Source organism: Aeromonas sp. ASNIH4 (assembly GCF_002934425.1).
Lineage (GTDB): Bacteria > Pseudomonadota > Gammaproteobacteria > Enterobacterales > Aeromonadaceae > Aeromonas > Aeromonas hydrophila.
Map to the genome: position 1 here is coordinate 4,671,590 of NZ_CP026217.1, position 50,911 is coordinate 4,722,500.

General features: G+C 61.8%; 42 protein-coding genes, 1 tRNA gene and 2 rRNA genes (2 of these 45 cut by a window edge). 15 read left to right on the forward strand and 30 right to left on the reverse strand.

Features of this window, described 5'->3' with window-relative positions; translation table 11 throughout:
* Positions 1-72, reverse strand: partial view of a 50S ribosomal protein L31 gene (gene rpmE, locus C2U40_RS21950; protein ID WP_016352348.1) — the 5' portion only. 144 nt of this gene lie to the left of the window's left edge; 72 of the gene's 216 nt are visible here — the first part of the coding sequence; its start codon is at positions 70-72; its stop codon lies beyond the left edge, outside the window.
* Between the two features lie 147 nt (positions 73-219).
* On the opposite strand from rpmE, the gene priA reads away from it, so the two are divergent.
* Entirely contained in the window at positions 220-2,427 is a 2,208-nt protein-coding gene (gene priA, locus C2U40_RS21955; protein WP_103827654.1) for a primosomal protein N', read from the forward strand.
* A gap of 79 nt (positions 2,428-2,506) precedes the next feature.
* On the opposite strand, the gene C2U40_RS21960 is transcribed toward priA, so the two are convergent.
* The 7 genes from C2U40_RS21960 to ilvG all read right to left on the reverse strand — a co-directional run bounded on the left by C2U40_RS21960 (position 2,507) and on the right by ilvG (position 11,500).
* Positions 2,507-3,631, reverse strand: coding sequence for a hypothetical protein (locus C2U40_RS21960; protein ID WP_181014787.1), 1,125 nt, complete (start codon positions 3,629-3,631; stop codon positions 2,507-2,509).
* Positions 3,632-3,783: 152 nt separating this feature from the next.
* Positions 3,784-4,890 carry a porin OmpA gene (ompA, locus tag C2U40_RS21965; protein ID WP_103827655.1) on the reverse strand — a complete coding sequence of 369 codons (1,107 nt, stop codon included), beginning with the start codon at positions 4,888-4,890 and terminating at the stop codon, positions 3,784-3,786.
* 247 nt (positions 4,891-5,137) lie between these two features.
* Positions 5,138-6,658: a threonine ammonia-lyase, biosynthetic gene (gene ilvA, locus C2U40_RS21970; RefSeq protein ID WP_011707857.1), complete on the reverse strand. Its 1,521-nt coding sequence runs from the start codon at positions 6,656-6,658 to the stop codon at positions 5,138-5,140.
* A gap of 3 nt (positions 6,659-6,661) precedes the next feature.
* On the reverse strand, positions 6,662-8,503 hold the full coding sequence (gene ilvD, locus C2U40_RS21975; RefSeq protein WP_103827656.1) for a dihydroxy-acid dehydratase: 1,842 nt from the start codon (positions 8,501-8,503) through the stop codon (positions 6,662-6,664).
* A 145-nt stretch (positions 8,504-8,648) separates the two neighbouring features.
* Positions 8,649-9,593, reverse strand: a complete 945-nt coding sequence (locus C2U40_RS21980) for a branched-chain amino acid transaminase (protein ID WP_024945526.1) — start codon at positions 9,591-9,593, stop codon at positions 8,649-8,651.
* Positions 9,594-9,605: 12 nt separating this feature from the next.
* Complete coding sequence (gene ilvM, locus C2U40_RS21985; protein ID WP_005306810.1) at positions 9,606-9,857, reverse strand: acetolactate synthase 2 small subunit; 252 nt, start codon at positions 9,855-9,857, stop codon at positions 9,606-9,608.
* Positions 9,854-11,500 carry an acetolactate synthase 2 catalytic subunit gene (gene ilvG, locus C2U40_RS21990; RefSeq protein ID WP_103827657.1) on the reverse strand — a complete coding sequence of 549 codons (1,647 nt, stop codon included), beginning with the start codon at positions 11,498-11,500 and terminating at the stop codon, positions 9,854-9,856. The genes ilvM and ilvG overlap by 4 nt, the downstream gene beginning before the upstream one ends.
* Positions 11,501-11,883: 383 nt before the next feature.
* Between ilvG and C2U40_RS22000 the strand changes: the two genes are divergently transcribed.
* The 3 genes from C2U40_RS22000 (at position 11,884) to C2U40_RS22010 (ending at position 15,383) form a co-directional block, all read left to right on the forward strand.
* Positions 11,884-13,398, forward strand: coding sequence for a YifB family Mg chelatase-like AAA ATPase (locus C2U40_RS22000; RefSeq protein ID WP_103827658.1), 1,515 nt, complete (start codon positions 11,884-11,886; stop codon positions 13,396-13,398).
* Positions 13,399-13,518: 120 nt separating this feature from the next.
* A complete protein-coding gene (locus C2U40_RS22005) occupies positions 13,519-14,433 on the forward strand; it encodes an acyltransferase (RefSeq protein WP_029302342.1) in 915 nt (304 codons plus the stop codon).
* Positions 14,427-15,383, forward strand: coding sequence for an acyltransferase (locus tag C2U40_RS22010; protein WP_045525913.1), 957 nt, complete (start codon positions 14,427-14,429; stop codon positions 15,381-15,383). Before C2U40_RS22005 ends, C2U40_RS22010 begins: the two co-directional genes overlap by 7 nt.
* Here C2U40_RS22010 and C2U40_RS22015 read toward each other — a convergent pair.
* Together C2U40_RS22015 and C2U40_RS22020 are read right to left on the reverse strand one after the other, a co-directional pair.
* A complete protein-coding gene (locus tag C2U40_RS22015) occupies positions 15,329-15,811 on the reverse strand; it encodes a DUF523 domain-containing protein (RefSeq protein ID WP_103827660.1) in 483 nt (160 codons plus the stop codon). The genes C2U40_RS22010 and C2U40_RS22015 overlap by 55 nt on opposite strands.
* Positions 15,808-16,458, reverse strand: coding sequence for an NUDIX hydrolase (locus tag C2U40_RS22020; RefSeq protein WP_011707866.1), 651 nt, complete (start codon positions 16,456-16,458; stop codon positions 15,808-15,810). The genes C2U40_RS22015 and C2U40_RS22020 overlap by 4 nt, the downstream gene beginning before the upstream one ends.
* Before the next feature lie 75 nt (positions 16,459-16,533).
* Between C2U40_RS22020 and C2U40_RS22025 the strand changes: the two genes are divergently transcribed.
* Positions 16,534-17,169, forward strand: a complete 636-nt coding sequence (locus C2U40_RS22025; protein WP_103827661.1) for a nicotinamidase — start codon at positions 16,534-16,536, stop codon at positions 17,167-17,169.
* Positions 17,170-17,270: 101 nt separating this feature from the next.
* On the forward strand, positions 17,271-18,449 hold the full coding sequence (pncB, locus tag C2U40_RS22030) for a nicotinate phosphoribosyltransferase (RefSeq protein WP_103827662.1): 1,179 nt from the start codon (positions 17,271-17,273) through the stop codon (positions 18,447-18,449).
* Positions 18,450-18,524: 75 nt separating this feature from the next.
* Here pncB and C2U40_RS22035 read toward each other — a convergent pair whose 3' ends face one another.
* From C2U40_RS22035 to rph, 9 genes are all read right to left on the reverse strand, one after another.
* Positions 18,525-19,133, reverse strand: coding sequence for a thiol:disulfide interchange protein DsbA/DsbL (locus tag C2U40_RS22035; protein WP_011707872.1), 609 nt, complete (start codon positions 19,131-19,133; stop codon positions 18,525-18,527).
* Between the two features lie 137 nt (positions 19,134-19,270).
* Entirely contained in the window at positions 19,271-20,260 is a 990-nt protein-coding gene (locus C2U40_RS22040) for a serine/threonine protein kinase (RefSeq protein WP_103827663.1), read from the reverse strand.
* An 88-nt stretch (positions 20,261-20,348) separates the two neighbouring features.
* Positions 20,349-21,797 (reverse strand): cytochrome c oxidase accessory protein CcoG, encoded by a 1,449-nt coding sequence (ccoG, locus tag C2U40_RS22045; RefSeq protein ID WP_016352365.1) that lies wholly within the window; start codon positions 21,795-21,797, stop codon positions 20,349-20,351.
* Between the two features lie 199 nt (positions 21,798-21,996).
* Positions 21,997-22,260, reverse strand: a complete 264-nt coding sequence (locus tag C2U40_RS22050; protein ID WP_005306857.1) for a YihD family protein — start codon at positions 22,258-22,260, stop codon at positions 21,997-21,999.
* Positions 22,261-22,290: 30 nt separating this feature from the next.
* Positions 22,291-23,442, reverse strand: a complete 1,152-nt coding sequence (locus tag C2U40_RS22055; RefSeq protein WP_181014788.1) for a GGDEF domain-containing protein — start codon at positions 23,440-23,442, stop codon at positions 22,291-22,293.
* Between the two features lie 126 nt (positions 23,443-23,568).
* A complete protein-coding gene (gene cueR, locus C2U40_RS22060; RefSeq protein WP_010635698.1) occupies positions 23,569-23,958 on the reverse strand; it encodes a Cu(I)-responsive transcriptional regulator in 390 nt (129 codons plus the stop codon).
* 10 nt (positions 23,959-23,968) lie between these two features.
* Positions 23,969-26,401 carry a heavy metal translocating P-type ATPase gene (locus C2U40_RS22065; RefSeq protein ID WP_103827664.1) on the reverse strand — a complete coding sequence of 811 codons (2,433 nt, stop codon included), beginning with the start codon at positions 26,399-26,401 and terminating at the stop codon, positions 23,969-23,971.
* A 181-nt stretch (positions 26,402-26,582) separates the two neighbouring features.
* The gene (pyrE, locus tag C2U40_RS22070) at positions 26,583-27,236 is read right to left on the reverse strand and encodes an orotate phosphoribosyltransferase (protein WP_010676102.1); all 654 of its coding nucleotides are present in this window, start codon (positions 27,234-27,236) and stop codon (positions 26,583-26,585) included.
* Between the two features lie 74 nt (positions 27,237-27,310).
* Positions 27,311-28,027: a ribonuclease PH gene (gene rph, locus C2U40_RS22075; RefSeq protein WP_024945517.1), complete on the reverse strand. Its 717-nt coding sequence runs from the start codon at positions 28,025-28,027 to the stop codon at positions 27,311-27,313.
* 416 nt (positions 28,028-28,443) lie between these two features.
* Here rph and C2U40_RS22080 point away from each other — a divergent pair, with 416 nt between their 5' ends.
* Both C2U40_RS22080 and C2U40_RS22085 read left to right on the forward strand, forming a co-directional pair.
* Positions 28,444-29,307, forward strand: coding sequence for a YicC/YloC family endoribonuclease (locus C2U40_RS22080; protein ID WP_011707879.1), 864 nt, complete (start codon positions 28,444-28,446; stop codon positions 29,305-29,307).
* A gap of 166 nt (positions 29,308-29,473) precedes the next feature.
* Positions 29,474-30,541 (forward strand): glycosyltransferase family 9 protein, encoded by a 1,068-nt coding sequence (locus C2U40_RS22085; protein ID WP_103827665.1) that lies wholly within the window; start codon positions 29,474-29,476, stop codon positions 30,539-30,541.
* Here the strand turns inward: C2U40_RS22085 and C2U40_RS22090 are convergent.
* The 6 genes from C2U40_RS22090 to rfaD all read right to left on the reverse strand — a co-directional run bounded on the left by C2U40_RS22090 (position 30,477) and on the right by rfaD (position 37,462).
* Positions 30,477-31,589 (reverse strand): glycosyltransferase family 9 protein, encoded by a 1,113-nt coding sequence (locus C2U40_RS22090; RefSeq protein WP_103827666.1) that lies wholly within the window; start codon positions 31,587-31,589, stop codon positions 30,477-30,479. The two genes, C2U40_RS22085 and C2U40_RS22090, sit on opposite strands and share 65 nt — an antisense overlap.
* 55 nt (positions 31,590-31,644) lie before the next feature.
* A complete protein-coding gene (locus C2U40_RS22095; RefSeq protein ID WP_181014789.1) occupies positions 31,645-32,673 on the reverse strand; it encodes a glycosyltransferase family 9 protein in 1,029 nt (342 codons plus the stop codon).
* Between the two features lie 82 nt (positions 32,674-32,755).
* A complete protein-coding gene (locus C2U40_RS22100) occupies positions 32,756-33,421 on the reverse strand; it encodes a glycosyltransferase family 25 protein (protein ID WP_103827667.1) in 666 nt (221 codons plus the stop codon).
* Positions 33,418-34,632: an O-antigen ligase family protein gene (locus C2U40_RS22105; protein ID WP_103827668.1), complete on the reverse strand. Its 1,215-nt coding sequence runs from the start codon at positions 34,630-34,632 to the stop codon at positions 33,418-33,420. Before C2U40_RS22105 ends, C2U40_RS22100 begins: the two co-directional genes overlap by 4 nt.
* The gene (locus tag C2U40_RS22110; RefSeq protein WP_181014790.1) at positions 34,633-36,396 is read right to left on the reverse strand and encodes a polysaccharide deacetylase family protein; all 1,764 of its coding nucleotides are present in this window, start codon (positions 36,394-36,396) and stop codon (positions 34,633-34,635) included.
* A 109-nt stretch (positions 36,397-36,505) separates the two neighbouring features.
* Complete coding sequence (rfaD, locus tag C2U40_RS22115; RefSeq protein WP_024945510.1) at positions 36,506-37,462, reverse strand: ADP-glyceromanno-heptose 6-epimerase; 957 nt, start codon at positions 37,460-37,462, stop codon at positions 36,506-36,508.
* Positions 37,463-37,618: 156 nt separating this feature from the next.
* On the opposite strand from rfaD, the gene C2U40_RS22120 reads away from it, so the two are divergent.
* The 5 genes from C2U40_RS22120 to C2U40_RS22140 all read left to right on the forward strand — a co-directional run bounded on the left by C2U40_RS22120 (position 37,619) and on the right by C2U40_RS22140 (position 43,680).
* Entirely contained in the window at positions 37,619-38,263 is a 645-nt protein-coding gene (locus C2U40_RS22120; RefSeq protein ID WP_011707886.1) for a TetR/AcrR family transcriptional regulator, read from the forward strand.
* A 115-nt stretch (positions 38,264-38,378) separates the two neighbouring features.
* Positions 38,379-39,569, forward strand: a complete 1,191-nt coding sequence (locus C2U40_RS22125) for a glycine C-acetyltransferase (protein ID WP_043163991.1) — start codon at positions 38,379-38,381, stop codon at positions 39,567-39,569.
* Between the two features lie 56 nt (positions 39,570-39,625).
* Complete coding sequence (tdh, locus tag C2U40_RS22130) at positions 39,626-40,654, forward strand: L-threonine 3-dehydrogenase (RefSeq protein WP_103827670.1); 1,029 nt, start codon at positions 39,626-39,628, stop codon at positions 40,652-40,654.
* A gap of 199 nt (positions 40,655-40,853) precedes the next feature.
* Positions 40,854-41,309: a c-type cytochrome gene (locus C2U40_RS22135; RefSeq protein ID WP_024945508.1), complete on the forward strand. Its 456-nt coding sequence runs from the start codon at positions 40,854-40,856 to the stop codon at positions 41,307-41,309.
* Positions 41,310-41,394: 85 nt separating this feature from the next.
* Positions 41,395-43,680 (forward strand): putative bifunctional diguanylate cyclase/phosphodiesterase, encoded by a 2,286-nt coding sequence (locus C2U40_RS22140; RefSeq protein WP_103827671.1) that lies wholly within the window; start codon positions 41,395-41,397, stop codon positions 43,678-43,680.
* A gap of 7 nt (positions 43,681-43,687) precedes the next feature.
* Here the strand turns inward: C2U40_RS22140 and rep are convergent, their stop codons facing one another.
* Positions 43,688-45,700 carry a DNA helicase Rep gene (rep, locus tag C2U40_RS22145; RefSeq protein ID WP_016352380.1) on the reverse strand — a complete coding sequence of 671 codons (2,013 nt, stop codon included), beginning with the start codon at positions 45,698-45,700 and terminating at the stop codon, positions 43,688-43,690.
* 152 nt (positions 45,701-45,852) lie between these two features.
* On the opposite strand from rep, the gene C2U40_RS22150 reads away from it, so the two are divergent.
* On the forward strand, positions 45,853-47,073 hold the full coding sequence (locus C2U40_RS22150; protein WP_103827672.1) for an aminotransferase class V-fold PLP-dependent enzyme: 1,221 nt from the start codon (positions 45,853-45,855) through the stop codon (positions 47,071-47,073).
* Positions 47,074-47,086: 13 nt separating this feature from the next.
* Complete coding sequence (locus C2U40_RS22155) at positions 47,087-47,524, forward strand: SufE family protein (RefSeq protein ID WP_181014791.1); 438 nt, start codon at positions 47,087-47,089, stop codon at positions 47,522-47,524.
* Between the two features lie 21 nt (positions 47,525-47,545).
* Here C2U40_RS22155 and tcdA read toward each other — a convergent pair whose 3' ends face one another.
* The 4 genes from tcdA to C2U40_RS22175 form a co-directional block, all read right to left on the reverse strand.
* Complete coding sequence (tcdA, locus tag C2U40_RS22160; RefSeq protein ID WP_103827674.1) at positions 47,546-48,382, reverse strand: tRNA cyclic N6-threonylcarbamoyladenosine(37) synthase TcdA; 837 nt, start codon at positions 48,380-48,382, stop codon at positions 47,546-47,548.
* Positions 48,383-48,529: 147 nt separating this feature from the next.
* Positions 48,530-48,606, reverse strand: a tRNA-Asp gene (locus C2U40_RS22165).
* Positions 48,607-48,704: 98 nt separating this feature from the next.
* Positions 48,705-48,819, reverse strand: a 5S ribosomal RNA gene (gene rrf, locus C2U40_RS22170).
* 78 nt (positions 48,820-48,897) lie between these two features.
* A 23S ribosomal RNA gene (locus tag C2U40_RS22175) occupies positions 48,898-50,911 on the reverse strand; it runs 875 nt beyond the window's last position.

Consider the following 50,911-nt stretch of genomic DNA (forward strand, 5'->3'; position numbering starts at 1 on the left):
GGTGTTGATGACGTTACCGCAAGAGCACTTGGCGGTGATGGCTACGTAGTCAGGATGGATACCAGCTTTCATGGACAACCTCAATTATCAGGCCGTGTCGCTATCCGATCTTCTGTCGGACACCACACGATTGTTGAACACAGTTTCAAAGGCTGCGAATAATATAGGAAATGCCTGAGTTCAGGCAAGTGGCTTCGCAGAAAAAATAGGCAATCTCTGGTGAATTCTTCCCAAACGCTGGATCTGGTTCGTGTGGCTGTGCCGGTGCCGTTACGCCGTCACTTCGACTATCTCTCCCCCCTGCCTTTGCCTGCTCCCGGCTGCCGGGTCGAGATCCCGTTCGGCCCGCAAACCCTGGTCGGGCTGGTGGTGGATCACCCGGCCGACAGCCAGGTGCCGCGCAACAAGCTCAAGCCGATCAAACGCGTGCTTGATAGCGCCCCCGTGCTGGGGCCCGACATACTGGCGCTGATGAACTGGAGCGCCAGCTACTACCAGCACCCGCTGGGGGTGGTGCTGCCGCACGCCCTGCCGGTGCTGGTGCGCAAGGGGGAGCCCGCCGCCTATCGCGAGCTGGAGTTCTGGTTCGCCACCGAAGCCGGCATGGCGGTCGATCTCAACGAGCTCAAGCGGGCGGCCAAGCAGCAGCAGGCGCTCGCCCTGCTGCGAAAGGGGCCGCAGACCCCCTCCGCCCTCAAGCAGGAGGAGATCCAGAGCGCCGCCCTCACCGCGCTGGAGAAGAAGGGGCTGCTGGAGAAGCGTTCGCTGGAGCCGAGCCATGACGGCGACTGGGTCGCCCGCTTCGAGCCGGGCGAGGGGCTGCGCCTCAACGGCGAGCAGGCGCTGGCGGTCTCCGCCGTCACCAGCCAGAGCGACCAGTTTGGCGCCTTCCTGCTGGACGGCATTACCGGCTCCGGCAAGACCGAGGTTTATCTGAGCATCCTCGAGCCCCTGCTCAAGGCAGGCAAGCAGGCGCTGGTGATGGTGCCGGAGATCGGCCTCACTCCGCAGACCATCAACCGCTTCCGGCGCCGCTTCAACGTGCCGGTGGTGGCGATGAACTCCGCCATGAACGATCGGGAGCGGCTCGATGCCTGGCTGGCCTGCCGCGACGGTGGCGCCGCCATCCTGATCGGCACCCGCTCCGCGGTGTTCACCCCGTTTCACAACCTCGGCATCATCATCATCGACGAGGAGCACGACGGCTCTTTCAAGCAGCAGGACGGTTTTCGCTACCACGCGCGGGATCTGGCGGTGATGCGGGCCCATCGCGCCGGCATCCCCATCCTGCTTGGCTCGGCCACCCCGTCGCTGGAGACATTGCACAACGCCCGCAGCGGCAAGTATCACCACCTCAGCCTGACTCGCCGCGCCGGTAATGCCCAGACTGCCCGTCAGGTGATCCTGGACATCAAGAACGTGCGGCTGCAGGCCGGACTCTCCCCCCAGCTGGAACAGCTGATGGCGGAGCATCTGGCGGCGGGCAACCAGGTGATGCTGTTTCTCAACCGCCGTGGCTATGCCCCGGCCCTGATTTGCCACCAGTGCGGCTGGAGTGCCGCCTGCGAGCGCTGTGACGCCTGGTACACCTGGCACCAGGCCGGACGGCGGCTGCACTGCCACCACTGCGACAGTGTGCGCCCGCTGCCCCACCACTGCCCGGAGTGCGGCAGCAACGAACTGATCGGCTCCGGGGTCGGCACCGAACAGCTGGAGCAGCTGCTCGGCACCGTGTTCCCGCAATATCCGGTGGTGCGCATCGATCGGGACAACACCCGTCGCAAGGGGGAGCTGGAGACCCACCTAGGCGACATCAAGGCGGGCAAGTACAAGATCCTGATCGGTACCCAGATGCTGGCCAAGGGCCACCACTTCCCGGATGTGACGCTGGTCGGACTGCTGGATGTGGATGGCGCCCTGTTCAGCGCCGATTTTCGCGCCGCCGAGAAGCTGGCCCAGCTCTACACCCAGGTGGCGGGCCGTGCCGGTCGTGCCAGCAAGCCGGGGCTGGTGGTGCTGCAGAGCCACCATCCCGAGCACGCCCTGCTGCAGGATCTGACCCAGAACGGCTATGGCCACTTCGCCGACACGGCGCTGAAAGAGCGTCGCCTGCTGGGGCTGCCGCCGTTCAGCTATCAGGGGCTGTTTCGGGCCGAGGCCAACGGCCGCGACGAGGTGCAGTTGTTCCTCGGCCGCCTCGCCGATACCCTGCGCAGCGCCCGCTATCCCCATGTTCAGGTGCTGGGGCCCATCAGCGGCTTCATGGAGCGCAAGGCGGGCAAGTTTCGCATGCAGTTGCTGGTGCAGGGGCCGAACCGGGCGCCACTGGCCCAACTGCTGGATTGGGCGGTGAAGGAGCTGGAAGGGTGGCCCGAGACCAAGCGGGTGCGCTGGAGCCTCGACATAGACCCCACCGAGCTGAACTGAGTCAGGCTCTTGTCGCTGATGGTGAAGCGGTCGCTGGCGCGCGGCGTCAGCGACCGGGTTTGCCATGCGGGTGCAGGGTTCAGACCCGCAGGTCGACCTGCTGCACCCAGCCTCCCTTGCCCTGCTCGGTCACATAGAGACCGGACTGGCGCAGTACCCCCTGATTGCCGCTTTCCCCCAGATGGTTGAAGGGGGTGTCGAGGGGATGCAGCAGGATGGCACCGATCCCCAGCTCCACCAGAGCGATGGGGGACTGTTCCGGCTGCCAGAATTGCAGCGCCGAGAACTGGCTGTCCCGCTCGTCCAGCACCCCGTTGCCATCCTCATCCAGGGTCGCCAGCTCGCCAAAACCGTTGCCGGAGCGGGCTCCGAACAGCTCGCCGCCGTCATCTATGGTGCCGTTGCCGTTGCGATCCAGCGCCACGAAGCCGCTCCCTTCACTCAGGCCGGGCAGGCTGTCCGCCTTGCCATCCTGATCGATGTCGAAATTGACCCTGGCGTCCGTCAGGCCGGCTATCTTGCCGTCCAGGCTGAGCACCAGCGGATCCTTGAGGGCATTGAGGGTGGTGCGACGCTGGCTGATGTCGAGCTGGCGCCAGTCCAGCACAAAACCGAGATCCAGCTGCAGGGTCTGGCCATCCTGGGTCTGCACGTTTGCCGCCGCCACCACGTTGAGCTGCTCTTTTTGCAGCAGGCTGTCGGTCACCTCCACCAGCTGATCCGGCTCGGCGGCGGGCTGAGTCCCCTCACCCATCGGCGCGGGTACTCCCTCCGCGCTCTGGTCGGCCGGTTTGATCGGGTCCGGCAACTCTATCTCGTGGCCCAGCATCGCCTCGATCATCAGCTTGATGAGCCGCTGGCGGTTGTCGAGCCCGTCGTTGGGAATGCCATCCTGTTCGCCCTTGCCGGTCTCGGCAGGCTTGGCGGGGGCCGGTGTGGAAGCCGCTGGCACCGGGCCGGCAGCAGTACGGCTGGCCATCTGCAGCGTCAGCAGGCTGCTGCGGGTGAAGGTGAGCTGGCTGCCACCGCTGGCCGCAGGCGTCAAGTCCGCCGGCGCCGTGGCAGGGGACTGCGCCTGGCTGGCAGCCGGCACGGGGCCGAGCCGGCGCACCTTGCGGGACTGCGCCTGTTGCTGCTGGTATTGCACCTCCCCCTGGAGGTCGTAGTGATCGATGCGCATATCTTCGCCCTCGGCGCCATACATCTGGTCAGTTATCGACCAGCTGCCGGGGTGGGCTTAACACCGATTGGCTATATCAGAGGGCTGCGGCATCGGCATCCGCACATAACCGCCCCCGCTGGCGGCAATGAGAAGGGAGGCCTGGGCCTCCCTCGTCATTCAGCAGACAGCCGTGGTCATTGCGCCGGTTGGGAGACCCCTTCCAGCCGCACTTCCACCCGCCGATCCGGTGCCAGACAGGCGATCAGCGCCGGTTTGGAGCCGCTACTGCAGTTGTTGCCGGTGATCGGGGAGGACTTGCCGCGTCCCTCGACCCGCACCTTGTCGGCAAACAGCCCCTTGGCGATCAGGTAGTCGGCGACGCTGCGGGCGCGCTGCTCGGAGAGCGCCTGGTTGTAGGCGTCGGAGCCGATGCGATCGGTGTGGCCGATCACGGTCGCCACCCCGTCTTTCGGATTGGCCGCCACTATCTGGCTGAACAGGTTGTCGAGCGCCTGGCTGGCAGCCGGCTTCAGGGTCGCCTTGTTGAACTCGAACAGTACGTCCGAACTCAGGCTGAAGGTCTTGGGCACCACCACCACGGCGGGAGCAGGCGCCACAGCCGGGGCCGGGGCGGGCGCCGCCACTTCGCCGCCCTGCTGGCCGAAGCGATAGAGCATGGCAAACGCCAGCATGCCGTTGTCCATCTCGATGCCGGAACGATCGAGGGAGGTATCCCCAAGCGGGGTGGTGTACTGGTATTCGAGGCGGGCGGCCCAGTCACGGTCGATGGCGTATTCGGCCCCCAGCGCCCCGACGAACACGGCGCCATGCTTGTTGCCGGTATCCTTGATGAAGTCGGTGGCCGTCTGGGCCGACAGTTCGCTGTTGGTCCAGGCGTAGCCGCCGCCGATCCGGCCATAGAGATCCAGCGCATCGTTGACCGGGAACCCTATCTTCATGGTGGTCTGGATCATCTGGCTCTTGGCTTCCCCTTCCACCCTCACCCCGCTCAATTCGCCGGACGAGGTGTACTTGCCGAACCAGTCATAACCGAATTCGAAGCCCAGGTTGGGGTTGAGCTGATAGCCGGCAAAGGCGCCCAGCCCGAGCGTATCCTTGCTGGTGCTGGTGTTCTGCAGCGCCCCCAGGGTGTCGGAGACGACCTGCTTCTGATCCACGTCGAAGAACTTGGACCAGCCGGCCTTGCCGCCGGCGTACCAGGTGTTGTCCTGAGCGGCAGCCTGCACGGCCCCGCTGACGAGCAGGCCGCTGACCAGCACGGCAAGTATCGATTTGTTCATGGTGAAAGCCTCTGCAATGAGTCGTGATGGGCGCTCTTGCGCCTCTCTTCCCTGATGGGGCAAACCCGGCCCCGTCCATCAGGTTATCCCATCTGCTGCCAGCCTCAAATGACTTGGGACTCAAGAGTGTGAAGCGCACAGCATTCCCGGCAGGAAAACGCCCCATGCAGGGGGTATCCGCGGATGTGCCGGCCAGCGCCATGAAAAAGGGAGGCCGATGGCCTCCCTCTTGCTGCTTGCAACCCACCTAGCTGGCCAGAAACAGCCGGTAGGCGGGGTCGTCGCTCACCTCTTTCCAGCCGTAGCCAATCTCGTGCAGGTAATCGTGGAAGGCGGCCACGTCCTCGTCCGGCAGCTCGAAGGCACAGAGCACCCGGCCGTAGTCGGCACCGTGGTTGCGGTAGTGGAACAGGCTGATGTTCCAGCGGCAACCCAGGGTCTCCAGAAAACGCATCAAAGCGCCCGGCTGCTCCGGAAACTTGAAGCTGTAGAGGCGTTCACCGAGGGGCCGGGCCGGGCGGCCGCCAATCATGTAACGCACGTGGTTCTTGGCCAGCTCGCTCTCGGTCATGTTGACCACCGGGTAGCCGTTGCCGCCGAGCTGATCGATGATCTGGCCCAGCTCCTCGTCACCGCCGGTGAGGCGCACCGAGACGAACAGCGACGCCTGCTCGGCATCGGCGTAGCGGTAGTTGAACTCGGTCACCATGCGCGGCCCGAGCTGACGGCAGAAGTCGAGGAAGGCCCCCTTGCGCTCGGGGATGGTCACCGCCAGCATGCCCTCGCGCTTCTCGCCGATCTCGCAGCGCTCCGACACGTAACGCAGGCTGTGGAAGTTGACGTTGGCGCCGGACAAAATGGCCGCCATCCGCCCCCCTTTCACCTGCTCCCGCTCGCTGTAGGCCTTGAGACCCGCCAGCGAGAGGGCCCCCGACGGCTCAGCGATGGCGCGGCAGTCGTCGAAGATGTCTTTCAGCGCGGCGCAGATCTGGTCGTTGGAGACGGTCACCACCTCGTCCAGATACTGATTGCACAGGCGGAAGGTCTCCTCGCCGATGCGCTTGACCGCCACCCCGTCCGCAAACAGCGAGACCCGCTCCAGATTGACCGGCTCGCCAGCCGCCAGCGCGGCCTTGAGGCAGGCAGAGCCCTCCGCCTCCACCCCGATCACCTTCACATCCGGCAACAGCTGTTTGATGTAGACCGCCACCCCGGCAGCCAACCCGCCGCCGCCCACCGGTACGAAGACGTGGGTGAGGTGGGTATCCTGCTCCAGCAGCTCCTTGCCGATGGTGCCCTGCCCGGCGATCACCTCGACGTCGTCAAACGGCGGGATCAGGGTGTAGCCCTCCAACTCGGCGAGGCGGCGACTCTCGCCATAGGCCTCGTCGAAGCTGTTGCCAAACAGCATGACGTTGCCGCCCTGCCGGCGCACCGCATCGATCTTGATGTCCGGCGTGGTCTTGGGCATCACGATGATCGCCTTGATGCCAAGCTTGGCGGCCGACAGGGCGACCCCCTGGGCGTGGTTGCCGGCGGAGGCGGCGATGACGCCGCGCGCCTTCTGCTCCTCGGTCAGAGTGGCGATCTTGTGGTAGGCGCCGCGCAGCTTGAAGGAGTGGACCGGTTGCAGGTCCTCCCGCTTCAGGCTGACGTGATTGCCGAGCCGCTCGGAGAGTTTCTTCAGGGTTTGCAGGGGGGTGACCCGCGCCGCCTCGTAGACGGGGGAGAGCAGCACCTTGCGTAGATAATCCGCTGCAGAGACCATGATTTATTCCCCCAGCATCGAACGATCGCGCACCGCACCTTTATCGGCGCTGGTGGCGAACATGGCGTAGGCGCGCAGGGCAAAGGAGACCTGACGCTGGCGATCGAGCGGCTTCCAGCCACGGGCTTCGACGGCGACGCGGCGGGCAGCCAGCACGCTGTCGGCCACCTCCAGCACCATGCTGCGAGCCGGGATGTCGATGTTGATGATGTCGCCATCCTCCACCAGACCGATAGTGCCGCCGGAGGCCGCCTCCGGCGAAACGTGGCCGATGGAGAGGCCCGAGGTGCCGCCGGAGAAGCGGCCATCGGTGATCAGCGCACACGCCTTGCCGAGCCCCATGGACTTCAGATAGGTGGTGGGGTAGAGCATCTCCTGCATGCCGGGGCCCCCTTTCGGCCCTTCGTAGCGGATCACCACCACTTCACCGGCCTTGACGGTGCCATCCAGAATGCCGGCGACCGCCGTGTCCTGGCTCTCGAATACCCGGGCCGGGCCGCGGAAGGTGAGGTTCTCCTCATCCACCCCGGCGGTCTTGACGATGGCACCGTTCAGCGCCAGGTTGCCGGCGAGCACGGCCAGGCCCCCTTCCAGGCTGTAGGCATTGTCCAGCGAGCGGATGCAGCCTTCGGCTCTGTCCAGATCCAGCTCCGGCCAGCGGCAATCCTGGCTGAACGCCTTGGTGGTGCGGATCCCGGCTGGCCCGGCGCGATAGAAGTCCACCACCTCCTGGCTGGGCTGGCGGCTGACGTCATATTCGGCCAGCAGCTCCACCAGCGAGGTGCCCAGCACGTTGCGGGTATCCCCGTGCACCAGACCCGCTTTTTCCAGCTGGCCCAGAATGGCGACCACGCCGCCGGCGCGGTGCACATCTTCCATATGGTATTTCTGGGTAGAAGGCGCCACCTTGCACAGCTGCGGTACCTTGCGCGACATGCGGTCGATGTCGGCCATGGTGAAGTCGACGCCCGCCTCCTGGGCCGCCGCCAGCAGGTGCAGCACGGTATTGGTGGAGCCGCCCATGGCAATGTCGAGCGCCATGGCATTCTCGAACGCCGCCTTGGTGGCGATGTTGCGCGGCAGCGCCGAGGCATCCTCCTGCTCATACCAGCGCTTGGCCAGGGTCACGATACGCTGGCCCGCCAGCTTGAACAGCTGCTCGCGGTCGCTGTGGGTCGCCAGCAGCGAGCCGTTGCCCGGCTGGGAGAGACCCAGCGCCTCGGTCAGACAGTTCATGGAGTTGGCGGTGAACATGCCGGAGCAGGAGCCGCAGGTAGGGCAGGCACTGCGCTCCACCTGTTCGCTCTGGGCGTCGGAGACCTTGGGGTCGGCGCCCTGGATCATGGCGTCCACCAGATCCAGCTTGATGATCTGGTCGGAGAGCTTGGTCTTGCCCGCTTCCATCGGGCCGCCGGAGACGAAGATCACCGGGATGTTGATGCGCAGGGCGGCCATCAGCATCCCCGGGGTGATCTTGTCGCAGTTGGAGATGCAGACCATGGCGTCGGCGCAGTGGGCGTTGACCATGTACTCCACCGAGTCGGCGATAAGCTCGCGCGACGGCAGGGAGTAGAGCATGCCGCCGTGGCCCATGGCGATGCCGTCATCCACGGCGATGGTGTTGAACTCCTTGGCAACGCCGCCGGCGGCTTCAATCTCCCGCGCCACCAGCTGGCCCAGATCCTTGAGGTGGACGTGGCCCGGCACGAACTGGGTGAAGGAGTTGACCACGGCGATGATGGGCTTGCCGAAATCCTGATCGGTCATTCCGGTGGCACGCCACAGGGCGCGGGCCCCGGCCATGTTACGTCCGTGGGTGGTGGTGGCGGATCTCAACTTCGGCATGTCTCTACTCCCTGAATGCCCAGCGGGCTCATTATCTTTGGAAATGAAAAAGTGACTCTCGGATCGGGAATCGATCCTGGTGAGGGCACAGCGCAGTGCCCTGACCGGAAGCGACTCGGGGAGGCATGACGCCTCCCCTCTCTCATCAGTCGTTGACGGGTGTCAGCCAGCCCCACTTGTCCTCTGTCTGGCCATTGAACAGGCCGAAGAAGGCGTTTTGCAGCTGCTCGGTCACCGGGCCGCGGCAGCCAGCGCCCACCTTCATCCGATCGACGGAGCGCACCGGGGTCACCTCGGCCGCCGTGCCGGTCATGAAGATTTCGTCTGCGACATAGAGAGCCTCGCGGGGCAGCGCCTGCTCGCGCACCTCGTAACCCAGATCGCGGGCCAGCGTCATGATGGTGTCGCGGGTGATGCCGGGCAGGATGGCGGCGGTAGCGGGCGGGGTAAACAGCACGCCGTTCTTCACCAGGAACAGGTTCTCCCCCGCCCCTTCGCTCAGGTAGCCGTTCACATCCAGCGCCAGCCCCTCGGCAAAGCCGTTGCGCTTGGCCTCCCGGCTGATCAGCTGGGAGGAGAGGTAGTTGCCGCCCGCCTTGGCGCCGGTGGGAATGGTGTTGGGAGCGAGCCGGTTCCAGGAGGTGACGCACACATCCACCCCGTTTTTCAGCCCCTCTTCCCCCAGATAGGCGCCCCACGGCAGGGCGGCCACCATCAGGTCGGCCTTGGCATCCAGCGGCGGATGCAGCCCCAGCCCCACGTTGCCGACAAAGGCCAGCGGGCGCAGATAGCCGCTCTTCAGGCCGTTCTCGCGCACCACGGTGCGGCAGGCTTCATTCACGTCGGCCTCGCTGTAGGGGACGTCCATCCAGTAGATCTTGGCGGAGTCGAACAGGCGGCGGGTATGCTCCTGCAGACGGAAGATGCAGGTGCCCTTGGGAGTGTCGTAGGCACGCACCCCTTCGAACACCGAGGAGCCATAGTGCAGGGCGTGGCTCATCACGTGCACCTGGGCATCCTGCCAGGGCACCAGTTTGCCGTTGAACCAGATGTATTGGGGGTGAGTGGCGGATTGGGAAGGCTGTGACATTGGCTTGGCTCCTTAAGCTCTGATCCGGGGTTGCTGTTCCAGTGCATCGACCCGGGAAACGTCCACCAGCTTCACCAGCTGGCTCCACAACTGCTGGATGGGACGCACCGACTCGACAGTAACCGTGATCCGCAGTTGTTGGCAATCCTGCTCCATGTTGAGGGCGCAGAGGTTGAAACCGCGGTGACGAACCACCCGCAGCACCCGCTCCATCACTTCGGGTCTGGGCTGGGCATGGATTTGCAAGGTATTGAACTGACTCATGGGCGTTGCTCCATCATCTGGTGGTTGGCGACTCCTGGCGGAACCAGGGGCCAGACGTTTTCTTCCTCTGAAATGGCCACATGCAGCAGGTAGGCACTCTCGCTGGCCAGCAGGCGATCGAGGGCGCCGGCTATCTGGTCCTTGCATGTGATGGTTTCGCCGGGGATACCGAAGGCGGCAGCCAGGGCGATGAAATCGGGGTTGTCGGAGAGAATGGTCTCGCTGTAGCGGCCGTCGAAGAACAATTCCTGCCACTGGCGCACCATGCCGAGGCGCTGGTTGTCCAGCAGCACCATCTTCACCTTGAGCTGGGCCCGGCGGATGGTGCCAAGCTCCTGCACGTTCATCATGAAAGAACCGTCACCACTCACCAGCACCACTTCATCTTCGGGACGCGACATCTTGGCGCCGATGGCGGCCGGCAGACCAAAGCCCATGGTGCCGAGACCGGCGCTGGAGAGGTGGTTGCGCGGGCTGGTGAAGCGCATGTGCTGGGCCACCCACATCTGGTGTTGACCCACGTCGCAGGCCACCACGCTGGTCTCTGGCAACCTGGCGGAGAGCTGCTTGAGCAGCGCCGGGGCATAGATGGGCTGGCCGGGATGGTCATAGCGAAATGCGTACTCGAGGGCCATGTTCGCGCAGTGCTCACGCCATGGGTCGATGGAGAGGGACATGGCGAGGTGCGGCAGCACCTGTTTCAGATCCTGAGTGATGCCCACCTCGGCGGCGCGGCGCTTGCCGAACTCGGCGGCGTCCACATCGAGGTGGATCACCTTGGCTTCGGGGGCGAACTCCTCCAGCTTGCCGGTCACTCGATCATCGAAACGGGCACCCACCACCAGCAGCAAGTCGCACTGCTGCACCGCGTAGTTGGCCGCCTTGGTACCGTGCATGCCGAGCATGCCGAGATAAACGGGGCTGTCGGGGTCGAGTGCACCTATCCCCTTGAGGGTGGTGACCGCAGGCATGCCGGTGGCGGCGGCAAACTCGCGCAGCTGCTGCTCGGCATTGGCCATGCCCACCCCGCCACCGACGTAGAGCACCGGGCGCTCGGCGACAGCCAGCAGGGTGCGGGCGGCCGTCAGTTCGGCCTGGCTCAGGTGCTCGGGCTCAGCCACCGCAAACAGCGGGCTCTGGGTTGGCACCTTGGCCAGTTGCACATCCTTGGGCAGGTCGATCAGCACCGGGCCCGGGCGCCCCTCACTGGCGATGGCGAAGGCTTCGGCGATCACCTGCGGCAGATCGGCCACGTCGGTCACCATGAAGGAGTGTTTGGTGCAGGAGAGGGACATGCCGAGCACGTCGACCTCCTGAAACGCATCGGTCCCGACGGCGGCGCAGGGCACCTGACCGCTGATGGCCACCAGCGGCACCGAATCGAGCAGCGCCTCCGCGAGGCCAGTCACCAGGTTGGTAGCGCCGGGGCCGGAGGTGGCGATGCAGACGCCCACCTGACCGGAAGCGCGGGCATAACCGACCGCCGCCATGGCGGCACCCTGCTCGTGGCGGCAGAGCTGGTGGGCCAGGCCACCGTCATACAGGGCATCGTAGACCGGCATGATGGCCCCGCCCGGGTAACCAAACACCTGAGTCACACCCTGTTGCTTGAGAGCCTGTACCAAAAACTGCGCGCCGTTCATCTGGAAAATCCTGTCCTGTGGTCGAAAAAAAACCCCCGAGCTGTGAGGCTCGGGGGTCGCTTGTTTCGTTCTGTCCGGTGGTGGGTCTATCCCTTGTTCCGTGCAGCTAAACGAGCCCCGAGCGGTGAGATAATAATCACCACTAGGACCACAATAATGCTGACGAAACGGGAGGCCATGTTCATAGTTACAACCGGAAATCCTGTGAAATTGGGCGGTTTTTACCGCGAATGGCTATTAGAACTAGCACGGTGATTTTTATTGGGCAAGCGTTTTTTGCCTGACAAGACTCTGATTTTGACTGAGTCCAAACGCGTCGATTGGAACAAAAAACTAATAAAAAACGGTTAACCAGCACATACATCAAACCAAGGACGGGATTTATGTCATTAGCTGTGGTTTATAGCCGTGCCAGCTTAGGTGTCGCGGCCCCGCAAGTGACGGTGGAGGTACACCTCTCCAACGGTTTGCCCGCCTTCAACATGGTGGGCCTGCCGGAAACCTCGGTGAAGGAGTCGCGGGATCGGGTGCGCAGCGCCCTGCTCAACGGCAATTTCGAGTTCCCGAGCAAACACATCACGGTCAATCTGGCCCCCGCCGATCTGCCCAAGGAGGGGGGCCGCTTCGATCTGGCCATCGCCATCGGCATTCTCGCGGCTTCCAAGCAGATACCTGCAAAATACCTGCTAGATCACGAATTTTTAGGCGAACTGGCCCTGACCGGCGAGATCCGTCCCGTGCTCGGGGTGCTGCCCGCCGTGCTCGCCTGCCGCGATGCGGGGCGCACTCTGCTGGTGCCGCGAGAGAACGGCCCCGAAGCCTCACTGATCCAGGACGCCGAAGTGCGCACCGCCCATCAGCTGCTGGCCGTCACCGCCTGGCTGGCGGGCCAGTACGAGCTGCCACTGCCGGATCCCCAGAGCACGGAGGCCCTGCCCGATGTGCCGGACCTGCAGGACGTGATCGGCCAGTCTCAGGCCAAGCGGGCGCTGGAGATCGCTGCCGCCGGCAGCCACAACCTGCTGTTCATCGGCCCGCCCGGCACCGGCAAGAGCATGCTGGCCAGCCGCTTGCCCGGTATCTTGCCGCCCCTTAGCGAACAGGAAGCGCAGCAGACCGCCGCCATCCATTCCATCGGCGGCCTCACCCCGCGCGCCGGTCACTGGCATCACAGGCCCTATCGCACGCCCCATCACAGCGCCTCGGCGGTGGCGCTGGTGGGGGGTGGCAGCCACCCAAGGCCCGGCGAAATTTCGTTGGCCCACAATGGGGTGCTGTTTCTGGATGAACTGCCCGAGTTCGAGCGCAAGGTGCTCGACTCCCTGCGCGAGCCGCTGGAGACCGGCCATATCACCATCAGTCGGGCCGCCCGCCAGGTGGATTTTCCCGCCCGCTTCCAGCTGGTCGGCGCCATGAATCCCAGCCCTTGCGGCCACTATGGCGATGGCCAGACCCGCTCCAGCCCGGATCAGATCCTGCGCTACCTCGGCAAGCTCTCCGGCCCCTTTCTCGACCGCTTCGACCTGACGGTGGAGGTGCCGCTGCTGCCCAAGGGGAGTCTCACCGGCAAGGCGGAGCGGGGGGAGTCGAGCCAGCAGATCCGCGAACGGGTGCTGGCGGCGCGGGAGCGTATGCTGAGCCGCAACGGCAAGCTCAACAACCTGCTTGATAGCCGTGAAATCGAAGAAATTTGCCGCTTATCGCCGCAGGATGCCGAGTTTCTGGAGAACGCCATCCAGAAGCTGGGGCTCAGCATCCGGGCCTGGCACCGCATCCTGCGGGTGTCGCGCACCATAGCCGATCTGGCAGGACGGCAAGCCATCGAGAAGGAGCACCTGATCGAGGCGCTCGGTTACCGGGCCATGGACCGGCTGCTGTCGCGGCTGCGCAGCGGCTGATACGGGGCAGAAAGAGACCGCGATGGCCCCTCGCATGGTCTCGCGGGCCATCGGCTGATATTATGGCCACAGATCTGACCACTTGATGGCCCCTTATCGACAGCAAGACGGACCCGACCCATGCCCAACAAGCTGATTGAGCGACTGCGCGGCAGCCTCTCGACCCTGCTCTATTTTCTCAACACCCTGTTCTGGTTTATCCCCATCCTCACGCTGGGCCTGCTCAAGCTGTTGCTGCCCCTCAAGGGCTGGCGCACCCTCTGCAACGCGCTGCTGGATGGCAGTGCCGGCTGCTGGATCGGTTTCAACAACCTGATCCAGAAAACCATCATCAGAACCCCTTTCGATGTGGTCGGAGTGGACAAAGGGCGCCGGAATGAGTGGTATATGGTGATTGCCAACCATCAATCCTGGGTCGACATACTGGTACTGCAGCGGATTTTTAATCAAAAAATCCCCTTCCTGAAGTTTTTCCTCAAGAAAGAACTGATTTGGGTACCTTTTCTCGGCCTGGCCTGGTGGGCGCTGGATTTCCCCTTCATGCGGCGATATTCGCGCAAGTTGCTGGAAAAGAAGCCACATCTGAAGGGAAAAGACATAGAGACCACACGCCAGGCCTGTGCCAAGTTCCGCCACATTCCAGTGAGCGTGATGAACTTCGTGGAGGGCACCCGCTTCACCGCCCGCAAACACGACAAACAGGCAGCACCCTATCGCCACCTGCTGCACCCGCGGGCTGGCGGCATCGCCTTCACCCTGGCGGCCATGGGGGATCAGCTGCACAAGCTGGTGGATGTGACCATCGCCTATCCGGACGGCATCCCCAGTTACTGGGACTTCATGTGCGGTCGGGTCAAGGAGATCAAGGTTCGAGTCCGTTTTTTGCCGATCGAACGCAATCTGGTGGGGGATTACTTCAATGACCCCGAGTTCCAACAAGAGTTTCAACAGTGGCTGAACGGGATCTGGCACGAGAAAGACCAGACCCTGGATCAGCTGCTGGCGGACAAGACGCCCTCAACGACGCCATGCTAACCCTGCTCCCGGGTCCGCTGGTGCTGCTCATCAGCGCCGGCCTGACCATACTGTTTACCGCCCTGTGCGCCAGCCTCATCCTGCTGGTGTCACTGGCCAAGCTGCTGCTGCCGATCCCGGCCTTTGGCCGTGCCTGCAGTCGCCTCAACAACCGTTTCATGCGCCTGTGGCTGGCCTGCAACGCCCTGGTGATCCGCCTCACCACCCGCATCGACTGGCAGGTGGAGGACGACACCCGGCTGCGCAAGGATGGCTGGTACCTGATCGTCAGCAACCACATGAGCTGGACCGATATCGTGGTGCTGGGTCATCTGTTTCGCGACCGGCTGCCGGTGCCCAAGTTCTTCATGAAGCACGAGCTGATCTATATCCCGCTGCTGGGGCTGGCCTGCTGGGGGCTCGACATGCCCTTTATGCGTCGCTACTCACGGGAGTTTTTGCTGAGGAACCCGCACCTGCGGGGCAAGGACATCGAGACCACCCGCAACGCCTGCGAGAAGTTTCGCCACATCCCCACCACCGTAATCAACTTCGTAGAGGGGACCCGCTTCACCGAGGCGAAGCGCGACGCCTCCCGCTCCCGTTACCAGCACCTGATGTCGCCCAAGGCGGCAGGGCTGGCCTTCACCCTGGCGGCCATGGGAGAGCAGTTCGACAGCCTGATCAACGTCACCATCAGCTACCCGGACAACCCCGAAACCCCCTTCAAGGATTTCCTGATGGGGCGGATGAAGCGCATTCGGGTACGGATCGAGGAGCTGCCGGTGGACGAGCAGCTGGTGGGGGATTACTTCAACGACAAGCAGTTCAAACGCGGCTTCCAGCAGTGGCTGAACCAGCGCTGGCAGGAGAAGGACACCGTGCTGGCGCAGTGGCAGGCAGCCGATGCGGCGGCTCAGGCCGAGCCGCAGGCAGCCAAGGCGAGCGCCGAGGCCAGCTCGGGCAGCTGATCCTCGCTGAACACCCGGATGCCGTGGCGGCGCAACAGGGCCGTGGTCATGCCCTCGCCCGCCACAGAGACACCCTCGAAGCGGCCGTTGTAGATGCGGCCGCTGCCGCAGGAGGGGCTCCCCTCCTTCAGCAGGGCGAAGCGAATGCCCTGAGCCTGGCAGAGTTGCAGCGCCAGCCGGGCGCCGTGATCGAACTCTGCCGTCACATCCAGTCCACTCGCGGTCACCACCCGCTCGCCCTGCCGTTCGGCAGGAGGACGCGGGGTCGGCAGGCCGCCCGCCACCTCGGGGCAAAACGCCAGCGCTCGCCCTTCAGCCCCCAGCTCGCTCAGCCAGTCGCTGACGATCCCCTTGCTCTGGCCGTCGTAGCGCACAGGCTGGCCCAGCAAACACGCGCTGACCAGCACACGAACAGGGGATGCGCTCATGCCTCCGCTCCGTTCATCACCTGATCGAACATCACGCAGCAGGGGCTCTCCATCCGGTAGAGAATGGCGGGGCGCTGCTTGCCGGTACGCTTGCGGCCGGTATCCAGCAGGATGCCGGCGCGGTGGATCCGCTTGCGAAAGGCCGCCGTGTTCATCGGCGTCTGCAGGATGATTTCGAAAGCCCGTTGCACCTCGGAGAGGGTGAACTCGGCCCCCAGCAGTTGCAACGGCAAGGTGCTGTAGCGGCTCTTGATCCGCAGTCGTTCCAGCCCCCGGGCAATCAGCTGAGTGTGGTCGAAGGCGAGGCTGAGCCCCGGCAGATCACAGAGCGGGTGCCAGCAGCCGTGCACGGCTTCGACCTCGGAGTCCACCAGGCAGAGATAGACCAGGGTGGTGGACCAGCCACGGGGATCCCGCTCCAGATTGCCGAGGGTGCAGACCTGCTCGCTGTAGCAGTGGCCCAGCCCCCACTCGGTCAGCAGGCGATGGCGAGCCGCGTCCAGATCCCGATCCCGGGTCTCGTCGATGCGCAGCGCCGGCAGTTGCCAGCAGTGGGCAAAGGGCGGGCGATCGCGAGTCTCAAGCAGCAGCTCGAGCCGCTCCTCGTTCAACCGCAGCACCACCATATCCAGACTCATTCTCAACATGCCGATCGCCCTGCTCGCCTTCGATTAATGTTTGGTAGATAATATCACACGAATAGTATGTGCAGGAGCCACTCAATGGGAACCGTCGCCAGCCTGGATATTGATGCGCAGAAGGGCTTTACCCCCCTCTGCCCGAACGAACTGCCCGTCGCGGGCGGGGATGATATTGTGGCTGCGCTCAACGCTCAGGCCACCCTCGCCAGCCTGCGGATCGGCAGCAAGGATTCGCATCCCGCCAACGCCGCCTGGGTCGTCAGCGATCCCGCCGGCATGTTGCTGCCGCTGGACTTGCCCAACGCCGACCTCACCTGGCCGGTGCACTGCGTGCCGGGTACCCGCGGCTTCGAACTGCTCGACGGCCTGCCAGCCCCGGTCGATTACGACTTCTTCGTCTGGAAGGGAGTCGAGCCGGATCTGCACCCCTACGGCACCTGCTTCCACGATCTGGCCGAGCGCCGCAGCACCGGACTCATCGAGTTTCTGCACGCCCGCGGCGTCACTACCGTACTGGCCGGCGGCCTTGCTACCGACTACTGCGTCAAGACCAGCGTGCTGCAGCTGCGCCGCGCCGGTTTCCGGGTGATCGTCCATCTCGATGCCTGTCGTGGCATCGCCCCCGAGACGGTTGCCAGCGCCCACACCCAGATGATCGAGGCCGGCGCCGAACTCGCCCAGAGCCTGATCGATGTACAACGCCTGCTGGACGCCTGATATGCCCCTCATTCTCATCAGCCTGCCCGATACCGGCGTCTGCAATCTACAAAAGCGGCAGGGGAGCGCTCTTGCGTTCACCCGCCTGCGGGGAGTCTGATATGCCACCCATACTCAACAGCCTGCTCGATACCGATGCTTACAAGCTGCACATGCAGCAGGCGGTGTTCCATCGCTATCCGGATGCCGAGGTGGTGGCCGAGTTTCACAGCCGCAACGAAGAGGATCTGCTGCCCATGATGGGCCAGATCGAGGAGCAGCTGCACCTTGCCGGCTCGCTGCGGCTGACCAGGCCCGAGCTCAACTTCCTGGCCGAGCGCCCCTTCTTCACCGCCGATTACCTCGACCACCTGCGCCGCAAGCCGCTGGATGCCTCCCTGCTCAAGGTGTTCGAGCAGGATGGTCGCATCAACGTGCGGGTCGAGGGCCCCTGGCAGGACGTGATCCTGTGGGAGATCCCGGTGCTCGCCATCATCAGCGAGATGCGCAACCGCTTCCGTTACCCCCAGTTCGGCGTCAGTCAGGCGCTGGAGCGGCTAGATCAGAAGATCGACAAGCTGGAGCGGGAGCTGAGCCGGGAGGAGATGGACGAGTTCAACCTTATCGACTTCGGCACCCGGCGCCGCTTCTCCCTCGCGGTGCAGGATGCGGTGGTGGGTCGCCTCAAGGAGCGGCTGCCGGCGTTTCGCGGCACCAGCAACTACCTGCTGGCCCAGAAATACGGCCTGCCGGCGGTGGGTACCCAGGCCCACGAGTGGTTCCAGGCTCACCAGCAGCTCGGCTTCCCGCTCGAGCACAGCCAGCGGGCCGCCCTCACCAGCTGGCTTGATGAATTCACCAATCACCTCGGCATCGCGCTCACCGACTGCATCACCATGGATGCCTTCCTGCGCGACTTTGACTTCGAGCTGGCCAGCCGCTATCAGGGACTGCGCCACGACTCCGGCGATCCCGTGGTGTGGGGCGAGAAGGCCATCAGCCACTATCAGCGGCTCGGCATCGACCCCACCGAGAAGACGCTGGTGTTCTCCGATGGCCTCAACCTCGACAAGGCGGTCGAGTTGTTCCGCCACTTCCGCGGTCGCATCAACACCAGCTTCGGCATCGGCACCAAGCTCACCTGCGATCTGCCCGGCGTGAGCCCGATGAACATCGTGTTCAAGCTGATGGAGTGCAACGGCGGCCCGGTCGCCAAGATCTCCGACAGCCCCGGCAAGACCCTGTGCCGGGATGCGGACTTCATCCGCAATCTCAAGCAGGCGTTCCACGTCGGGGTCTGACTTGTGCCAATCCGATGGCAAACAAAAAGCCCGCCAGTTTGCACCGGCGGGCTTTTTTCATCGGGTCTGGCGGGATCAGTCTTTCTTGGCCAGCAGGAATTTCACCAGCTGGTTGAACTGTTCCTGGGAAGTAATGGATTCGATCTTCACCATGTACTTGCCGTTGACCAGGAAGGCCGGCACACCGCGGATGTTGTAGCTCTCGGTGTTGCGGTCAAACTGGGAGACCATGCCGGAGACGGCGAAGCTGTCGACGGCACCGTCGAACTCCTCGGCCGGCACGCCGTTGTCCACGAAGATCTGCTTCACGTCGGCACGGCTCTGCGGGTACTGACGCTGGGTGTGGATCTTGTCGAAGATGGCCGGGGTCAGCTTGCCTTCAACATTCAGCAGGCTGGCAACGGCGTAGGCACGCTGCATCTCCGGACCCATCTCGCGGCCCAGGAAGGCCACCGGGTTTTTCTTCATCGGCACGCCTTCCGGCAAGTTCTTCTTCAGATCCTCGGCAATCGGCTCGAACTTGGCGCAGTGGGGGCAGTAGTAGGAGAAGAACTCCAGCACTTCCGGTTGGGCGCTACCGGTCTGTTTGACCACATCGTAGTTGACGCCTTCCTTGAATTCGGGGGCGGCGTGAACCATGGGGATCATCAGCATGGCAGCAAGGAAAAATAGTACTTTTTTCATGACGTTTCCTGTTAAGGGATCACTGTGAGGCACGCCCGGCGAACCGAAGCAGTGCCAAGCCTATTGCGTCACCACTGCGCAGTCAATGGTCAAGCTGGGTGCGCGAGTCCCGTCTGCCGCCCGCTCTCTTTCCCTCATCACCAGCCAGGCGTCAGCGTCAGGGGCGGTGCCTTGAGCGCTTCCAGCTGGTCGTGCAAGGTTGCGATCTGCTGGCGCCAGTAGTGATCGGTGTTGAACCAGGGGAAGTGGCGCGGGAAGGCAGGGTCTTCCCAGCGCCGGGCCAGCCAGGCCATGTAGTGAACGATGCGCATGGCCCGCAACGGCTCGATCAGCGTCAGCTCGCGCGGGTCGAACTCCATGAACTCCTCATAGCCCGCCAGCAGAGTATCGAGCTGGATCAACTGCTCGTGCCGCTCGCCGCTCAGCATCATCCAGAGATCCTGGATGGCGGGGCCGCTGCGACAGTCATCGAGATCGACGAACATCGGGCCGTCGCGCCAGAGGATGTTGCCCGGGTGGCAGTCGCCATGCAGGGAGATCTGGGCCACGTCCAGGGTCATGGCGTCACTGACATGCTTGTTCAGCTCGTCCAGTACCCCGAAGAAGGACTTGGCCAGCCCGCTCGGCAGCCACTCGCCGGACGCCAGCAGCTGACGCGGTTCGTGCAGCATGCTCTCCACATCGAGCCGGACCCTGTGATGGAAGGGGCGGCTGGCACCTATCTGGTGGATGCGGCCGAGATAGCGCCCCACCCACTCCAGCTGGTCGAGGTTGTCCACCTCGAACTGGCGGCCCCCCACGCTCTGCCAGATGGCGAAGGGGTAGCCCTGATGCTCCAGCAGGGTCTCGCCGGCAAAGGCGATGGGGGCGGCAACCGGGATCTCCGCCTCATTGAGGCGGGCGGCGAAGTCGTGCTCTTCGAGGATCTGGGCCCGGCTCCAGCGACCGGGACGGTAGAACTTCACCACGTAGCGGCGACGATCTTCATCCTGAAACTGGTAGACCCGGTTTTCGTAGCTGTTGAGTTCGATGAGACCGGAGTCGATACGCAGACCGCTGAGGTCCAGCGCATCCATGATGAGATCGGGATTGAGGTCGGAATAGTTGAAACGCATGTCATCCACCATGAGAAAGGGGCGCCGTTGCGCCCCATTCTATCACTACTGCTTATCATTGCCGCGCCCGATGACCGGCTAAAACCGGCCATGACGGCGGTCACAGCCGGCTGATGAACTTGCTTGGCTGGCGCAGGATCCCCTTGCTGTCGTCTGCGGCCGCCCCTTCGCGTTTGAGCACGAAGCGGATGTCCAGGGTCGGCTTCTTCAGATTGAAGGGGTCGACCGCCACGCTCACCGGCAGGGTGAAGATTTCCCCTGCTTTGAGAGTCACCTCGCGCGGGCCGAACCATTCGTGCTCCGGCAGCCCCTCCACATCCAGCTGATAGGTCTGGGGATGCAGGGTCTTGTTGAGGATCTTGAGGGTGTAGGTGTTCTCGATGAGCCCCTCGCTGTTCTCGCGGAACAGCTGGTTGCGATCCCGCAGGATATCGAGCCCCATCGGCATGATGGACATGGCGTTGTAGACGAACACCCCCAGCATCACCGCCATCACCAGGCCGTAACCAATCAGCTTGGGCCGCGCCACGTGGGTGGAGTCGTTGGCCAGCTTGTGCTCGGTGGTGTAGCTGATGAGCCCCTTCGGATAACCCATCCGCTCCATGGTCTGATCGCAGGCATCGACGCAGGCACCACAGTTGATGCACTCGTACTGCAGGCCGTCGCGGATGTCGATGCCGGTCGGGCAGACCTGCACGCAGAGGTCGCAGTCGATGCAGTCCCCCAGCCCCAGCGCCTTGGGGTCGGCCTTGCGGGCACGGGCGCCACGGGTTTCACCGCGCTTGGCGTCATAGCCGACGATGAAGGTGTCCTTGTCGAACATGGCGGACTGGAAGCGAGCATACGGGCACATGTGAATGCACATGATGGCGCGCATCCAGCCGGCGTTGCCGTAGGTACAGGCGGCGAACAGCACCACCCAGAAGATGACCCAGCCACTGGCCTGCAGGGTGAAGAAGTCCGGCACCAGCTGGAACACGTCCTGGAAGTAGGCGACGAAGGTGAGGCCGGTACCCAGCGACAGCAGGATCCAGGCCAGGTGCTTGGCCCCCTTGCGGGCCAGCTTCTCGGCGTTCCAGGGCGAGGCATCCAGCTTGCGGCGCTTGTTGGCCGCCCCTTCCAGCTTCTCTTCGAACCAGATGAACATGAAGGTCCACACCGTCTGCGGGCAGAGATAGCCACACCAGACCCGACCGAGGAAGGTGGTCACGAAGAAGAGCCCGAAGGCGGCAATCATGAAGATCCAGGCCAGCAGGGTCAGGTCCTGCGGCCAGATGGTGGCACCGAAGATGTGGAACTGCTGGTGACCGATGTCGAACAGCACGGCCTGGCGACCGTCATAGCGCAACCAGGGAATGGCGACGAAGAGCACCACGAAGAACCAGCCCATGGCCTTGCGCACCCGCTGCCAGTAGCCGGTCTGGGCCCTCACGTAGATGCGGTTGCCGGGATTGAACCTGTCATCGCTCGCTTTGAAGGTATTGGGGTTGTATGTCCCCGTTACATCGCCGGTGACATCCTTGATATCGATCTTGTCCTGGTCGGCCATTGCAACACTTCGCTCCACTCATTAATTGTTATGGAGCGGATTATATCTTAAACAGCCTGCTAATTGTGTGGGTAAAATGTATCTAATGTTCGAGTGGCGTCGCAATTTCAAGCAACAAAAAAGACGTATCGCCAGTTGACGAAACGCCTTTTTGAGAGATTCTTTTGAACACCAATAAAGGCTCCAGCTGGAGCAATCTTTACTTGATGCCGCGGGCCTTGAGCAGGGCTTCCTTGAAGTCGGGCACGTGATCCTTGGCTAGGCCGGGGATCATCGCCTGCTTGTCGGATTCCCGCATCTTGAGGTGATAGATCAGCATGTCGTCGGTCAGCTCGGACAGAGGACCTTCAAATCCCGCTTCCTCGGCCAGTTTGGCAACAAACTGCACCAGGCTGAGATCCTGTTCCTTGATCCAGGCAGGCTGCAACAACTCCAGCAGCTCTTCGATACGATGACATTGCATAGACGACCTCTTTAATCTGTCTTGTGAAACTCAGGCAACCTTACCCATCAAGGCTACTTCGATACGATCCCGCCCATTATGCTTGGCCTGGTAGAGGGCCGCATCCGCTTTTTGGATCAGCTCGCTGATGGAGAGGCTCTGATCCGGTACCAGGGTCGCCACCCCGAAGCTGCAACTGACCCGGCCGGAAACCAGGGATTTCTGATGGGGAATGCTCAAATCCTTCAGCGCCACCCGCACGTTCTCGGCGATCTGCAGCGCCCCCTGCATGCTGGTACAGGGCAGCAGCAGAGCAAACTCCTCCCCGCCGTAGCGGGCGGCGAGATCGTCCTCGCGCCGCTGTACTTCGGCCAGCAGACCCGCCACCTGCTGCAGGCACTCGTCCCCCAGCTGATGGCCGTACAGGTCGTTGAATTGCTTGAAGTAGTCCACATCCACCAGCACCAGCGACAGCGGCGCCCGGGCCCGGTGACAGCGACGCCAGGCGCGCTCGAGGCAGTAGTCGAGGTGGGCCCGGTTGGCGATGCCGGTCAGCCCGTCCAAGCGGGAGGTGAGCTTGAGGTGCTCGGAGACTGCCTTCAGCTCGGCCACCAGATCGGCGTTGGAGAAACGGTGGTAAAGCGAGGCCACCTGATCCCGCCGCAGGCGGCGCAGCAGGGTCGGCAGGAAGACGAACAGGTAGCCCGCCAGCATGCAGGAGACGATCCGCTCCTGCTCGTTGCCCGCCCCCAGCTCGAACAGCATGGCCAGCCCGAGCGGCAAGACGGCGCCGTAAAGCGAGCGGCGGCTGCCGAACAGCATGATGGCGCTGCCGGTGAGAATCAGGCTGGAGAGCATCATCATGGCGGCACGATAGGTGTCGGGCAGCTTGTCCATGTAGAGCAGCACGCCCAGCGCCCAGATGATGGAGGTGATGGTCACCCCGATGAAGAGCTCACGCTCCAGCACCGGCAGCGGGATCTGCGCCAGCCTGGGCTGGCGCCAGCGCAGGTGCCAGCCTCGGCAGATCAGCAGCAACACTCCGGTCAGCCAGCCGAGCGCTTCGGCGGCGGGCAGGTAGTCGTGGAACAGCAGGCTCCAGCCAAGCGCCAGCAGACCCAGGCAAGGCAGGCTGAATGAGGCGTGGGTATAGAGCTGGGCCATGATGGCCTGCTTCACCTGGCGTGTCACACTCTGGGTCAACTGCGTACTCCCTGTACAAGAGCCGCACAGTCTACCACTACCCCTTCGGAGCCAACAATAAAACGTCCGTTATTAAGCGGTTAGTCAGTCGATGATGCCAGGCCCCGGCCTGCCGGCAGAGACGGCTCAGCCGCGCTCCAGCTCGTCGAGGATCGGGCACTCGGGGTTTTCATCCCCGTGGCAGCAGCCGACCAGCCCCTCGAGGGAGCTGAGCATGGCCTGCAAGCCGGCGATGCGGGCGCGCAGATCGACGATCTTCTCCTGCGCCAGCTTCTTCACCTGGGCGCTGGTTCTGTGCTCGTCCCGGTAGAGCGCCAGCAGCTCCTGGCACTCCTCCAGGTTGAAGCCGGTCTCCCGTGCCCGCTTGACGAAGCGCAGCTCGCGCAGCGCCCCCTCGGTGTAACTGCGGTAGCCGTTGTCGCTGCGCACCGGCGCCGAGATGAGGCCGATGCTCTCGTAGTAGCGAATGGTCTTGGCGGTCAGTCCCGTCGCCTTGGCTACCTTGCTGATGTTCATGGATGACTCCTTAACGGTTCGATTCTGTGCTGAGATTGTGGCTGACCTGGGCAAGTGCCCGCGGCTGCCAACGCTTCAATAACAGGGAATTGCTCAATACTGTGATGCTGCTCAGGGCCATGGCCGCCCCCGCCAGCTCGGGGCTGAGGTAACCCAGCGCCGCCAGCGGAATGCCGATGATATTGAACACGAAGGCCCAGAACAGGTTCTGCTGGATGGTGCGCCAGGTCGCCGCCGAGATGTCGATGGCATCGGCCACCAGCCGCGGGTCAGACCGCATCAGGGTGATGGAGGCGGTCTCCATCGCCACGTCGGAGCCGGAGCCCATGGCGATGCCCACATCTGCCGCCGCCAGTGCCGGGGCATCGTTCACACCGTCCCCCACCATGGCCACCAGCCCGCTGGTTTGCGCCCGCAGCGCCTCCACTTTCTCCACCTTGCCGGCCGGCAGCACGGAATCGAAGGCCCCGTCCAGCCCCAGCTTGGCGGCAATATGGGCTACCGGTGCCGGCGCATCACCGCTCACCAGCCAGCTGGCGATACCGCGCTGGCGCAGGGTGGCGATGGCATCCGGGCTCTCGGGGCGCAGGGTATCGGCCAGTGCGGCTATGCCGGCCACCACGCCGTCGATGGCCACCCAGACCCGGGTCGCGCCATCGGCAGCTTGTTCGTTCTGTTGCGGCTGATCAATGCCGAGCTGAGCCAGCAGGGATCCATTACCGATGGCGACCGAGTGACCCGCCACCTGACCGAGGATACCGGCACCGACCCGCACCTCGACCGCTTCCGGCTGAGGCAATGTCGCACCGTTGCCGACCGCCTCGCGCATGGCCAGCGCCAGCGGGTGTTCACTCGCCTGCTGCAGGGCGGCGGCGAGGCGCAGTTGCTCGTCGTTGCCGCTCCAGCTGGCCAGCACTGGCCGGCCCTGGGTCAGGGTGCCGGTCTTGTCGAAGATCAGCGCCTTGATGGCGTGGGCCTTCTGCAGGGTATCGACATCCTTGATCAGAATGCCGTGGCGCGCCGCCACCCCGGTACCGGTGACAATGGCCGCCGGCGTCGCCAGCCCCAGCGCACAGGGACAGGCGATCACCAGCACCGCCACCGCCGCCAGCAGCGCCTGACCAAAGTCGTTGCTGATGGCGTACCACACCAGCAGGGTGAACAGGGCGATGGCCATCACCACCGGCACGAACACGGCGGAGACCTTGTCCACCAGCTGCTGCAGCGGCGCCTTGCCCATCTGGGCGTTTTCCACCAGTCCGATGATCTTGCTGAGGCTGGAGTCCTCCCCCACCGTGGTGGCTTCGATCTCCAGCACGCCGGAGCGGTTGATGGCACCGCCCAGCACCTTGTCACCTTCGCCACGGGGTACCGGCAGGCTCTCGCCGGTGAGGATCGACTCATCCAGCTCGCTCTCGCCGCTCACGATTCTGCCGTCCACCGGCACCCGCTCACCCACCAGCACCCGCAGCCGATCGCCGCGCAGCACCTCGTCGATGGCGACGCTCTGCCAGCTCTCGCCACGCCAGACGGTGGCGGTTTCCGGCCGCAGCGCCATCAGTTCGCGAATAGCGGACTGGGTGCTGCGTCTGGCCCGCGCTTCCAGCAACTTGCCGAGGGAGATCAGGGTGATGATGATGGCGCTTGCCTCGAAATAGAGCTGCCCGCTGGCGGCCATCCCCAGGTTGAGCAGCAGATAGAGGCTGTAGAAGTAGGCCGCACTGGTACCGGTCGCCACCAACACATCCATATTGGCGGAGCGGTTCTTGATAGAGAGCCAGGCACCGCGATAGAAGCGGGCCCCGATCCAGAACTGCACCGGGGTGGCGAGCACCAGCTCCAGCCAGGCGGGCAGATGCCAGGGCAGCAGACCGGCCATGGCCAGCATCCCCGCCAGCAGTGGCAGGGTGAGCAGGGCCGAGACGATGACCCGGGTTTGCGCCTGACGGGCGCTGGCGGCCTCCTGCGCTTCCCGATCCAGCAACTGCTGGCGGCGGCTGCTGGCCGAGCCCTGCGCCAGCTGGGCGCCAAAGCCGAGCGCCTCGATCTGCTCGCGCAGGGCGGCGGGCGTCTGCATCCCGGGTACCAGCACGATACGGGCCTGCTCGATGGAGAAGTTGACGTCGGCGGAGATGACGCCGGGCAGCGCAGCCAGCATCTTGTTCAGGCGGGCCGAGCAACCGGCACAGGTCATGCCGGTGATTTGAAACAATATGGTCTCGCTGCCGTAGTCGTAACCCTGCGCCTTGATGCTTTCCAGCACCGCCGGCAAACGGTCGGGGCTGGCCAGGTCGATGGCGGCCTGCTCCAGTGCGAAGTTGACGGTGGCCTCGACCCCTTCCAGCTTGTTGAGGGCGGTCGTGATGCGGCCGGCGCAGTTGGCGCAGCTCATGCCGCTGAGCGGCAACTGCAGATGAATGGGTGATTGAAGATGAGTGGTCATGTTGTTCCTCCCCGGAACCAGTCGGCCAGAATGAGCACCGACCAACAAACCCTAACCTTTACTGTAAGGGTAAGCTCAAGCCACATGATCCACTTTTTGCAGATGAAAAAAAACGGCGCCCGTTTGCTGCCAGAGAGCCAACGGGCGCCGCCTTCAACGATTGCGCGGTGTGAACTGCGACTCAGATACCGTACTGGGCGCGGTAAGCCTTCATGGCGGCCAGTTGCGCCGCCAGCTCCGGCTGCTCGGCCTGCTTCTCTTCCAGATACTGGATCAGATCGCTCATCTGGATGATGGCGATGATGTGGGCGCCGTAGTCACGCTCCACTTCCTGAATGGCGGAGAGCTCGCCCTTGCCCTTCTCCTGACGGTCCAGCGCGATCAGCACGCCAGCCAGCGAGGCGCCGTTGGCCTGGATCAGATCCATGGACTCGCGGATGGCGGTACCGGCAGTGATGACGTCGTCCACCAGCATGATGCGCCCCTTGAGCGGGCTGCCCACCAGATTGCCGCCCTCGCCGTGATCCTTGGCCTCCTTGCGGTTGAAACACCAGGGCACATCCACGTCGTGCTGCTCCACCAGCTGTACCGCGGTGGCGGACGCGATGGGGATCCCCTTGTAGGCCGGGCCAAACAACACATCAAACTCGATGCCGGCATCCATCAGCGCGGCGGCATAGAAACGGCCGAGACGGGCCAGATCGCGGCCGCTGTTGAACAGGCCGGCGTTGAAGAAGTAGGGGCTTTTACGACCGGATTTCAGGGTAAACTCACCGAATTTGAGGACCTGTTTCTCCAGGGCGAACTCGATAAATTGACGCTGGTAGGCTTTCATTCTGGCTCCTTGCTTGGCTTGTCGTTTACTTTCGTGGGGTATAAAAAAACGCGGTCAATGCCGCGTTTTTAAAATCAGGAGAGCGACTGCTTCTGCAGCGCAATGATGTCGGCGATGCCGCCCTTGGCGAGCGCCAGCATCTCCAGCAACTCTTCATGGGTGAAGGGTTCGGCCTCCGCGGTGCCCTGCACCTCGATGATGCGACCATCTTCGGTCATCACCACGTTCATGTCGGTCTCGGCGGCGGAGTCTTCGATGTACTCCAGATCGCAGATGGCTTCCCCTTCATACATACCGACGGAGACGGCCGCGATCATCTGCTTGAGCGGGCTCTGCTTGAGCATGCCCTTCTCGACCATCCAGTTCAGCGCATCCACCAGCGCCACGCAGGCACCGGTGATGGCGGCGGTGCGGGTGCCACCGTCGGCCTGCAGCACGTCGCAGTCAACGGTAATGGAGTGTTCGCCCAGCGCAGTCAGGTCTACCGCGGCGCGCAGGGAGCGGGCAATCAGACGGGAGATCTCCAGAGTGCGGCCGCTCTGCTTGCCGGAGGCCGCTTCGCGGTTCATCCGGGAGTGGGTGGAGCGCGGCAGCATGCCGTATTCGGCAGTCACCCAGCCCTGATTCTTCCCTTTCAGGAAGCGCGGCACGCTGGTGTCGACGCTGGCGGTGCAGAGCACGCGGGTGTTGCCGAACTCCACCAGCACGGACCCTTCAGCATGCTTGGTGAAGTGGCGGGTAATGGTGACCGGACGAAGCTGCGCGGCAGTGCGATCGCTGGGACGTGACATGGGACGGACCTCTGGGCTGGCTGAATTGGCGCAGGAGTATAGGGTCTGCTGGCGCTTTGGCGCAAGCCGCGTTGCTGCGACAAATGACGTCAAGCTAGGCGCGGGGCGCGGGCAATGGCCACCACTCCCTTGACAAGCCCTGCAACAACGCATGACGTCATTTGCAGCGCAACCCGTAGGGACGGGCCAGTTTTTTGCGCGTAACGTCGTTACTCGGCGGCTCATGTGAACGACCACACTTCACGCCTCGCGCCTAGTCCCGCACAAAAACTGACCCCGTCGCGGTCGTGACAAAGCACCAGCAGACCCTAAGCCATCCCAGCCCAAATATCAGCCGCTAAAACCACGCTGTCGGCTGACGGAGCAGGCCTGGCTGAGTATACTGGCCCCACACTTCATCAAGCCCGGAACAATCAATGATTCACAGCATGACCGCCTACGCCCGCAAGGAACTCAAGGGCGACTGGGGCACAGCCGTTTGGGAAATTCGTTCGGTCAACCAGCGCTATCTGGAGACCTACATTCGCCTGCCGGAACAACTGCGCAGCCTGGAGCCGGTTCTGCGTGAGCGCTTCCGCGCCAAGCTGCAGCGCGGCAAGGTGGAGTGCAACCTGCGCTTTGAGGCCGCCCAAGCCGCTGCCAGCCAGCTGCACATCAATGAAGAGCTGGCCAAGCTCATCATCGACAGTGCCAACTGGGTGATGAAAGAGGCGGGCCAGGGTCAGCTCAACCCGGTCGACGTGCTGCGCTGGCCGGGCGTGATGGCTGCCGCCGAGCAGGACATGGATGCGGTCGCCACCGAGCTGCTCGGCGGGTTTGACCTGACCATGGAAGATTTCCTTGCCTCCCGCGCCAGCGAAGGGGCCAACCTCAAGGCCCTGATCGAACAGCGTCTGGCCGGCATTCAGGTAGAAGTGAAGAAGGTGCGCGTGCACCTGCCGCAGATCATCGAGTGGCAGCGCCAGAAGCTCACCGACCGGCTGGCCGAAGCCAAGGTCGAGCTGGATCCGGCCCGCATCGAGCAGGAGATCGTGCTGCTGGCCCAGAAGATCGATGTGGCCGAAGAGCTGGATCGCCTGGAGATGCACATCAGCGAGACCAACAAGATCATGAAGAAGGGTGGCGCCTGCGGCCGTCGTCTCGACTTCATGATGCAGGAGTTCAACCGCGAGTCGAACACCCTCGGCTCCAAGTCGATCAACGCCGAGGTGACCCAGTCCGCCGTCGAGCTGAAGGTGCTCATCGAGCAGATGCGCGAGCAAATTCAGAACATCGAGTAATCGATACAAGAAGCCCGTCAACGACGGGCTTCTTTCATTTGACGACGCGCCAGGTTGGCGGCCTGCGCCAGATCGGATTTTCACGTTGCACCGACAGCATCTGACTCACTTGTGCGGTATGCTGTCACGCTGACGATCAACCATGACCTCTGTTGAGGCCTGCCTTATGAAATACCTTGTAGTTCAAACCAAACAGATAGGGGATGTGCTGATCTCCACCGCGCTGTGCAACAACCTCAAGCAGAATGACCCAAGCGGCGAGGTTCACTATCTGGTCATGGATTATTGCGCGGGTATGGCGCAGGGCAATCCCAATATCGCTCGGCTCATCATCATCGAGAAGGCCAGGCGCAATGAGTGGCGCTACATGAAGGATCTGCTGCTGGCCATTCGCCGCGAGCGCTACGACGTGGTGGTCAACAGCCAGGGCCAGATGATCGGCCTGCTCAGCTGCCTCTTCTCCGGCGCCCGCCTGCGCATCGGGTTTGACTCCTTCCCCTGGCGGCTCGGCCACAACCGCATCGTGCGTTTTCGCAAGGACACCGAATTCCAGGGCAACAGCACCCTGGTTGACGATCGCTTCTCGCTGCTCAAGCCGCTCAAGCTGGCCAGCGAGGATCGCAACTACTACCTCTGGCTGAGTGAAGAAGAGAAACAACAAGGAAAGGATGCCCTGCTGGCCGCCGGCGTCGACCTGAGCCGCCCGCTGATCGCCATGGGCGTCAACTCGCTCGGGCACTACAAGCGCTGGCCCATCGACTGCTTTGCCAAGGTCGCCCAGTGGCTGATCGAGCAGCACGACGCCCAGATCCTGATCTACTGCGGGCCGGGGGAAGAGGAGTACAACCGCGGCCTGAAACCGCTGCTGCCCGCCGCCCTGCAAGCCAGCGTCTTCGACCACATCAAGACCCGCTCGGTACGGGAATTGGTGGGGCTATTCGCCCACTGCCGGCTGTTTGTCGGCAATGACACCGGCCCCCGCCACATGGCGCAGGCCATCGACCTGCCCCTGCTGACCATAGTGGCCCCGGGTGGCGACAAGATCATCGCCAACCCGGTCAACCATCCCCGTTATCAGGCCATCGATGTGTTCGATGCCAAGGGACCCGATTTCCAGCTGCCGCAAAACGCGGAAAAGGACTTCATCGACGAAGCCCTGCTGCGCGCCATCACGCCCGAGCTGGTGATTGAGCGGCTGACAGCGCTGCCTGGTTGGCAAGCAGCCACGCCCTGAAGGTACGCTCGAACTCGGCCAGGTCGAGGGAGTTGATATCCTGCTCCCGGGTATTGGTCGAGAACAGCACGGTGGCTGACGGGGAGTTGGGGTGCCACTCCAGGAAGTTCTCGTTGCCGCCCCCTATGTCCGGGTTGTAGAGGCCAAGAATGGGCTTGTGCAGCCCGGCGGCGATGTGCACCGTCGCCGTGTCCACCGAGATCAGCCCCTGACACTGGCGCAGCTGGGCGAACAGCCCGGCCAGCGAGGGCGCATCCGGTGACAGCAGCAGGCGCTCCGGTCGGCTCAAGCCGGCCCGGATCCCGGTCACCTCCTCCTCCATACCCGGCGGATAGAGCAGGCAGATGGCGCAAGAGCCCGCCGCCAGCATCTGCTCAAGCATCTGGCTGATAAGCTCGGGCCGCAGGCGGCGAGAGCTGCCGCTGCCGTACGGGTTGAAACAGAGGACCGGCTCTGCCGGCCACCAGCTGGCCAGCGCATCGGGCGGGCTCATGGTCGGGACTATGTATTGCTGGTCCGGATTACTCACGCCGAGCCGCTGCAACAGCAGGGCGAACTTGTCGGAGAAGTGCATGCCGCTGGAAGCCTTGCCCAGCTTGAGGTTGACCGCCTGCAGGGCATCGTCCATGCCGGCAACCCAATCCGCCCTCACCTGACTGATGAAGTAGATGTCCTTCATTTTTAGCATCTTGCCAAAGTGCACCAGACACTCCACCTCCCCCAGCGAGTGTGCCAGCCGCTTGAGCTGGCCATAACCCGGCCGCTTGGGCACCTCTATCACCTTGTCCATGCCGAAATGATCGCGAAACAGGGGAGCCATGGCAGCAGTCGTGACGATCCACACTTCCCGCTCCGGGCTGGCGCGCTTGATTTCGCGGGCCACCCAGGACGAGACGATCGCATCGCCAAGCTTGGCATCCCAGCGCAGCAACACTATTTTCCCCTTGCGCTCATGCAGCGGGGCCGGCCGCTTGCGATCGAACAGCAGCTGCCCCAGCTTGCGGCGAAGAATGTCACGCTGGAGTTGCAGATCGTTGATTAATGACATGAATCCACCAGAAGGGCCGTTGAGTTGGAAAAAGGATGATAACAGGCTGACGCGACTAGAGCGCCATCAGGGCATCGACCTGGCGGCTGATCTCCGCCGGTGACAGGGCCGCCAGATTGTCCGTGGTCGAGCGCAGGATGATATTGCGACCCGCCAGCGGAATGAACGCATCGCGCCAGCGCTCGTTGTTCATCAACACCAGGGTGGGCACCCCGAAGGAAGAGGAGATATGGATGATGGAGGTATCGGTCGAGATGACCCCTTGCGCATCCTTGATAATCTTGGCGGCATCGAGAATGGTGTCGGGAAACAGCACTCTCATGTCCTGCCTCGGGCACGCCACGGGCTGCCTGGAGAATACCAGGTAGGAGATCCCCTGATAGGTCGGCAACTGGGCCAGGATCTCGTCGATCTGCGCCTCCGTCATCGAGTTGCCAACCTGGCTGCCCGTCAGGTTGACCAGCAGATAGCGGCCATACGCGCTGGTATCGAGCTGCTCATTGCAGGGTGACGGTACTGTGGCCGGCACGCCAGCCGCATCACCTGCCACGCTGAGCATGCGATAGACGAAGTGATCCCGGACTGGGCGTGATGACACTATGGTCGCCTTCTTGTTGAACAGCGGCAGCAACTTCTGCTGCCCGTCGCTCTTGAAGCGCAGGGGCAGCGACTGCAAGCGCCCGTTGGCCAGCAACAGCAACTTGGCCATGGCGATATCGTCGGGCTCGTCAAACAGATTGATCACCAGGTCATACTGCCGTTGCCTGAGTTCACGCAGCTTGCACCACATGCTCGCCGGCCACAGGGTGTCGTTCAGGGTGATCACGTGACACTCATCGATCCCGACGACCGACGCCGCCAGCAGCTGGTTGCGCTGGCTGCACACCAGCTCGAGGCGCGCGGCGGGGTAGATCTCCCTGAGCCGGGCCATGGCGGGCAGGGTGAGAATGAAATCACCGATGGCGTCATAACCGACCACCAGTACCCGCTTCACCTTCGCCCCGGCGGGGCATGGGGCGGCGTCAGGCGCTCTGCCGATCAGCCATCTGGCAATGGAGTGGGTAAGCAACGTCTTGAGATTCATGGGTTATCCAGCATGTATGACCGGCAGCGTCGGCAAGGCTGACAGGGCTGCCAACCAACAGCCGCTGCCGGCACGCCCAGTGCTATTTCAGATAGTGGCCGTAGGCTCTGTCATCGATGGTGGTGGTGAACAGATCTACATCCAGACAGCAGGGCTCCACCCCGGAGGCAGACAGGCCGTTGAGCTGCAAGCGGCCAGTCAGATAGTCGGAGGGCATCCGCAGCGGATAGGCGCACTGCAATAATTTTTTCGCCCCAGCCAGGGTCAGCACATACCCAGCGGTAGAGAGTACCCCTCGTTTGGAGGAGCTACTGGGTGTCAGGTATCTGGCAAGCCGGTAGCCGCCGGGCAGGGATGACAGGAATGGCCAGCGCTTGGCTTTGCCATGATGCAGGAAGACGATCTCGGACTGACAGGCGTGCACTATCGTCTCGATAATCGCCTTGCTGTGCATGTGCAGGTAGATGTCATCCTCGAGCACCACGCAGCGTTCAATACCCTCGGCGACAATGCGCTCATAAACTCGGATATGGCTCATGGCACAGCCAATCTCGCCAAAACTCAGTTCATGGCCACACACTTCTTTGGCCAGCTCCAAATCCACCTTGGCCAGCTCGGCACTGCTCAGCGCCTTCCCGTCGGTTGCATCTACAAACTCGAAATCTATGCCCAGATGCGCCATCTGCTGGACAACCATCGCCCGTCGCTCAATGCTGCGAGCCAAACTGATGACAAAAACCGGAATCATGACGTGCAGGTATCCTTTTTAAACTCATGGGCAAACCAGATGAAAACAAGGCTGAGCGTGTACAGATAGAGCACCCCTTGATGCTCAAACGGCACATCGCTTAGGGAGTTAATAGCAAACGCGAGGGGAACCAGCACACCCGCAGAAACCCTGCTTATATTGTTCGCCGCCAGATAGAGCGGCAGGCCAAGAAAGATCACCAGTGCAATAAATCCCATGCTGCCGCGAACGACCAGATTCTGCATATATTGGTTATGGGAGTGAGCCAGTGACGGATGAAAAATCAGCTGGGAAATCTGATGATTATTCACTTGTTTCTGTTTCAGCTCATCAAACCCATCGGTACCGACCCCAACGACAGGTGAATCCAGAAAACCCAACCAGGCACTCTGCCAGGCAATGACGCGCAAGCCCCATGATGAGTCGTACGAACCTTTTTCTGCCGAGTTGAGATCCGAGACTGCCTCTGCGACCCGAACCTGAACCAGCTGGTTGGTCTGATAAATGGCGCCCGTCGTGGCCGTACACAATATAGCCACCGCGATGTATTTCCACGGTTTGAAGTAGGCCTTGTAACAGATGACGTAGGCAAGAATAACTCCGAAGGCGAGCCAGACCCCCCGGCTCTGGGAGAGATAAAGTGCAAACAGGGCCGCAATCAAGCCAACCAGGCTCCCCCCCCTCAACCATCCAGGCAACCGTTTTTGCTGGAAGACAAACCAGTTGAGGATGACCAGCGTCAGCGCAGCCTGCGAGAAAAGGATCGCGTTGGTAAACCCTTCTACCCTGGCAATGCCGTGCTGGTATTGCCAGATGCCGAGGATTCCCAATCCCATCCCGCCCAGCACGATGGCCAGATAACCCAGCACCAGCAGGCTCAGTTTGCGCGGTATCATCAGCGCAAAGACGACGACATAAAACAGCCCGCGCATGACTCCGTATTGATCACCGTGGATCAACCGGTTGATGAAGATCATGGCGGCATACACCAGCAGCCCCCAGAGAATGCGACGGTCTTTGAGCCCCACATCCCGTTGTTTGCCGACAAAGTAATTCAACAAACCGAAGATGCCGGTCACGGCCAGCAGATTCGATTGAATGCTCTGGCCGAAAGGGGCCAGAAACAGGCCGCAAAAGGAGAACAGGATGGTCAGCGCAAACAGGGCTGTGGTTGTTCTATCGAGCAAGGCAAGGCTTCTGCTGAGCATCAATCAAGACTTCCTGAAGACATAGTTACCCCGGATTTTGCGCCACAGGCCAAAAACATCGGTACGCGGGAAAATGGCAATGCGGCGGATCCGGAAGGGGTCCTGGTGCATGGCTCTGGGCCCGCTGTTGGTGGCAACCGCAAAACGGTAGCCCGCCGCAACCACCTGCTCCTTGGCGTTCTCATCCATATCCCCATAAGGGTAGGCGAACGACAGCAGAGGGTGGCCGAGCAGGGCTTCGAGCTGTCGTTTGTTCTCTTGAATTTCATGAGCTTGCTGCTCGGGTGCAAGCTTGCTCAACCTGGGGTGGGTCAGGGTATGCCCGCCGATCTCCACATGACCGGAGGCCGTCAGCGCCTTGAGCTGCTCGCCATTCATCAGGTCCACCCGGGTGTCGGGGTTGCTCGCCTGCTCCACATCCCAGCGGTTATAACCTTCTCCCGTGACCACGTATACCACGGCTTTGTAACCATATTTTTCCAGCAGCGGCAGCATGCGGGTCAGGTTGTCCTGATAGCCGTCGTCGGCGGTGATCATCAGGTATTTCTTGCCATACTGCAGCCGGTGAATGAAGCCCTTGTCCGCCAGGTCGCGGAACGTCAGGGTTTCATAACCCAACCACTTCAGCAGACGCAGATGCTTCTCGAACATGGCGATCGGCATCCAGGTGCCGTGCACTCCCTTCTCGCTGTCATGCTCGATGAAACGGTGGTACATGATGACCGGCATCTCGCGGCGCAGGGTCTCGACCACCGCATCCTGATAGATGGACTCCAAGCCGGAGACGACTCCCGCCAAGCCATACTCGACCTGAATGCGCTGACGGACAGCATCAGAGACGGTGCCACTGGCCAGCGCCGGGGCAATCTGCGCCTTCAGTGCGGCAAAATCGATCGCCAGGTCCTGGGGGCCGATATCGCCGAAGTTGCTGGCCAGCGCCTCATCCAGATTGTGCCCGGTCACCAGCCCGATGGCCTTGGCCTCACCGATGGCAAAGGCGGGACGACCACACAGCAGGGCCTCCATCGCTACCCGACCGGCACCGATCACCAGATCGCATTGCGCCATCAGCGCAGGGACATCCTCCACGTAGCCGACGAAATCGACCCGCTCCTGAAAACGCTGGAAACGCGCCGGCAGCTGGCTGCCGCTCACCACCTTCACCTGGCAGGTGTCCAGATCCAGCACCTCATCCAGTAACCGATAGCAGAGCTCACCCTTGGGGCCGCTCAGCCGGCCTACGATGGCGATCACCGGCCTGGCATTGGTCGGGGCAGGCACAGGCTGGAACTTGTCGGTTTCGATGCCGTTGCGCAGCACCTGCACGATAGCCGGGTCAACGCCAAGGTTGTCGATGATCTGGTGGGCGATATCCTCGCAAACGGCAACCGCCCTGAACCCAAGGGCATGGAAGGCCTTGCGGGAGGCATGCACCGGCTGGCGGCCGTGCACCGTGGTGATCATCGGGGTGCCGGTCAGCTTGCAGGCCACATAGCTGCTCCAGCCGGAGGCTCGCGAGTGAGCATGCACCAGCTGGATATGATGCTTCTTGATCAGATAGATAAGGTAGAAGACGTGCCAGAAGCGGCGCAGAATGCTGCGCTTGTTGAATCGCAGCTTGAACACCTCACCCAGAGTGGGCTTGGTCAGGGTGTCCGAGACATAGAAAACCTGGTGGCCACGCCGGGTCAGTTCGTTACCGACCGTGGTGGCATAGACCTCAGCGCCCGTCACTTCGAGCTGGGAGAGTGCCATCAATATGTTCATTGCGTGGTTACCCGGTAGAAACTGAGAAAAACCGTGGCAAACAACAGAGCCGGAAGCAGGTATGGCCTGCTTCCGGCTTGTCTGCACATGGCGGTGTAAAGCTCACCCGTTAGCGGTTGAGCCACGCCATATAATCCGCGACCCCTTCGGCCACGGTTTTGAACTCGGCGTCATAACCGACGCCGCGCAGCTTGGTCATGTCTGCCTGAGTGAAGCTCTGATAGCGACCTTTGAGGTGATCCGGGAAGGGAATGTACTCGATGGCGCCCTTCTGATGATGCTTGATCACCGCTTCGGCCACGTTCTGGAACGGTTCGGCCCGGCCGGTACCGCAGTTGAAGATGCCGGAGTGCTGCGGATTCTGCCAGAACCAGAGGTTCACCTTGCAGACGTCATCCACATAGATGAAATCGCGCATCTGACCGCCGTTGGGGAAACCGTCGCAGCCTTCGAACAGCTTGGGATTCTCGCCCTTCTTCACCTGGGTGTTGAGGTGGAAGGCAACCGAGGCCATGGAGCCCTTGTGCTGCTCGCGCGGGCCATAGACGTTGAAGTACTTGAGACCAACGACCTGGGAGTTGATCTCCGGCATCCAGCGACGCACGTACTGGTCGAACAGCTGCTTGGAGTAGCCGTAGACGTTGAGCGGCTGCTCGAACTTCGGATCTTCGATGAAGTTGTCGTTGCGCCCGCCGTAGGTTGCAGCAGAAGAGGCGTAGATGAACGGAATTTCCCGCTCGATGCAGTAGTGGAACAGATCCTTGGAGTACTCGTAGTTGACCTCCATGATGAACTTGCCGTTCCACTCGGTGGTGGCGGAGCAGGCACCCTCGTGGAAGATCACCTCGATGCCGCCATCCCACTCTTCAAATTCGTCGCCGGAGACGATCCGCGCCTGGAACTCATCCTTATCCATGTAATCGGCAATGGTCAGATCGACCAGATTGACGAACTTGGTGCCGTCGGTCAGGTCATCGATGACCACCACATCGGTCCGTCCTTGAGCGTTCAGCTGCTTGACCAGATTGCTGCCGATAAAGCCAGCACCGCCAGTTACTACGATCATGGAGTTTGCCTCGCGTACGTTGATGGCCACGTGTGACTGCCTGTTAAAGCTGTGTATAGTGAGCCAATTTGAAATTGCCGAAAAGTTTATCACGGGCCGCAAGGGGATTCGACCTTGACGATTTCACCGGCCAGGGGCCCGGCAGAGGGAACAGCGATGAAAACCAGAGACAGGATCATTCACAGCGCCACCGAGCTGTTCAACGATCAGGGTGAGCGCAACATCACCACCAACCACATTGCCGCCCATCTGGGCATCAGCCCGGGCAACCTCTATTACCACTTCCGCAATAAAGAAGACATCATCCACTCCATCTTCGACCAGTACGCCCGCCACCTGAGCGAGAGCTTCACCCCGGCGCGCAGCGACGAGATCAAGCTGGAAAACCTGATGGGCTATCTGGATGCCATCTTCTATCTGATGTGGCAGTTCCGCTTCTTCTACGCCAATTTGCCGGACATCCTCAGCCGCGATGAGCCGCTGCAGCAAAAATACCTCAAGGCCCAGGAGCAGTTGCGCGCTGCCGTGGTGGCCCTGCTCAGAAGCCTGCGCGAGGGCGGCATCATAAATGTCAGCGACGAGGATCTGCCGGATCTGGGCCAGACCATCAAGATGGTGGTCACCTGCTGGATCCCGTTCCAGATTGCCCAGGCCCCCAACACCCGCATCACCAAGCCGCTGCTCTATCAGGGGGTCTTGCGGGTGCTGTTCCTGCTGCGCCCCTATGTGCAGCCCCAGGTGGCCGACCAGATCCGCCAGTTGGAACAGCACTATCGTCAACTGGCCCAACCAGCCGGGTGAGATCTGTTTCACAATTGTTGAATGTCAGCACAATCATTTGAATTCACCGCAACAGATTGCAGTAAAATACTGCCCATTGTTGATAATCAGCTGAAATAGCCAATAAGGATCGAGGATGTCTAACGGATTCTATCGTCACCTGACCGAGCAGCTTGAGCAGGTGCAGGCTGAAGGGTTGTACAAGCAGGAGCGCGTCATCACCTCGGCCCAGCAGGCCCGGATTGCGGTGGGCGGCGAGCAGGTGCTGAACTTCTGTGCCAACAACTATCTGGGGCTGGCCAACCACCCGGACCTGATCGCAGCGGCTCATCAGGGGCTGGACAGCCACGGCTTCGGCATGGCCTCGGTCCGTTTCATCTGCGGCACCCAGGATCAGCACAAGGAGCTGGAGCAGAAACTGTCGGGTTTCCTCGGCACCGAAGACACCATCCTCTACTCCTCCTGCTTCGATGCCAATGGCGGTCTGTTCGAAACCCTGTTCGGTGCCGAAGACGCCATCATCTCCGATGCTCTCAACCACGCCTCCATCATCGACGGGGTCCGGCTGTGCAAGGCCAAGCGCTATCGCTACGCCAACAACGACATGGCCGAGCTGGAAGCCCAGCTCAAGCAGGCTGACGCCGACGGCGCCCGCTTCAAGCTGATCGCCACCGACGGCGTCTTCTCCATGGATGGCGTCATTGCCGACCTCAAATCCATCTGCGATCTGGCCGACAAATACGACGCCCTGGTGATGGTGGACGACTCCCACGCCGTCGGCTTCATCGGCGAGAACGGCCGCGGCACCCACGAATACTGTGGCGTGATGGACAGGGTCGACATCATCACCGGCACCCTGGGCAAGGCGCTTGGCGGCGCCTCCGGTGGCTACACCTCCGGCAAGAAGGAGGTGATCGACTGGTTGCGCCAGCGCTCCCGCCCCTATCTCTTCTCCAACTCGCTGGCCCCCTCCATCGTCGCCGCCACCATCAAGGTGATCGACATGCTGGCCGAAGGGCATGCGCTGCGCTCCAGCCTCAAGGAGAACAGCCAATACTTCCGCGAGCGGATGAGCGCCGCCGGCTTCACCCTGGCCGGGGCCGATCACGCCATCATTCCGGTGATGCTGGGTGACGCCAAACTGGCCGCCGAGATGGCAAGCCGCATGCTGGCCGCCGGCATCTACGTGGTGGGCTTCTCCTTCCCTGTGGTGCCCAAGGGCCAGGCTCGCATCCGCACCCAGATGTCCGCCGCCCACACCCGTGAGCAACTGGACAAGGCCATCGATGCCTTCATTCGCATCGGCCGCGAACTCGACATCATCTGATTTGAATCAAGGGGCCTGGCGCCCCTTCTTTCTGCATTCATCGTGAAGGAACAACCATGAAAGCGCTCTCCAAACTACACAAAGAAGTCGGCATCTGGATGACGGACGTACCGGCCCCCGAACTCGGCCACAACGACCTGCTGATCAAGATCCGCAAGACCGCCATCTGTGGCACCGACATCCATATCTACAACTGGGACGAATGGTCACAGAAGACCATCCCGGTGCCCATGGTGGTAGGCCACGAATACGTCGGGGAAGTGGTCGCCATCGGCCAGGAAGTACGCGGCTTCGCGGTCGGAGACCGGGTATCCGGTGAGGGCCACATCACCTGTGGTCACTGCCGCAACTGCCGTGCCGGCCGCACCCACCTGTGCCGCAACACCATAGGCGTCGGCGTCAACCGCCCTGGCGCCTTCGCCGAGTATCTGGTGATCCCGGCCTTCAACGCCTTCAAGCTGCCGGACAACGTCCCCGATGAACTGGCCGCCATCTTCGATCCGTTCGGCAATGCGGTGCACACCGCACTCTCCTTCGACCTGGTCGGTGAAGACGTGCTGATCACCGGCGCCGGCCCCATCGGCATCATGGCCGCCGCCGTCTGCCGCCACGTGGGTGCCCGCCACGTGGTGATCACCGACGTCAACGAATACCGGCTCGAGCTGGCCCGCAAGATGGGCGCCACCCGCGCCGTCAACGTGGCCAAGGAGCGGCTCAGCGACGTGATGAGTGAACTCGGCATGACCGAAGGGTTCGATGTGGGGCTGGAGATGTCCGGCATGCCCAGCGCCTTCCAGGACATGATCGACAAGATGAACCACGGCGGCAAAATCGCCATGCTCGGCATCCCCCCCGCTACCATGGCCATCGACTGGGGCAAGGTGATCTTCAAAGGACTGTTTATCAAAGGGATCTACGGTCGTGAGATGTTCGAGACCTGGTACAAGATGGCCAGCCTGATCCAGTCCGGGCTGGATCTCTCCCCCATCATCACCCACCGCTTCCACATCGACGACTTCCAGCAAGGGTTCGATGCCATGCGCTCAGGCCAGTCCGGCAAGGTGATCCTCAGCTGGGATAAATAAGCCTTTCGGCCCGCCATGAGATGAAACCCGGTGAAAACCGGGTTTCTTTTTTTCGGGCCAGCCTCGCCAGTTTGTGATCTGACGAAGAAACTTTGCACGCAGAGTGCTTAACACTTCACACACAAGCGTTTAAATGGCTGTAACTATTCGGTTATAATCCAGTCGTTTTCTAGGGATAATAAAAGCCTGCTGGGAGTACATGAGCGTGTTGAAAAAACTGAGCTATTTGCTGGCGGTCGGGATGACGGCCGCCAGTTTGTCCGGCGTGGTGCTTGCTGCCGATGATATGTCACCGGAGGCAATTGCCGAGCGGATCAAGCCTGTCGGTCAAGTCTATACCGCCAAGGATCTGGAAGGGATTGCGACCGCAGGCGCAGCCCCTGCGGCGGCAGCGGCATCTGGTCCGCGCGACGGCGAAGCCGTGTTCAAGGGCGCCTGCTTCGCCTGCCACGATGCCGGCATCGCCGGTGCACCCAAGCGTGGCGACAAGGCTGCCTGGGAACCGCGTATTGCCCAAGGCATTGAAACACTTAAGAAACACGCCATTGCCGGCTTCGCAGGCAAGACCGGTGTGATGCCGCCACGAGGAACTTGCGCCACCTGTAGCGATGAAGAGATCGAAAACGCCATTCACTACATGATCGACAAGCTCTAAGTGTTTGAAAGGGCCGCATTTGCGGCCCTTTCAATCTGATTACTTCCGGCTACTCTTTGTAGGGTAGGCAAACCGGGAGTTACTCATGTCAGCGCAACCAATAGCACCCCATTACTCGACTCCCTTGCTGGCGTTGGTCTCCGCTATTATGGATTTCCCCGCCCCCTCCGCCGCCACTTCCAAAGATTACGACACCCTGATCCAGCAGTTGAACCAGCTCTGCCCGCTGCAGCATTTCGGCATGCTCGGCTTGTCGGAAGCCGGCTTGCAGTGGGTATGCGAATACCAGATCTCCGACAGCTTCAAGTTGCAACTGGGGCTGGAAGAGTCGCGCATCACCGATCAACTGACCCAGCTCGATGAAGCCGATGGCTGGTGCTCGCTGCCGGTCGAGCATGGTCAGGTCCAGTGGCTGCTGGCCTGCTGCCAGCCCAAGGAGCTGCCAACCCTGCGCCTGTTGCTGGAGTGCCTGGCCAAGCGATTGCACGAGACCCAGGCAGGCTCCCAGCTGTCGGAGCTGGCCTCACCGCTGATCCGCAAAGACCCTGACTGGCAGAAGAAGATCGAGAGCATCAACCGCATCATCCGGCTGGCCAACACCCTACCCAGTCAGGCGCTGTTTTCCCAGCTCGAGGCAGTACTGCGCCAGATGCTGGCCATTCAGGACATGCTGCTGGTGCGTATCGACAGCCACCGGCTCGAGAAGATCTATCCGGAGCAGCCTCCCCACAGCGACGAGTTCATCACCGGGTTGTGCCACAGCACCAACAACATGGAACAGCACAAGGAGCAGCTCTACTGGTACAGCCAACCGCTGCGTCTGCAGCAGCAGTACTTCGCCCACTTTCTCATCAGCCTACAGCATCCGCTGGAAACTGATGACCGGCTGTTTCTCGACTTCCTGCGCAGCCAGCTCACCCTGCTGCTGGAGCTGAGGCGGATCCGCCAGCAGCTGCACGACATCAACTCGGAAGATTCCATCAACCAGCGCCTGCAGCAGTTGCGTCAGACCAACCTCCGGCTGCAAAAGCAGCTCAAGCAGCATCAGGAACTGGAACGGCGGCTGCAGTTCGACGCCCTGCACGATCCGCTGACCCAGCTGCCCAACCGGGCCTTGCTGATGAATCACCTCAACCATGCCATGACCCACTTTCACCGCTACAAGTCGCCCGGGTTTTCGCTGATCTTCATCGATGTGGATCACTTCAAGCAGGTCAACGACACCCTGGGCCACAGCGCCGGTGACCAGCTGCTCAAGGAGATGAGCCGCCGCCTGCAGACCTGCATTCGGCAAAACGACATGGTGGCCAGGTTGGGCGGGGATGAATTCGTCATCTATCTGGACAACAGCAAGACCGAGGAGGATGTCAGCCCAGTTCTCAACCGCATCATCAGCCGCCTCTCCTACCCTTTTCGACTGATGGGCAACGAGCTGGGCATCACGGTCAGTTTGGGGGTGGCCAGCGTATCGGAACAGACCTCCGACATCAGCCAGCTGCTCCATCAGGCCGACTTGGCCATGTACCAGGCCAAACGCAACGGCCGCAGTCGCATCGTCAGCTATTCGGAAGAGTGCTCGGTCCAGACCTGGGCCTCGCCGGAAGAGATGCTGGCAAGAGCGCTGCGCGAAGGGCGCATCGTCCCCTATTTTCAGCCGGTGATCCGGCTCAAGGACAGCCGGCTGACCGGGCTGGAGGTGATGGCCCGCTGGATCACCGAAGAGGGGGTACTCAAGGATGCGTTCGACTTTATCCCGCTGGCGGAGCAGTGCGGTCTGATTCAGGAGCTGGACTACCAGATCCTGAGCCACACCTGCCAACAATTGAAGGAGTGGCTGCCGCTGTCAGGCCAGAGCAAGTTCAAGGTGGCCATTAACTTGTCCGGCAAGCATCTGGTCAGCCATGAGCAGATCATGAAGTTGGTTGAAATCATCGAATCCGAGGGGATAGCCCCCGGCTATCTGATCTTCGAGTTCAACGAGCGGGAGCTGTCACGGCAGGATTCCGATGCCCTCACCTCTTTGCACGAACTGAGAGCCAAGGGTATCCAGATCAGTCTGGATGACTTTGGGACCGGGTTTTCGTCCCTCAACGCCCTGTTTCACTTCCCGGTGGACTACATCAAGGTGGATGACAGCTTCACCCATCGCATGCTGCAGTCACCCAAGGATCTCGCCCTCATTCGTGCCATGCGCGACATCTGCCAGGATCTGGACTTCACTCTGGTGGTGGAAGGCATCGAAAACCAGCAGCAGTTGCAGAAACTGATCGATCTAGGCTGTCTGATGGGCCAGGGGCGTTATATCTCGCCCCCCATGCCCGGAGCCGATATCACTCCTCTGCTCACCCAGACCAAGAGCGAGCACGGCTAACCGCCACTCAATCCTTCTTGAAAAGCGCTCTCAGGTTGGCGACCCCAACCTGCCCCTTCTGCTGACGCTCCTCGGCCGTCACCTTCTTCTGGTTTTCCCACTCCAGATCATCCTGCGGCAACTCCAGCAGGAAGCGGCTCGGCTCCGGCCGCACCGACTCGCCGTACTGGCGCCGCTCCTTGCAGAGGGTAAAAGTCAGTTCGGTCTGGGCCCGGGTGATGCCCACATAGGCTAGGCGCCGCTCCTCCTCCACGTTGTCTTCATCGATGCTGGTCTGATGGGGCAGCAAGCCCTCCTCCATGCCCACCATATAGACATAGGGAAACTCCAGCCCCTTGGAGGCGTGCAAGGTCATCAGCTGCACCTGGTCAGCCTCGTCCTCGCCCTCGTTGCGCTCCATCATGTCACGCAGGGTGAGCCGGGTAACCACCTGAGCCAGGGTCATCGCTTCCTCCAGCTCATCCCCTTCCAGCATCTCGGTGATCCAGCGGTAAAGGGTGGAGACGTTTTGCATCCGCATCTCTGCCGCCTTCGGGCTGGGAGAGGTCTCATAGAGCCACTCTTCGTAGTGGATCTCCTTGATCATGTCCCGCACCGCCTCCACCGGATTGCCGCGCAGTGCCTGATCGCCGAGCCGCACCAGCCAGTTGGTAAAGGCTTGCAGGGCGGATAGACCACGTCCGGAGAGGTGTTGCTCCAGCCCCAGCTCGAAGCTGGCGGCAAACAGGCTCTTGCCGCGCTGGTTGGCATACTGGCCCAGTTTTTCGAGGGTGGTGGGGCCTATCTCGCGGCGCGGCAGGTTGACCACCCGCAGGAAGGCAGTGTCCTCGTCCGGGTTCACCAGCAGCTTGAGGTAGGCCATGATGTCCTTGATCTCGGTGCGGGAGAAAAACGAGGTGCCACCCGAGATACGGTAGGGAATGCGGTTGGTCATCAGCGCCTTCTCGAAGATACGCGACTGATGGTTGCCCCGATAGAGGATGGCGTAATCCTTGAACCGGGTGCGGTTCATGAACTTGTGGCCCATCAGCTCGGCGGCAATACGCTCCGCCTCGTGCTCCTCATTCTTGGCAAACAGCACCTTGAGCTTCACCCCTTCATCGAGCTCGGAGAAGAGCGCCTTGTCATAGACATGGGGGTTGTTGGCGATCAGGATGTTGGCGCACTTGAGGATGCGTTTCTTGGAACGGTAGTTCTGCTCCAGCTTGATGAGCTTGAGGCTGGGAAAATCCTCGTTCAGCAGCACCAGATTCTGAGGCTTGGCACCGCGCCAGGAGTAGATGGACTGGTCGTCGTCCCCCACCACAGTAAAACGGGCCCGCTCGCCGACAATCTGCTTCACCAGCTCGTACTGGCTGGTGTTGGTGTCCTGATATTCGTCGACCAGCAGATAACGGATCTTGTTCTGCCAGCGGGTGCGTACCTCCTCGTTGCTCTTGAGCAACAGGGTCGGCATCACGATGAGATCGTCAAAATCCAGCGCGTTGTAGGCCACCATCTGGCGGTGATAGCGCTCATAGAGCTGGGCCAACAACACTTCCTCCGGGCCGCGGGCGATGCGCATGGCGCGAGCCGGCAGGATGAGGTCGTTCTTCCAGTTGGATATCTGGCTGATGAGGGCCGAGAGCTTGTCCTTGTCGTTGTCGAGCTCCGCCTCGGTCAGCTCTTTCAGCAGCGCAAGCTGGTCGGTATCGTCGAACAGGGAGAAGTTGGCCTTGAGGTTCAGGCTCTTGTGCTCGCGGCGGATGATCTCGAGCCCCAGGGTGTGGAAGGTGGAGACCATCAGCCCCCGCGCCTCCTTGCGACCCAGGGTCTGGCCGACCCGCTCCTTCATCTCTCGTGCAGCCTTGTTGGTGAAGGTCACGGCGGCGATGTTGCGCGCGTTGTAGCCGCACTGCTGTACCAGATAGGCAATCTTGTTGGTGATGACGCGGGTCTTGCCCGATCCGGCACCCGCCAGCACCAGGCAAGGGCCGGAGACAAACTTGACCGCTTCGTTCTGATTGGGGTTGAGCTTCATGGGCCGGATCTCTTGGCTTATGATGAGGGGCGGCATTGTAACAGAGATCCCGCAGGCAGCCGAAACCGCAGGCAATATCCCGCCACTGCGCCTTGTGTTTGGTCGCCATTTTCCGGATCATGGCCGACTTTTCCAGATGATATGAGGGGAGCATGAACCAGCAACAGCACGCTCGGCTGCGCAGCCAGTTTCCGGCCTTGGCACAAGAGGTCAACGGCCACCCTCTGGTCTATCTGGATAACGCCGCCACTACCCAGAAACCCCAGGTGGTGCTGGACGCCATCGCGCACTACTATCGGGCCGACAACGCCAACGTGCACCGCGCCGCCCATGCCCTCAGCGGCCGCGCCACCCGAGCCTTCGAGGCCGCCCGCGAGACGGTTGCCCGCTTTATCAATGCGCCTCACAGTCGCGAGGTAATCTGGACCCGTGGTACTACTGAGGCGATCAATCTGGTGGCCCAGAGCTGGGGCATGAGCGCGCTTCAGACGGGGGACGAGATAGTGCTCAGCACCCTGGAGCACCACGCCAACATTGTCCCCTGGCAGCTGGTCGCCCAGCGTACCGGTGCCGTGATCCGGGTCATCCCCCTCGATGAGCGGGGCGATCTCGATCTGGCGGCCTATCACGCTATGCTGGGGCCACGCACCCGGCTGGTGAGCGTGGCCCACGTCTCCAATGCCCTGGGCACCGTCAATCCGGTCAAAGAGATGGTGGCCGCCGCCAAGGCGGTCGGCGCTCGGACCCTGATCGACGGCGCCCAGGCGGTGGCCCATCTAGAGGTGGATGTGCAAGCCATCGGCTGCGACTTCTACGCCTTCTCCGGCCACAAGCTCTATGGCCCGACCGGGATCGGCGTGCTGTGGGGCCGCACCGAACTGCTGGAACGGATGCCACCCTGGCAAGCGGGGGGGGAGATGATCGACAGAGTCAGCTTCGCCGGCACCACCTTCAACTCCCTGCCCTTCAAGTTTGAAGCCGGCACCCCTCATATTGCCGGCGCCATTGGCCTCGCCGCTACCATCGACTTTGTGATGGAGCAGGACAGGGACTCACTGGCCAGCCATGAAGCGGCGCTGACAGACTATCTGGTTGCCGGACTGCAACATGTGCCGGGGCTGCGTCTGGTCGGCGAACCTCGCCAGCGCGCCGGCGCCGTCTCCTTCCTGCTGGAGGATATCCACCCACAGGATGCCGCCACCCTGCTCGACATGCAGGGGATCGCGCTGCGGGTCGGCCATCACTGCGCCATGCCGCTGATGGAATCGCTCGGTATTGGCGGCACCCTGCGCGCCTCGCTGGCCTGCTACAACAATCGGGACGATGTCGACGCCCTGCTGGCCGCCCTGCACAAACTCAGTGACTTCTTCTAAGGCAGACAATCCAATGAACAGCCTCGCAACCTATACCCGGATAGGCGTTGAGCCCGACGCAAATAGTATCCGTCAGCAGTTTGCCGCAGCCCACGGCTGGGAAAACCAGTACCGGCTCATCATCCAGCTCGGCAAACAGCTGCCTGCACTGCCCGGTGAATGGCAGCAGGAGGCATTTCTCCTCAAGGGATGTGAAAGCCAGGCCTGGCTGAAGGGGGAGAAAGGCGAGGATGGTAACTGGCACTTTGCCTGCGATTCCGATGCCCGCATCGTGCGGGGCCTTATCGTCATCGTGCTAGCGGCGCTCAACCACCAACCCGCAGCGGCCATCCAGTCCTTCGACATGGAGGGCTATTTCACCGAACTGGGACTTGAGAAACACTTGAGCCCGTCGCGAGGCAACGGGCTCAGAGCTATCGTGTTGGCGATCCGGGAACAGGCGGCAGTCTAACCCGCCTTGTTCAGTGGTCGATTAGGCTTCGTTAATCGACCCTGTGTCTTCATTCCCGGCCTCTTTCTCGGCACGGGCTCCCCGTTCGGCAATCTTCTTCAATACCCGGGACGCGGCAACCAAGCCAAAGGTAGCCGTCACCGGCGTCACGGCGCCGAAGCCGGAGGCACAATCCATCTTCATATTGCCGTCGCTGGCCGCCTTGGCCTGGCAGGTGCCGCCATTGCCATCCGGATAACTCAGCTGCTCGGTTGAGAAGACACACTCCACCCCGAATTTGCGCGCCGGATTCTTGCTAAAGTTGTGCAGCCGGCGCAGGTCGGAACGCACCTTGGCGGCCAGCGGATCCTGAATGGTCTTGGCCAGATCGGCCACGGTGATCTGGGTCGGGTCCATCTGCCCGCCGGCACCACCCGCCACGATCACCGGGATCTTGTTGCGCTTGCAGAAAGCAATCAGCGCCACCTTGGCCTTGATCGAGTCGATGGCATCCACTACATAGTCAAACTCCCGCTTGATATGCTCAGCTAGGTTGTCGGCGGTGACGAAATCGTCCACCTCGATCACCTCGCAATCCGGATTGATGGCACGGATGCGCTCGGCCATCACCTCCGTCTTGAGACGGCCGACCGTCCCCTGCATGGCATGGATCTGGCGATTGGTGTTGGTGATACAGATGTCGTCCATGTCGATCAGGGTGATCTGGTTGATGCCGGCCCGAGCCAGCGCCTCGGCCGCCCAGGAACCGACGCCACCTATCCCGACCACACAGATTTTCGCCTGGCTGAAGGAGCGCAGCGCACTCTGACCATAAAGACGGGCAATGCCCCCGAATCGCTGTAGATACTCTGCTTTCATACCACCACCTTGCTTGAGGGCGGCCATTATAGCGGCAACCTCTCTCAGGGGCGATGACCGGATGATGGCGGTGTTGATGTGAGGGAAAATGAGTGCGGTGTCGGAAACGAAAAAAAGCCCAGTCGTTAGACTGGGCTTCTTAAGTAGTGGCGGAGCGGACGGGACTCGAACCCGCGACCCCCGGCGTGACAGGCCGGTATTCTAACCGACTGAACTACCGCTCCGCTGTCTGGTTAGCTTTTTGCTAAATTGTTTGCCGCTTCAATGAGGTGTCATCCTCGCAGCCGGCTATGTGATTCGTCACATCACCGTTTAATTGGGTGCCTGGCAGTGTCCTACTCTCGCATGGCGAATGCCACACTACCATCGGCGCTACCGCGTTTCACTTCTGAGTTCGGCATGGGTTCAGGTGGTTCCACGGCGCTATGGCCGCCAGGCAAATTCTTCAATCTGTGAAAGCTGACATAAGTAGTTTCGTATTTGTCACAAGGCCAGAAACACTTCTTGGGTGTTGTATGGTTAAGCCTCACGGGTAATTAGTATGGGTTAGCTCAACACGTCGCCGCGCTTACACACCCCACCTATCAACGTTGTGGTCTCCAACGGCCCTTTAGGACCCTCAAGGGGTCAGGGATGACTCATCTCAGGGCTCGCTTCCCGCTTAGATGCTTTCAGCGGTTATCGATTCCGAACTTAGCTACCGGGCAGTGCCACTGGCGTGACAACCCGAACACCAGAGGTTCGTTCACTCCGGTCCTCTCGTACTAGGAGCAACTCCCTTCAATCATCCAACGCCCACGGCAGATAGGGACCGAACTGTCTCACGACGTTCTGAACCCAGCTCGCGTACCACTTTAAATGGCGAACAGCCATACCCTTGGGACCGACTTCAGCCCCAGGATGTGATGAGCCGACATCGAGGTGCCAAACACCGCCGTCGATATGAACTCTTGGGCGGTATCAGCCTGTTATCCCCGGAGTACCTTTTATCCGTTGAGCGATGGCCCTTCCATTCAGAACCACCGGATCACTATGACCTACTTTCGTACCTGCTCGACCTGTCCGTCTCGCAGTTAAGCTGGCTTATGCCATTGCACTAACCTCCTGATGTCCGACCAGGATTAGCCAACCTTCGTGCTCCTCCGTTACTCTTTGGGAGGAGACCGCCCCAGTCAAACTACCCACCAGGCACTGTCCGCGACCCAGATTCATGGGCCTGCGTTAGAACATCAAACATACAAGGGTGGTATTTCAAGGACGGCTCCAGCGCAACTGGCGTCACGCCTTCAAAGCCTCCCACCTATCCTACACATGTAGGTTCAATGTTCAGTGCCAAGCTGTAGTAAAGGTTCACGGGGTCTTTCCGTCTAGCCGCGGGTACACCGCATCTTCACGGCGAATTCGATTTCACTGAGTCTCGGGTGGAGACAGCATGGCCATGGTTACACCATTCGTGCAGGTCGGAACTTACCCGACAAGGAATTTCGCTACCTTAGGACCGTTATAGTTACGGCCGCCGTTTACCGGGGCTTCGATCAAGAGCTTCGCTTGCGCTAACCCCATCAATTAACCTTCCGGCACCGGGCAGGTGTCACACCCTATACGTCCACTTTCGTGTTTGCAGAGTGCTGTGTTTTTGATAAACAGTCCCAGCCATCTGGTCACTGCGACTCCCAACTGCTCCATCCGCAAGGGACTTCACTGTCAAGAGCGAACCTTCTCCCGAAGTTACGGTTCTATTTTGCCTAGTTCCTTCACCCGAGTTCTCTCAAGCGCCTTGGTATTCTCTACCCGACCACCTGTGTCGGTTTGGGGTACGATGACTTGTAATCTGAAGCTTAGAGGCTTTTCCTGGAAGCAGGGCATCAATGGCTTCCGCACCGTAGTGCGTTCGTCTCGTGTCTCAGTGTTGTGTCTCCGGATTTGCCTAGAAACACCACCTACGCACTTTCACCAGGACAACCGTCGCCTGGCCCACCTAGCCTTCTCCGTCCCCCCATCGCAATTACAAGTCGTGCAGGAATATTAACCTGCTTCCCATCGACTACGCCTTTCGGCCTCGCCTTAGGGGTCGACTCACCCTGCCCCGATTAACGTTGGACAGGAACCCTTGGTCTTCCGGCGAGGAGGCTTTTCACCCCCTTTATCGTTACTTACGTCAGCATTCGCACTTCTGATATCTCCAGCATGCCTCTCGACACACCTTCGCAGACTTACAGAACGCTCCCCTACCACTTGCACTAAGTGCAAATCCGCGGCTTCGGTGCCTGGTTTGAGCCCCGTTACATCTTCCGCGCAGGCCGACTCGACTAGTGAGCTATTACGCTTTCTTTAAATGATGGCTGCTTCTAAGCCAACATCCTAGCTGTCTGAGCCTTCCCACATCGTTTCCCACTTAACCAGAACTTTGGGACCTTAGCCGGCGGTCTGGGTTGTTTCCCTCTTCACGACGGACGTTAGCACCCGCCGTGTGTCTCCCGGATATTACTTACTGGTATTCGGAGTTTGCATGGGGTTGGTAAGTCGGGA

Excerpts from the sequence above, each read along its gene's own strand:
- C2U40_RS21960 (WP_181014787.1), bottom strand. The coding sequence starts at position 3,631 with ATGTATGGCGCCGAGGGCGAAGATATGCGCATCGATCACTACGACCTC.
- ompA (WP_103827655.1), bottom strand. The coding sequence starts at position 4,890 with ATGAACAAATCGATACTTGCCGTGCTGGTCAGCGGCCTGCTCGTCAGC.
- ilvA (WP_011707857.1), bottom strand. The coding sequence starts at position 6,658 with ATGGTCTCTGCAGCGGATTATCTACGCAAGGTGCTGCTCTCCCCCGTC.
- ilvD (WP_103827656.1), bottom strand. The coding sequence starts at position 8,503 with ATGCCGAAGTTGAGATCCGCCACCACCACCCACGGACGTAACATGGCC.
- C2U40_RS21980 (WP_024945526.1), bottom strand. The coding sequence starts at position 9,593 with ATGTCACAGCCTTCCCAATCCGCCACTCACCCCCAATACATCTGGTTC.
- ilvM (WP_005306810.1), bottom strand. The coding sequence starts at position 9,857 with ATGAGTCAGTTCAATACCTTGCAAATCCATGCCCAGCCCAGACCCGAA.
- ilvG (WP_103827657.1), bottom strand. The coding sequence starts at position 11,500 with ATGAACGGCGCGCAGTTTTTGGTACAGGCTCTCAAGCAACAGGGTGTG.
- C2U40_RS22000 (WP_103827658.1), top strand. The coding sequence starts at position 11,884 with ATGTCATTAGCTGTGGTTTATAGCCGTGCCAGCTTAGGTGTCGCGGCC.
- C2U40_RS22005 (WP_029302342.1), top strand. The coding sequence starts at position 13,519 with ATGCCCAACAAGCTGATTGAGCGACTGCGCGGCAGCCTCTCGACCCTG.
- C2U40_RS22010 (WP_045525913.1), top strand. The coding sequence starts at position 14,427 with ATGCTAACCCTGCTCCCGGGTCCGCTGGTGCTGCTCATCAGCGCCGGC.
- C2U40_RS22015 (WP_103827660.1), bottom strand. The coding sequence starts at position 15,811 with ATGAGCGCATCCCCTGTTCGTGTGCTGGTCAGCGCGTGTTTGCTGGGC.
- C2U40_RS22020 (WP_011707866.1), bottom strand. The coding sequence starts at position 16,458 with ATGTTGAGAATGAGTCTGGATATGGTGGTGCTGCGGTTGAACGAGGAG.
- C2U40_RS22025 (WP_103827661.1), top strand. The coding sequence starts at position 16,534 with ATGGGAACCGTCGCCAGCCTGGATATTGATGCGCAGAAGGGCTTTACC.
- pncB (WP_103827662.1), top strand. The coding sequence starts at position 17,271 with ATGCCACCCATACTCAACAGCCTGCTCGATACCGATGCTTACAAGCTG.
- C2U40_RS22035 (WP_011707872.1), bottom strand. The coding sequence starts at position 19,133 with ATGAAAAAAGTACTATTTTTCCTTGCTGCCATGCTGATGATCCCCATG.
- C2U40_RS22040 (WP_103827663.1), bottom strand. The coding sequence starts at position 20,260 with ATGGTGGATGACATGCGTTTCAACTATTCCGACCTCAATCCCGATCTC.
- ccoG (WP_016352365.1), bottom strand. The coding sequence starts at position 21,797 with ATGGCCGACCAGGACAAGATCGATATCAAGGATGTCACCGGCGATGTA.
- C2U40_RS22050 (WP_005306857.1), bottom strand. The coding sequence starts at position 22,260 with ATGCAATGTCATCGTATCGAAGAGCTGCTGGAGTTGTTGCAGCCTGCC.
- cueR (WP_010635698.1), bottom strand. The coding sequence starts at position 23,958 with ATGAACATCAGCAAGGTAGCCAAGGCGACGGGACTGACCGCCAAGACC.
- C2U40_RS22065 (WP_103827664.1), bottom strand. The coding sequence starts at position 26,401 with ATGACCACTCATCTTCAATCACCCATTCATCTGCAGTTGCCGCTCAGC.
- pyrE (WP_010676102.1), bottom strand. The coding sequence starts at position 27,236 with ATGAAAGCCTACCAGCGTCAATTTATCGAGTTCGCCCTGGAGAAACAG.
- rph (WP_024945517.1), bottom strand. The coding sequence starts at position 28,027 with ATGTCACGTCCCAGCGATCGCACTGCCGCGCAGCTTCGTCCGGTCACC.
- C2U40_RS22080 (WP_011707879.1), top strand. The coding sequence starts at position 28,444 with ATGATTCACAGCATGACCGCCTACGCCCGCAAGGAACTCAAGGGCGAC.
- C2U40_RS22085 (WP_103827665.1), top strand. The coding sequence starts at position 29,474 with ATGAAATACCTTGTAGTTCAAACCAAACAGATAGGGGATGTGCTGATC.
- C2U40_RS22090 (WP_103827666.1), bottom strand. The coding sequence starts at position 31,589 with ATGTCATTAATCAACGATCTGCAACTCCAGCGTGACATTCTTCGCCGC.
- C2U40_RS22095 (WP_181014789.1), bottom strand. The coding sequence starts at position 32,673 with ATGAATCTCAAGACGTTGCTTACCCACTCCATTGCCAGATGGCTGATC.
- C2U40_RS22100 (WP_103827667.1), bottom strand. The coding sequence starts at position 33,421 with ATGATTCCGGTTTTTGTCATCAGTTTGGCTCGCAGCATTGAGCGACGG.
- C2U40_RS22110 (WP_181014790.1), bottom strand. The coding sequence starts at position 36,396 with ATGAACATATTGATGGCACTCTCCCAGCTCGAAGTGACGGGCGCTGAG.
- rfaD (WP_024945510.1), bottom strand. The coding sequence starts at position 37,462 with ATGATCGTAGTAACTGGCGGTGCTGGCTTTATCGGCAGCAATCTGGTC.
- C2U40_RS22120 (WP_011707886.1), top strand. The coding sequence starts at position 37,619 with ATGAAAACCAGAGACAGGATCATTCACAGCGCCACCGAGCTGTTCAAC.
- C2U40_RS22125 (WP_043163991.1), top strand. The coding sequence starts at position 38,379 with ATGTCTAACGGATTCTATCGTCACCTGACCGAGCAGCTTGAGCAGGTG.
- tdh (WP_103827670.1), top strand. The coding sequence starts at position 39,626 with ATGAAAGCGCTCTCCAAACTACACAAAGAAGTCGGCATCTGGATGACG.
- C2U40_RS22135 (WP_024945508.1), top strand. The coding sequence starts at position 40,854 with ATGAGCGTGTTGAAAAAACTGAGCTATTTGCTGGCGGTCGGGATGACG.
- C2U40_RS22140 (WP_103827671.1), top strand. The coding sequence starts at position 41,395 with ATGTCAGCGCAACCAATAGCACCCCATTACTCGACTCCCTTGCTGGCG.
- rep (WP_016352380.1), bottom strand. The coding sequence starts at position 45,700 with ATGAAGCTCAACCCCAATCAGAACGAAGCGGTCAAGTTTGTCTCCGGC.
- C2U40_RS22150 (WP_103827672.1), top strand. The coding sequence starts at position 45,853 with ATGAACCAGCAACAGCACGCTCGGCTGCGCAGCCAGTTTCCGGCCTTG.
- C2U40_RS22155 (WP_181014791.1), top strand. The coding sequence starts at position 47,087 with ATGAACAGCCTCGCAACCTATACCCGGATAGGCGTTGAGCCCGACGCA.
- tcdA (WP_103827674.1), bottom strand. The coding sequence starts at position 48,382 with ATGAAAGCAGAGTATCTACAGCGATTCGGGGGCATTGCCCGTCTTTAT.